At 60.4% G+C, this 57,545-nt stretch carries 49 protein-coding genes and 2 tRNA genes (2 of these 51 only partly in view); 26 read left to right on the top strand and 25 right to left on the bottom strand.

Going from position 1 to position 57,545, the window contains the following annotated elements:
- On the bottom strand, positions 1-19 hold the 5' end (the start) of the coding sequence (purL, locus tag ACXADQ_RS16000) for a phosphoribosylformylglycinamidine synthase subunit PurL (protein WP_475323022.1). Its footprint begins 2,141 nt before the window's first position; 19 of the gene's 2,160 nt are visible here — the first part of the coding sequence; it begins with the start codon at positions 17-19; its stop codon lies off the left edge, out of view.
- A gap of 160 nt (positions 20-179) precedes the next feature.
- Between purL and ACXADQ_RS15995 the strand changes: the two genes are divergently transcribed.
- Entirely contained in the window at positions 180-1,301 is a 1,122-nt protein-coding gene (locus ACXADQ_RS15995) for a M24 family metallopeptidase (protein WP_475323020.1), read from the top strand.
- Between the two features lie 218 nt (positions 1,302-1,519).
- Here ACXADQ_RS15995 and ACXADQ_RS15990 read toward each other — a convergent pair whose 3' ends face one another.
- The gene (locus tag ACXADQ_RS15990) at positions 1,520-2,428 is read right to left on the bottom strand and encodes a LysR family transcriptional regulator (RefSeq protein ID WP_475323015.1); all 909 of its coding nucleotides are present in this window, start codon (positions 2,426-2,428) and stop codon (positions 1,520-1,522) included.
- Positions 2,429-2,598: 170 nt separating this feature from the next.
- Between ACXADQ_RS15990 and ACXADQ_RS15985 the strand changes: the two genes are divergently transcribed.
- From ACXADQ_RS15985 to ACXADQ_RS15945, 9 genes are all read left to right on the top strand, one after another.
- Positions 2,599-6,018 carry an indolepyruvate ferredoxin oxidoreductase family protein gene (locus ACXADQ_RS15985; RefSeq protein WP_475323011.1) on the top strand — a complete coding sequence of 1,140 codons (3,420 nt, stop codon included), beginning with the start codon at positions 2,599-2,601 and terminating at the stop codon, positions 6,016-6,018.
- A 95-nt stretch (positions 6,019-6,113) separates the two neighbouring features.
- Positions 6,114-6,989: a lysophospholipid acyltransferase family protein gene (locus ACXADQ_RS15980; RefSeq protein WP_475326097.1), complete on the top strand. Its 876-nt coding sequence runs from the start codon at positions 6,114-6,116 to the stop codon at positions 6,987-6,989.
- A 27-nt stretch (positions 6,990-7,016) separates the two neighbouring features.
- On the top strand, positions 7,017-7,829 hold the full coding sequence (gene murI, locus ACXADQ_RS15975; RefSeq protein WP_475323007.1) for a glutamate racemase: 813 nt from the start codon (positions 7,017-7,019) through the stop codon (positions 7,827-7,829).
- A 92-nt stretch (positions 7,830-7,921) separates the two neighbouring features.
- Positions 7,922-8,365, top strand: coding sequence for a cytochrome c maturation protein CcmE (gene ccmE / locus ACXADQ_RS15970; RefSeq protein ID WP_475323003.1), 444 nt, complete (start codon positions 7,922-7,924; stop codon positions 8,363-8,365).
- A gap of 84 nt (positions 8,366-8,449) precedes the next feature.
- Positions 8,450-9,061, top strand: coding sequence for a holin-associated N-acetylmuramidase (locus ACXADQ_RS15965; protein ID WP_475322999.1), 612 nt, complete (start codon positions 8,450-8,452; stop codon positions 9,059-9,061).
- Positions 9,052-9,573: a holin family protein gene (locus ACXADQ_RS15960; RefSeq protein ID WP_475322997.1), complete on the top strand. Its 522-nt coding sequence runs from the start codon at positions 9,052-9,054 to the stop codon at positions 9,571-9,573. Before ACXADQ_RS15965 ends, ACXADQ_RS15960 begins: the two co-directional genes overlap by 10 nt.
- Before the next feature lie 85 nt (positions 9,574-9,658).
- Positions 9,659-11,623: a heme lyase CcmF/NrfE family subunit gene (locus tag ACXADQ_RS15955; protein ID WP_475322994.1), complete on the top strand. Its 1,965-nt coding sequence runs from the start codon at positions 9,659-9,661 to the stop codon at positions 11,621-11,623.
- Positions 11,620-12,075 (top strand): cytochrome c-type biogenesis protein, encoded by a 456-nt coding sequence (locus tag ACXADQ_RS15950; RefSeq protein ID WP_475322991.1) that lies wholly within the window; start codon positions 11,620-11,622, stop codon positions 12,073-12,075. The genes ACXADQ_RS15955 and ACXADQ_RS15950 overlap by 4 nt, the downstream gene beginning before the upstream one ends.
- A gap of 72 nt (positions 12,076-12,147) precedes the next feature.
- Positions 12,148-12,924 (top strand): enoyl-CoA hydratase-related protein, encoded by a 777-nt coding sequence (locus ACXADQ_RS15945; RefSeq protein ID WP_475322988.1) that lies wholly within the window; start codon positions 12,148-12,150, stop codon positions 12,922-12,924.
- Positions 12,925-13,096: 172 nt separating this feature from the next.
- Here ACXADQ_RS15945 and ACXADQ_RS15940 read toward each other — a convergent pair whose 3' ends face one another.
- Complete coding sequence (locus ACXADQ_RS15940) at positions 13,097-14,395, bottom strand: citrate synthase (protein ID WP_475322986.1); 1,299 nt, start codon at positions 14,393-14,395, stop codon at positions 13,097-13,099.
- A 94-nt stretch (positions 14,396-14,489) separates the two neighbouring features.
- Entirely contained in the window at positions 14,490-15,890 is a 1,401-nt protein-coding gene (gene gltX, locus ACXADQ_RS15935; protein ID WP_475322982.1) for a glutamate--tRNA ligase, read from the bottom strand.
- Positions 15,891-16,000: 110 nt separating this feature from the next.
- Here gltX and ACXADQ_RS15930 point away from each other — a divergent pair, with 110 nt between their 5' ends.
- Positions 16,001-18,028 carry a ComEC/Rec2 family competence protein gene (locus ACXADQ_RS15930; RefSeq protein ID WP_475322978.1) on the top strand — a complete coding sequence of 676 codons (2,028 nt, stop codon included), beginning with the start codon at positions 16,001-16,003 and terminating at the stop codon, positions 18,026-18,028.
- Here ACXADQ_RS15930 and lexA read toward each other — a convergent pair.
- From lexA to ACXADQ_RS15900, 6 genes are all read right to left on the bottom strand, one after another.
- On the bottom strand, positions 18,022-18,714 hold the full coding sequence (gene lexA, locus ACXADQ_RS15925) for a transcriptional repressor LexA (RefSeq protein ID WP_475322973.1): 693 nt from the start codon (positions 18,712-18,714) through the stop codon (positions 18,022-18,024). The two genes, ACXADQ_RS15930 and lexA, sit on opposite strands and share 7 nt — an antisense overlap.
- 91 nt (positions 18,715-18,805) lie before the next feature.
- The gene (locus tag ACXADQ_RS15920) at positions 18,806-19,978 is read right to left on the bottom strand and encodes a molybdopterin molybdotransferase MoeA (RefSeq protein ID WP_475322970.1); all 1,173 of its coding nucleotides are present in this window, start codon (positions 19,976-19,978) and stop codon (positions 18,806-18,808) included.
- Positions 19,975-20,451, bottom strand: coding sequence for a cyclic pyranopterin monophosphate synthase MoaC (gene moaC / locus ACXADQ_RS15915; protein ID WP_475322967.1), 477 nt, complete (start codon positions 20,449-20,451; stop codon positions 19,975-19,977). The genes ACXADQ_RS15920 and moaC overlap by 4 nt, the downstream gene beginning before the upstream one ends.
- Positions 20,451-21,269 (bottom strand): indole-3-glycerol phosphate synthase TrpC, encoded by an 819-nt coding sequence (gene trpC / locus ACXADQ_RS15910; RefSeq protein ID WP_475322963.1) that lies wholly within the window; start codon positions 21,267-21,269, stop codon positions 20,451-20,453. Before trpC ends, moaC begins: the two co-directional genes overlap by 1 nt.
- The gene (gene trpD, locus ACXADQ_RS15905) at positions 21,266-22,288 is read right to left on the bottom strand and encodes an anthranilate phosphoribosyltransferase (RefSeq protein ID WP_475322960.1); all 1,023 of its coding nucleotides are present in this window, start codon (positions 22,286-22,288) and stop codon (positions 21,266-21,268) included. Before trpD ends, trpC begins: the two co-directional genes overlap by 4 nt.
- Entirely contained in the window at positions 22,285-22,866 is a 582-nt protein-coding gene (locus tag ACXADQ_RS15900; RefSeq protein WP_475322956.1) for an anthranilate synthase component II, read from the bottom strand. Before ACXADQ_RS15900 ends, trpD begins: the two co-directional genes overlap by 4 nt.
- Before the next feature lie 155 nt (positions 22,867-23,021).
- Between ACXADQ_RS15900 and ACXADQ_RS15895 the strand changes: the two genes are divergently transcribed.
- The gene (locus ACXADQ_RS15895; RefSeq protein ID WP_475326096.1) at positions 23,022-24,392 is read left to right on the top strand and encodes a divergent polysaccharide deacetylase family protein; all 1,371 of its coding nucleotides are present in this window, start codon (positions 23,022-23,024) and stop codon (positions 24,390-24,392) included.
- Here the strand turns inward: ACXADQ_RS15895 and ACXADQ_RS15890 are convergent.
- The 7 genes from ACXADQ_RS15890 to fabI form a co-directional block, all read right to left on the bottom strand.
- Positions 24,389-24,958: an rRNA large subunit pseudouridine synthase E gene (locus tag ACXADQ_RS15890; RefSeq protein WP_475322952.1), complete on the bottom strand. Its 570-nt coding sequence runs from the start codon at positions 24,956-24,958 to the stop codon at positions 24,389-24,391. The genes ACXADQ_RS15895 and ACXADQ_RS15890 overlap by 4 nt on opposite strands.
- A 95-nt stretch (positions 24,959-25,053) precedes the next feature.
- Positions 25,054-26,565 carry an anthranilate synthase component I gene (trpE, locus tag ACXADQ_RS15885; protein ID WP_475322947.1) on the bottom strand — a complete coding sequence of 504 codons (1,512 nt, stop codon included), beginning with the start codon at positions 26,563-26,565 and terminating at the stop codon, positions 25,054-25,056.
- A gap of 12 nt (positions 26,566-26,577) precedes the next feature.
- Positions 26,578-28,419 (bottom strand): SurA N-terminal domain-containing protein, encoded by a 1,842-nt coding sequence (locus ACXADQ_RS15880; protein WP_475322943.1) that lies wholly within the window; start codon positions 28,417-28,419, stop codon positions 26,578-26,580.
- A 44-nt stretch (positions 28,420-28,463) separates the two neighbouring features.
- The gene (locus tag ACXADQ_RS15875; protein ID WP_475322940.1) at positions 28,464-29,654 is read right to left on the bottom strand and encodes an aminotransferase; all 1,191 of its coding nucleotides are present in this window, start codon (positions 29,652-29,654) and stop codon (positions 28,464-28,466) included.
- Between the two features lie 77 nt (positions 29,655-29,731).
- Positions 29,732-30,679 (bottom strand): acyltransferase family protein, encoded by a 948-nt coding sequence (locus tag ACXADQ_RS15870; protein ID WP_475322936.1) that lies wholly within the window; start codon positions 30,677-30,679, stop codon positions 29,732-29,734.
- A gap of 30 nt (positions 30,680-30,709) precedes the next feature.
- Positions 30,710-31,216 (bottom strand): xanthine phosphoribosyltransferase, encoded by a 507-nt coding sequence (gpt, locus tag ACXADQ_RS15865; RefSeq protein ID WP_475322931.1) that lies wholly within the window; start codon positions 31,214-31,216, stop codon positions 30,710-30,712.
- A 129-nt stretch (positions 31,217-31,345) separates the two neighbouring features.
- Positions 31,346-32,164: an enoyl-ACP reductase FabI gene (gene fabI, locus ACXADQ_RS15860; protein ID WP_475322926.1), complete on the bottom strand. Its 819-nt coding sequence runs from the start codon at positions 32,162-32,164 to the stop codon at positions 31,346-31,348.
- Between the two features lie 150 nt (positions 32,165-32,314).
- On the opposite strand from fabI, the gene pdxH reads away from it, so the two are divergent.
- The 5 genes from pdxH (at position 32,315) to ACXADQ_RS15835 (ending at position 38,459) form a co-directional block, all read left to right on the top strand.
- Positions 32,315-32,920, top strand: coding sequence for a pyridoxamine 5'-phosphate oxidase (gene pdxH / locus ACXADQ_RS15855; protein WP_475322922.1), 606 nt, complete (start codon positions 32,315-32,317; stop codon positions 32,918-32,920).
- 35 nt (positions 32,921-32,955) lie between these two features.
- The gene (locus tag ACXADQ_RS15850) at positions 32,956-33,576 is read left to right on the top strand and encodes a cold-shock protein (protein WP_475322918.1); all 621 of its coding nucleotides are present in this window, start codon (positions 32,956-32,958) and stop codon (positions 33,574-33,576) included.
- An 89-nt stretch (positions 33,577-33,665) separates the two neighbouring features.
- Positions 33,666-34,049, top strand: a complete 384-nt coding sequence (locus ACXADQ_RS15845) for a DUF192 domain-containing protein (RefSeq protein WP_475322916.1) — start codon at positions 33,666-33,668, stop codon at positions 34,047-34,049.
- Between the two features lie 67 nt (positions 34,050-34,116).
- A tRNA-Pro gene (locus ACXADQ_RS15840) sits at positions 34,117-34,193 on the top strand.
- Positions 34,194-34,775: 582 nt separating this feature from the next.
- Positions 34,776-38,459: a vitamin B12-dependent ribonucleotide reductase gene (locus tag ACXADQ_RS15835; protein ID WP_475322914.1), complete on the top strand. Its 3,684-nt coding sequence runs from the start codon at positions 34,776-34,778 to the stop codon at positions 38,457-38,459.
- Between the two features lie 135 nt (positions 38,460-38,594).
- Here the strand turns inward: ACXADQ_RS15835 and ACXADQ_RS15830 are convergent, their stop codons facing one another.
- Together ACXADQ_RS15830 and ACXADQ_RS15825 are read right to left on the bottom strand one after the other, a co-directional pair.
- On the bottom strand, positions 38,595-39,053 hold the full coding sequence (locus ACXADQ_RS15830; RefSeq protein ID WP_475322910.1) for a disulfide bond formation protein B: 459 nt from the start codon (positions 39,051-39,053) through the stop codon (positions 38,595-38,597).
- Positions 39,050-39,628, bottom strand: a complete 579-nt coding sequence (locus tag ACXADQ_RS15825) for a YqaA family protein (RefSeq protein WP_475322908.1) — start codon at positions 39,626-39,628, stop codon at positions 39,050-39,052. The genes ACXADQ_RS15830 and ACXADQ_RS15825 overlap by 4 nt, the downstream gene beginning before the upstream one ends.
- A gap of 119 nt (positions 39,629-39,747) precedes the next feature.
- Between ACXADQ_RS15825 and ACXADQ_RS15820 the strand changes: the two genes are divergently transcribed.
- Positions 39,748-39,831, top strand: a tRNA-Leu gene (locus ACXADQ_RS15820).
- 155 nt (positions 39,832-39,986) lie between these two features.
- Here the strand turns inward: ACXADQ_RS15820 and ACXADQ_RS15815 are convergent.
- A complete protein-coding gene (locus ACXADQ_RS15815; RefSeq protein ID WP_475322906.1) occupies positions 39,987-40,526 on the bottom strand; it encodes a GDSL-type esterase/lipase family protein in 540 nt (179 codons plus the stop codon).
- Positions 40,527-41,580: 1,054 nt separating this feature from the next.
- Between ACXADQ_RS15815 and ACXADQ_RS15810 the strand changes: the two genes are divergently transcribed.
- The 3 genes from ACXADQ_RS15810 (at position 41,581) to ACXADQ_RS15800 (ending at position 47,567) form a co-directional block, all read left to right on the top strand.
- Positions 41,581-42,066, top strand: a complete 486-nt coding sequence (locus ACXADQ_RS15810) for a hypothetical protein (protein ID WP_475322904.1) — start codon at positions 41,581-41,583, stop codon at positions 42,064-42,066.
- Positions 42,017-43,846, top strand: a complete 1,830-nt coding sequence (locus ACXADQ_RS15805) for a Hint domain-containing protein (protein ID WP_475322900.1) — start codon at positions 42,017-42,019, stop codon at positions 43,844-43,846. Before ACXADQ_RS15810 ends, ACXADQ_RS15805 begins: the two co-directional genes overlap by 50 nt.
- A gap of 358 nt (positions 43,847-44,204) precedes the next feature.
- Complete coding sequence (locus ACXADQ_RS15800; protein ID WP_475322898.1) at positions 44,205-47,567, top strand: Hint domain-containing protein; 3,363 nt, start codon at positions 44,205-44,207, stop codon at positions 47,565-47,567.
- Here the strand turns inward: ACXADQ_RS15800 and ACXADQ_RS15795 are convergent.
- The 5 genes from ACXADQ_RS15795 to ACXADQ_RS15775 all read right to left on the bottom strand — a co-directional run bounded on the left by ACXADQ_RS15795 (position 47,564) and on the right by ACXADQ_RS15775 (position 52,173).
- Positions 47,564-48,145, bottom strand: a complete 582-nt coding sequence (locus tag ACXADQ_RS15795; RefSeq protein ID WP_475322895.1) for a nucleotidyltransferase family protein — start codon at positions 48,143-48,145, stop codon at positions 47,564-47,566. The genes ACXADQ_RS15800 and ACXADQ_RS15795 overlap by 4 nt on opposite strands.
- A gap of 26 nt (positions 48,146-48,171) precedes the next feature.
- Positions 48,172-49,500, bottom strand: coding sequence for an HlyC/CorC family transporter (locus tag ACXADQ_RS15790; RefSeq protein WP_475322892.1), 1,329 nt, complete (start codon positions 49,498-49,500; stop codon positions 48,172-48,174).
- An 81-nt stretch (positions 49,501-49,581) separates the two neighbouring features.
- The gene (locus tag ACXADQ_RS15785; protein WP_475322890.1) at positions 49,582-50,511 is read right to left on the bottom strand and encodes a site-specific tyrosine recombinase XerD; all 930 of its coding nucleotides are present in this window, start codon (positions 50,509-50,511) and stop codon (positions 49,582-49,584) included.
- Positions 50,511-52,034, bottom strand: a complete 1,524-nt coding sequence (locus ACXADQ_RS15780) for a hypothetical protein (protein ID WP_475322886.1) — start codon at positions 52,032-52,034, stop codon at positions 50,511-50,513. The genes ACXADQ_RS15785 and ACXADQ_RS15780 overlap by 1 nt, the downstream gene beginning before the upstream one ends.
- On the bottom strand, positions 52,024-52,173 hold the full coding sequence (locus ACXADQ_RS15775; protein WP_475322883.1) for a hypothetical protein: 150 nt from the start codon (positions 52,171-52,173) through the stop codon (positions 52,024-52,026). Before ACXADQ_RS15775 ends, ACXADQ_RS15780 begins: the two co-directional genes overlap by 11 nt.
- Before the next feature lie 121 nt (positions 52,174-52,294).
- Here ACXADQ_RS15775 and ACXADQ_RS15770 point away from each other — a divergent pair, with 121 nt between their 5' ends.
- The 5 genes from ACXADQ_RS15770 to ACXADQ_RS15750 form a co-directional block, all read left to right on the top strand.
- A complete protein-coding gene (locus ACXADQ_RS15770; protein WP_475322881.1) occupies positions 52,295-52,843 on the top strand; it encodes a shikimate kinase in 549 nt (182 codons plus the stop codon).
- On the top strand, positions 52,840-53,952 hold the full coding sequence (aroB, locus tag ACXADQ_RS15765; protein WP_475322877.1) for a 3-dehydroquinate synthase: 1,113 nt from the start codon (positions 52,840-52,842) through the stop codon (positions 53,950-53,952). The genes ACXADQ_RS15770 and aroB overlap by 4 nt, the downstream gene beginning before the upstream one ends.
- A 42-nt stretch (positions 53,953-53,994) precedes the next feature.
- Positions 53,995-55,746: a sensor histidine kinase gene (locus ACXADQ_RS15760; RefSeq protein ID WP_475322874.1), complete on the top strand. Its 1,752-nt coding sequence runs from the start codon at positions 53,995-53,997 to the stop codon at positions 55,744-55,746.
- On the top strand, positions 55,743-56,978 hold the full coding sequence (locus ACXADQ_RS15755) for a sigma-54-dependent transcriptional regulator (protein ID WP_475322871.1): 1,236 nt from the start codon (positions 55,743-55,745) through the stop codon (positions 56,976-56,978). Before ACXADQ_RS15760 ends, ACXADQ_RS15755 begins: the two co-directional genes overlap by 4 nt.
- Positions 56,979-57,234: 256 nt before the next feature.
- On the top strand, positions 57,235-57,545 hold the 5' portion of the coding sequence (locus tag ACXADQ_RS15750) for a DctP family TRAP transporter solute-binding subunit (RefSeq protein ID WP_475322868.1). The gene runs 697 nt beyond the window's last position; 311 of the gene's 1,008 nt are visible here — the first part of the coding sequence; it begins with the start codon at positions 57,235-57,237; its stop codon lies beyond the right edge, outside the window.

Below are 57,545 nucleotides of genomic sequence, written 5' to 3'. Positions count from 1 at the left end.
TGATGGCAGGGTCTTGCATGTCTCTCTCCGCTGGCGCGATGTTTGGGCGTTCTTTAGGCCATCCGAGGGCAAGGGAAAAGAGGCAAGCCCACATGTTTATAGCGTGGGATTGACGCAATACGCATTTTGCGGGTCAAGTCAGGGTCAGATTGGTTGGGATCGGGGCAAAAGGGCAGGGGATGCAGCGGGGATTCGACACATCCGAATACAAGGCCCGGCTGGTGCGGGCACAGGCGATGATGGCTGCAAACGGGCTGGGCGCGCTGCTGCTGACGACCGAACCCGAGGTGCGCTATTTCACTGGCTATCTGACACGGTTCTGGGAAAGCCCCTCGCGCCCCTGGTTTCTGGTGGTGCCTGCGGCGGGGGATCCGATTGCGGTGATCCCCTCGATCGGGGCGGCGCTGATGGGGCAGACCTGGATCACGGATATTCGCACATGGGCCGCGCCTAATCCGGCTGACGAAGGTGTCAATCTGCTGCGCGAGGTGCTGTCCCAGATCGGCGGGCCGGTTGGTGTGCCGTCGGGACCTGAAACGGTTCTGCGGATGTCCCTGACGGACTTTGAGCGAGTGAAGGCGGGATTCGATTTTCGAGATGATGCCGGGATCATGGCACAGCTGCGGGCCGTGAAATCCGAGGCCGAGATCGCCAAGATCCGCTATATATGCGCGATTGCCGGGCGCGCCTTTGATCGTGTCCCTGAAATCGCGGGGGTGGGGGTGCCGCTGGCACAGGTGTTTCGCGACTTTCAACGGCTTCTGCTGGAAGAAGGGGCCGATTGGGTGCCCTATCTGGCCGGTGGCGCGGGGCCGTTGGGATATGGGGATGTGATCTCGCCCGCGGCCGAGGCACCGTTGCAGGTCGGTGATATTTTGATGCTGGACACGGGCGCTGTCTGGGATGGCTATTTCTGCGATTTTGATCGCAATTTTGCGGTCGGTGAACCTCAGGCCGTATGCAAAGCGGCGCATACCCAATTGCTGGAGGCCACGCAGGCCGGGCTGGAGGCCGCCAAGCCCGGGGCGCGCGCCTGCGAGGTCTATGCCGCGATGGCCGCGGTAACGGGCGCGGGGGAAACGGCGGGGCGCTTGGGGCATGGGTTGGGGATGCAGCTGACCGAAGGTCTGTCCCTTGCACCGTGGGATCAAACGGAATTGCAACCTGGGATGGTTTTGACGCTGGAGCCGGGGATCGAAACAAGCGCAGGACTGGGGCTGGTCCACGAAGAAAACATCGTGATCCGTTCTGATGGTGCTGAAAAATTGTCCCCCTGGTCGACCGAAATGGTGTGCATCTAGGCGAAATGTGAATGCCATCGGCTCGAAAAAACTGATCGGCGAAAAAAAAGGCCGAGCACTAAGCTCGGCCGAAGTCCAACAGGGAGGTATGAGGATGATGCGAGAAGTATCAGCATCACCGTCGAATGCTGAAATAGTGATCATAAATGAATCGATCAAGACTCAAGATGTCGCAGGTGCAGCATGCCCGCTATGCGGTGGACGCATAGCTTTAGAATTTATATGCTAACCGCCTGATTTTTCATCTTTTTGCGATAGGAGATTATCTCGTCCTGCACGAAATCGCGGAAGGCAGAAATGCGTTTCGAATGGCGCAATTCTTCGGGGTAGGCCAGGAAAACCGGGACTTCGATGGACTGAACATCGGGCAGAACACGCACGAGGTTCGGGAAATCCTGCATCAGATAGTCGGGCAAGACGCCAATTCCCAGGTCGTGATCCACCGCTTGCAGCACGCCAAAATAGTTGTTCACCGTCAAGGTCGAATGCACATCATAGGTCAGCAAATGCTGCACCAGATTGGCCCCGGCACCGACCTGCGCGGAATTTGGGTTCTGACAAATCAGGCGGTGTTTGCTGATGTCCTCGATGGATTCCGGGGCGCCGTGTTCGTCCAGATAGGTTTTCGATGCATAGAGCAGCATCCGCACCGCCATCAGCCGCTTGCGAATCAGATCAGCCTGGCTGGGTTCTTTCATGCGGATGGCCACGTCGGCCTCGCGCATGGGCAGGTCCAGCACGCGTTCTTCCAGCATCAGGTCGATCTTCAGATCCGGGTATTTTTCGTACAAAGCGGGCAGGCGAGGGGCCAGCCATAAAGAGCCGAAACCAGTGGTCGTGGTCACCCGCAGCTCGCCAAAGACCTCTTCTTCGCTGTCGCGAATACGCGCGGCGGCGGCATCCAGACGCTTGGTCATGGCGCGGGTGGCGTCAAACAACAACTCGCCCTGTTCGGTCAGAATCAGCCCGCGCGCGTGGCGGTGAAACAGGGTGGTGTTCAGGCTCTCTTCGAGCGCGCGCACCTGTCTGCTTACCGCAGATTGCGATAGGTGGAGTGTATCACCCGCATGGGTTAAGCTGCCTGCATCCGCGACTGCGTGGAAGATTCTTAATTTGTCCCAGTCCATTCCGGCAACTTTCAGCGTTGTTTGGTGTGTCACAGGGTAACACATTTCAATTATGGGGCATAACTTCCCTTTCTGCGACGTGTTGTCAAATTTTTGTGTACGTAGGTCAGTTTTTGTGACCTAATATTGCCCTATAGTTAAGCAGACAATTCAGCGTTGGGAGGCGCGGAATGACCAGCCAGACTGTTTCTTTGAACGACAGGTTCGACCTGTCGAAATCGCCGGTCCTTTTGAATGGAACACAGGCGCTGGTGCGTATGATGCTGATCCAGCACGCGCGCGATCAACAAGCCGGTTTGAACACGGCCGGATTTTGCACCGGGTATCGTGGCTCGCCTTTAGGGGCGGTCGACATGCAGATGCGCCGTGCTGAAAAACAGCTGAAAGAGGCCAATATCCTGTTTCAGGAAGGGCTGAACGAGGATTTGGCAGCCACCTCGCTGTGGGGCAGTCAACAAGCCGAACTGCGCGGCGAGGGGCGCTATGACGGGGTGTTTGGCTTCTGGTATGGCAAGGGGCCAGGGGTTGATCGATCCGGTGACGCGCTGCGTCATGCCAATATGGCAGGCACCAGCAAGTTTGGCGGCGTGGTCATGGCAATGGGGGATGATCACACGGGCAAATCCTCGACCGTGCTGCACCAATCGGACTGGGCGCTTGTCGATGCCTATATCCCCGTGCTGAGCCCTGCAGGCGTTCAGGAAATTATGGATTACGGCATCTACGGCTATGCGCTTAGTCGTTTTACCGGATTGTGGGTCGGCCTGAAAACCATGAAGGACACGGTCGAGGCCACGGCAGTTGTCGATGGGCGCCCTGATCGCATGCAGCTGGTGATTCCGGATTTCACAATGCCTGAAGGCGGATTGAACATTCGATTGGGCGATACCCCGCATGAACAAGAAACGCGGATGATCAACCACAAGCGGTTCGCCGCCGAGGAGTTCAGCCATGTCAACAAGATCGACAAACGGGTTTGGGGCCGTCCGGGCGCCAAGATCGGCTTTGTCGCGGCGGGCAAGAACTGGCTGGACCTGACGCACGCGCTGTCCCTGCTGAATATCGATGAGTTCGAGGCTGAACGGCTGGGCATCACCACCTATAAGATCGGCCAGACCTTTCCGCTGGACATGCGCAACTTCCAGGACTGGGCCGAGGGGCTGGACCTGGTGGTGATCGTCGAAGAGAAACGCAAGCTGATCGAGGTGCAGGTCAAAGAAGCCCTGTTCGACAATCGGCGTGGGCGTCGGGTCTATGGCCGGTTCAAGGGCCATGCGGGTGATGTGGACCGCGAAGAGCTGTTCCCCACGCGTGGCGCGCTGGACCCGATCTTTATCGCCGAAAAAATGGGGGCGATCCTGATCGAAGAGGGGCGCGGCACCGAAGGGATCAAGGCAGGCATGGCCGCGCTGGACGAAGCGCGGCGCAATGACAATGCCGACGAGATCGCCAGCCGTTTGCCCTATTTCTGTTCGGGCTGCCCGCACAACAGCTCGACCAAGGTGCCCGAGGGCAGCCGGGCCTATGCCGGGATTGGCTGTCACTACATGGTGCAATGGATGGACCGCGAAACCAGCGGCTTTACCCATATGGGTGCCGAAGGGGCGAACTGGATCGGCGAGGCGCCGTTTTCAAACACGCAACATGTGTTCCAGAACCTGGGCGACGGGACGTACAACCATTCGGGTATTCTGGCGATCCGCGCCGCTTTGGCGGCGGGCACCACGATGACCTACAAGATTCTCTATAATGATGCAGTGGCCATGACGGGTGGCCAGCAGAACGAAGGTGGGTTGACCGCCTATCGCATCATCGACGAGGTCAAGGCCATGGGCGTGCAGAACATTGCCGTGGTCTATGACGAAAAAGAGGATGTGGACCTGTCGCTGATCCCAGCGGGCGTGGAGATCCACGAGCGTGCTCAGCTGATGCCTGTTCAGGAAAAGTTCAGCAAATACAGCGGCGTGTCTGTCATAGTTTATGTGCAAACCTGCGCGGCTGAAAAGCGTCGGCGCCGGAAACGCGGCCAATTCCCCGACCCGGATCGCCGTGTTTTCATCAACACCGATGTCTGCGAGGGCTGCGGCGATTGCGGGGTGCAGTCCAACTGTGTCTCGATCGTTCCCGTGGAAACGGAACTGGGGCGCAAACGTGCGATCGATCAATCCTCGTGCAACAAGGATTTCAGTTGTCTGAACGGGTTCTGTCCGTCTTTTGTGACGCTGGAAGGCGCTCAGGTGAGAAAGGCCGAAACGGCTCAGCTGGATCTGCCGGACATGCCCGCACCTTCGCTGCCGGAAATTGACGGAACCTATAACGTGGTGATCACCGGGGTGGGTGGCACAGGGGTCGTGACCATCGGCGCTGTGATGGCGCAAGCGGCCCAGATTGATGGCATGGGTGCCGGCGTGATGGAGATGGCGGGTCTGGCGCAAAAGGGCGGGGCCGTGCACATCCATTGCCGTCTGGCCAAGGCACCTGACGACATCAGCGCCGTGCGGGTCGCCACGGGCGAAGCAGACGCGCTGATTGGTGGCGATCTGGTGGTCAGCGCTGGGGCGAAAACCCTGGGTCTGACCCGGACAGGGCGCACCGGCGCGGTGGTCAACAGTCACGAGATCATCACGGGCGATTTCACCCGCAACACCGAATTCAGCCTGCCGACGGATCGGTTGGAGCTCCAGCTACAGGCCCGCTTGCAGGATCGCGTGACACTGTTTGATGCCTCGGAATTGGCCAAGGTCACGCTGGGGGATTCGATCTTCTCGAACATGATGTTGTTCGGCGCGGCCTGGCAAAAAGGGCTGGTGCCGCTCAGCCATGACGCGATCACTCAGGCGGTAACGCTGAACGGGACAGCCGTTGAGCGGAACCTGCGCGCCTTTGAAATTGGTCGCTGGGCGATGCTGCATCCAGATGAGGCCGCAGGCCTGTTGTCGCCCAAGGTGGTGCGCAAGGATCTGACACTGGACCAGAAAATCGCCCATCGCGAGGACCTTCTGATCGCTTATCAGGGCAAGCGACTGGCCAAGAAATATCGCAAATTGGTGGATCAGTTCCAGGACCCGTCTTTGAAAGAGGCCGTTGCCAAGGGCTATGCCAAGTTATTGGCGTATAAGGATGAATACGAAGTTGCGCGCTTGTTGCTGAGTACTGAGGAAAAGGCCCGGACGGAATTTGACGGGGAGTTCACCCTGAAATTCCACATGGCTCCGCCGATCCTGTCCAAGATGGGGGCGAACGGGCGGCCTGAGAAACGTGAATTCGGGCCCGGGATGCTGCGCTGGCTGCGTCTGTTGGCGCGGATGAAGCGGCTGCGCGGCACGCCATTGGATCTGTTCGGCCGCACCGAAGAACGCAAGATGGAGCGTGCGCTGATCAAGCAATACGAACGTGACATGGCGCTGGTCCGCAAATCCCTGACCTCAGAGAAAATGGAAACGGCGATTGCGCTGGCCGAGCTGCCTCTGACCATTCGCGGCTTTGGTCCGGTGAAGATGGAAAACGAGGCCAAGGCTGCCAAACAGCGTGAAGCCTTGCTGGCTCAGTTACGCAGTGATGCGCCGACCCAGCTAAAGGCAGCGGAATGACGCCAGGGCCGGGGGCGTTTCATGCACCCCCGAGCTTTTCCTAGCGCCGGAAAGGTTGAGGGATTAAGAGGTTTCCGACATTGGAATTGGACCTTATGACCTCGCGCCAGATCGCCAGAGACATCAGCTATGCCCATTCGGCCTCGACCCGCGGGGGGCGGGCGCTGATCCGCGTGATGGAAAACGCGACGGGGCGGGTGCGGATGATCAAACGGGCCGCTGGGTACGAGCGCGAAGTTCAGGACGGGCGAGACTTCTGGGCGGTGATGGTGCAACGCTATGGGCTGTCGCTGGATGTCGTGGCCGGATCGTTGGACAATCTGCCCAAGGATGGCCCGCTGATCGTGATCGCAAACCACCCGTTCGGCATTCTGGATGGGCTGATCATGGGGCATTTGCTGTCACACACGCGCGGGGATTTCCGCATTCTGGCGCATCGCGTATTCCGCAAAGCCGAAGATTTGAACCGGATCATCCTACCCATCAGTTTCGATGACACACGCGCGGCTATGCAGCAGAATATCGACACGCGTAAAGAAGCCTTAAGCTATCTGTCCCAAGGTGGCGCCATCGGTATTTTCCCGGGCGGGACTGTCTCAACGGGCGCGCGGCCATTCTCGCATCCGATGGACCCCGGTTGGCGATCTTTCACCGCTCGGATGATCGCGAAATCGGGGGCTCAGGTGGTGCCGGTGTTCTTTGAGGGGCACAACAGCCGTCTGTTTCAGATCGCCAGCCACCTGCACGCTACGCTGCGTATGGGGCTGTTGATCAAGGAATTCGCCGCGCGAGTGGATGCGCCCGTGCGGCTGGCCGTGGGGCGCCCGATCCCTAAGGCCGACTTGCAGGCCCATGCGGGGGATACCAAAGCAATGATGGATTTTCTGCGCAAAGCCACGTATGAGCTTTCCCCGACTCCGCTGCGATCCTATGATTACGGTTATGAGTTCGAAGAGAAACACCGCCGATAGAGGCGCAAAAACAAGAAAGCCGAGGCCATGGCAGTAGGGATTTTTGATAGCGGATTGGGCGGATTGACGGTGTTGAATGCCGTGCAGAAACGCTTGCCCGGGGTGCCCTTTGTCTATTTCGGGGACAATGCGCACGCGCCTTACGGCGTGCGCGACGCGGACGATGTATATGATCTGACCACCAAATCCGTCGAACGCATGTGGGAGGCCGGCTGCGATCTGGTGATCCTGGCGTGCAACACGGCCTCGGCCGCTGCGCTGCGTCGGATGCAAGAAAGCTGGATCCCGCGCGACAAACGCGTGCTAGGGGTCTTTGTTCCTCTGATCGAGGCGTTGACCGAACGCAAATGGGGGGATAATTCGCCCCCGCGCGAGGTGGCCGTCAAACATGTCGGCCTGTTCGCCACCCCCGCTACTGTGGCCAGCCGGGCGTTTCAGCGCGAACTGGCGTTTCGCGCGATTGGCGTCGATGTCGAGGCGCAGGCTTGTGGCGGCGTCGTCGACGCGATCGAAGACGGGGATCTGATCCTGGCCGAGGCCTTGGTGCGCAGCCATGTGGACGCGCTCAAACGCAAAATGCCCGACCCCGAGGCCGCCATTCTGGGCTGCACCCACTATCCATTGATGGAGGAGGTGTTCCAGGATGCCCTGGGGCCGGATGTGACGGTGTACAGCCAGGCAAACCTGGTCGCGGAATTGCTGGCGGATTATCTGGCGCGCCATCCTGAAATGCAGGGCTCGGGCCAGGAAAACCTGTTCCTGACCACCGGGAATCCGGCCAAAGTGTCCAACAGCGCCACACAGTTCTTGCGCCGCAAGATCGAGTTCCAGTCGGCCTGAGCTATTGACAAAAGGTAGCAGGGGCAGGGGCTTGCATGTTGCTCGGTGAATGTTACCTGTTCTGGAACGCCTAGGGTCAAGCGGAGGGCCAGATGAAGGGATTGAAGAAAAAGCGTCGGATACAGGTCATTGCGGTGGCCGCGATTGCGCTGGTCTTGTCTACGGCTTTGATCGGATACGCGCTGCGCGACGGTATCAATTTCTTCCGCTCTCCTTCGCAAGTGATGGAAGAGCCACCCAAACCCAGCGAAACCTTCCGCATCGGCGGCCTGGTCGAAGAAGGCAGCCTGAAACGGGGGCAGGGCGAGGTCATTATGTTCAGCGTCACGGATGGAGGGGCCTCGATCCCGGTGACGTTCAAGGGTGTGCTGCCGGATTTGTTTGCGGAAAACCAAGGCATGATCGGTACCGGAAATTACATTAACGGTGTCTTTGAAGCCTCTGAAATTCTTGCAAAACATGACGAAGAATACATGCCCAAAGAGGTCGTGGACGCGTTGAAAGAACAAGGTGTCTATCAAGAACACGGAAATTGACTCGGTGCTGCGAACGCTCTGGTTCGCCCGCATTAACCCAATTCGCCCCAGCCTTGGATCAAACAGATCAGGCTGGGGTTTTTCATGCAGACGGTCAGACAGATTGCCGAAGACATCATTGCCCGCGAGGGCGGATATGTAAACGATCCGGATGATCCGGGCGGGGCGACGAACTATGGGGTAACGGTGCATACGATGCGCCGGCTGGGCTTGGATCTGGATCAGAACGGGGTGGTGGACGCCCTGGATGTGCAGCAGCTTGACCGAGAGCAGGCGATCGAGATTTTCCTGGAGCACTACTATACCCGTCCGCGGATCGGGGAGCTGCCCAAGGCGCTACGGGCCTCGGTTTTCGATATGTATGTGAATGCGGGCGGCAACGCGGTGAAGATCCTGCAACGTCTGTTGTGCCAGATGGATCAGCGCGTGGATGTGGATGGTGCTTTGGGGCCGCAAACCATTGCTGCGGCGCATCGTGCCGCCCGTGCTGCGCCGGGCCATATCGTGGATGCCTACGGAATCGCGCGCCGGAATTACTATTTTGCGCTGGCGGATCGTCGCGTGGCCTCGCGCAAATACGCGCAGACGCGGGCCGGGGGCAAAGGAGGGTGGATCAAGCGCGCCGAAGAGTTCATCTCGCCCGAGTATCATCTGAGCGCACAGGAATTTCAGGAAAGGGTGGCGACATGGGCCTGATGACACGGGTGTTCGACGTGATGTTCGGGGACGGGCGCAACCTGATCCGCGAAACGGCGGGGGTTTTTGCCGAAAACAAAGAGGCCGGGGCAGATCGCGCCGCTCAGATGCAGCGTGCCGCGCTGGAACAATTCGGGGCCGAATTCGCTTTGCCCAGAAAAGGCGTGTTTGATCGAGTGATTGACGGGTTGAACCGGCTGCCCCGCCCGGGGATGGCGCTGGGAACTTTGGGATTGTTCGTCGCCGCGATGGTGAATCCGGGCTGGTTCGCCGCCCGGATGGAGGGCCTGGCCCTTGTGCCCGACCCCCTGTGGTGGCTGCTGGGGGCGATTGTCTCGTTCTATTTCGGGGCGCGACATCAGGCCAAGGGGCAGGAATTTCAGGAACGTCTGATCCAGAATTTGGCGCAGCGCCCGACCGAGCCCGCTCTGGTTTCCGAGCCAGCGGCAGAGCCCGACAAGAACCCGGCGCTGGAGGCCTGGCGCGACCACAAGCTGGCTCCGCAATATTGATCAATGGGAGAGGGCGCGACAATGTGATCGCGCCCATCCCCCGAATCCCATTGGACGGGTTTCCGCAAAGCTCTATAACCGAGACATGATTACAGAGCTTGGCCACTTCGCCCTTATCCTCGCTGCTTTGGTCGCCGTCGTGCAGGCCATTGTTCCCCTTATCGGTGCGCAAAAGCGCTGGCCCGGTTGGATGGCCGTGGCCGAGCCCGCCGCAAATGTGCAATTTCTGCTGACGGCTTTTTCCTTTGCCGCGCTGACCTATGCCTTTGTTACGTCAGACTTTTCCTTGCAGCTGGTCGTGGCGAATTCGCATTCGGCCAAGCCCATGCTGTACAAAGTATCGGGCGTCTGGGGGAACCACGAGGGCTCGATGTTGCTGTGGGTGCTGATCCTGACGCTGTTCGGCGCGATGGCCGCCTGGTTCGGAGGCAACCTGCCGCCCACGCTGAAGGCCCGCGTTCTGGCCGTGCAATCGGCCGTCTCGGTGGCGTTTTTTGCGTTCATCCTGTTCACCTCGAACCCGTTTTTGCGCATGGCGGTGCCCCCCTTTGACGGGCAGGACCTGAACCCACTGTTGCAAGACCCGGGCTTGGCCTTCCATCCGCCATTCCTGTATCTGGGCTATGTCGGGCTGAGCATGGCGTTCTCCTTCGCCGTCGCTGCCTTGATCGAGGGGCGTGTGGATGCGGCCTGGGGTCGTTGGGTGCGCCCGTGGACACTGGCCGCCTGGATTTTCCTGACCATCGGTATCGGGCTTGGGTCCTGGTGGGCCTATTACGAGCTCGGCTGGGGCGGTTTCTGGTTCTGGGATCCGGTTGAAAACGCCAGCTTCATGCCCTGGCTGATCGCGGCGGCGCTGCTGCATTCGGCCATCGTGGTCGAAAAACGCGAAAGCCTGAAAAGCTGGACGATCCTGCTGGCGATCATGGCCTTTGGGTTCAGCCTGATCGGCACGTTCATCGTGCGCTCGGGCGTGATCACCAGCGTTCATGCCTTCGCCAATGACCCCGAGCGCGGTGTGTTCATTCTGGCCATTCTGGCGTTCTTTATGGGCGGCGCGCTGACCTTGTTCACCGCCCGCGCCAGCGTGATGGAGGCCAAGGGCGTTTTTGGGCTGATCAGCCGCGAAAGCGGACTGGTGTTCAACAACATCCTGCTGGCCGTCAGCTGTTTCGTGGTTTTCATCGGCACGATCTGGCCGCTGGTGGCCGAGATCGCCTTTGATCGCAAACTTTCGGTCGGTGCGCCATTTTTCAACATGGCCTTCTCGCCTTTCATGCTGGTGATGGGCATCGCGTTGCCGATTGCCGCGATGATGCCCTGGAAACGCGCCGTGATCGGTCGCACGATAAAGCCTTTGCTGCCGGCACTGGCGCTGGCGCTGGCTTTGGCGGGGCTGGCCTGGGCGATGCAATCGGGGCGCAGCCTGCTGGGTCCGATCGGCGTGTTTTTGGGCGCTTGGCTGGTTGCCGGTGCGGCCGTTGATCTCTGGAGCCGGACCGGCCGCAGCGGTCGTGTCGCGCGTCTGATGCGTTTGCCGCGCGCGGATTGGGGCAAGGCCGTCGCCCACGGAGGCCTTGGCATCACCATGCTGGGTGTCGCCGGTCTGATGGCATGGGAGCAAGAAGACATTCGCGTGGTGCAGTTGAACGAACCCTTCACCGTCGCGGGCTACACCCTGACCCTGACCGAGGTGAATCGCGTGCAGGGGCCCAACTATTTCTCGACCATGGCCACGATGGAGCTGTCCAAGAACGGTCGCGACATTTCCACTTTGCACCCAGAAAAGCGCCAGTACCCCGTTGCCCGCATGCCCACCACCGAGGCCGCGATCGACAATGGGTTCTTGCGCGACATCTATGCCGTGATCGGGGATGCCCAGGAAAATGGCGGCTGGGCCGTGCGGGTCTATTACAAACCGCTGGCGAACTGGATCTGGGGGGGCTCGATCCTGATGGCTCTGGGCGGCGCGCTCAGCTTGTCAGACCGCCGCTATCGCGTCGCCGCCGGTGCCCGCAAACGTCAACCTGCCGGGGTGCCCGCCGAATGAAACGCCTGATCCTTGCCCTTTGCCTGATGCTGGCCGCACCCGCCTGGGCGGTTGAACCGGACGAAATCTTGAAAGACCCCGCGCTCGAGGCCCGCGCGCGCGAAATTTCCAAGGATCTGCGCTGCCTTGTCTGCCGCAACGAAAGCATCGACGATTCCAACGCTGAACTGGCCCGAGACCTGCGCATCCTGGTCCGCGAACGCCTGCTCGAAGGTGACAGCAACGCCGAGGTCATCAATTATGTCGTTGATCGATATGGTGAATATGTGCTGCTGAAACCGCTGACTGGCGGCGTGAATTGGGTCTTGTGGGGCGCTGGCCCGTTGATGCTGATCCTGGCCTTGGGGCTGGGCATGACCTATGTGCGCCGTCGCGCCGAAACGGTCGAAATGCCCGCGCAGGACCTCAGCGCAGAAGAACAGGAACGCCTGCGCGAAATTATGAAAGAGTGACGCGCGGTTTGGTCTTTACCTGACCGGATGGTCGGATAAGCTGCGCGCGAACAGGAAATTGGAGCCCGCCGCATGGACTATCAGACCATCACCTTCCAGATCACCGACGACATCGCCGTCCTGACGCTGAACCGCGCCGACAAGATGAACGCGCTGAACACGCAAATGCGTGCCGAAGTGGCCAATGCCGCGCGCGAAGCCGGTCAATCCGCGCGGGTCCTGGTTATCACTGGCGCGGGCAAGGCCTTCTGTTCGGGGCAGGATCTCAGCGACCGCGCCACCGCCGCGAACCTGGATCTGGAGCGCACGCTGCGCGACGAATACATGCCCATGCTCAAGGCGATCTTTGATTGCCCGATCCCGACGATCTGCGCCGTGAACGGTCCCGCCGCCGGGGCCGGGGCCAACCTTGCGCTGGCCGCCGATGTGGTGATCGCCACCGAAAGCGCCTATTTCCTGCAGGCCTTCACCCGGATTGGCCTGATCCCGGATGCGGGCGGCACCTACTGGATGACCCGCAACATGGGCAGCGCCAAAGCCATGGGCGCCGCGCTCTTTGCCGATAAGATCAGCGCCAAACAGGCCGATGATTGGGGCATGATCTGGGAGGCCGTCCCCGACGCCGAATTCGAGGCCATCTGGAAAGCCCGCGCCGCCCATTTGGCCAAGGGCCCGACCATGGCCTATCAACACGTCAAACAGGCGATCCGAGGCAGCTGGGACAACTCGCTGGATGAACAACTCGCCCTCGAAGGCCGCAGCCAGGGCAAATGCGGCCAAAGCCGCGACTTCAAAGAAGGCGTCCTGGCCTTCACCGAAAAACGCCCGCCCCATTTCGAAGGCCGCTAATCCGCCCCTCAATCTCAACAAAAGGCACGCCGCATCCCCCCTGCGCGCGTGCCTTTTCTTTGCTCCTGCAAATACTCAACTCCAACATCCGCCACAAACGTCGCGCTAACCAAACGAAAAACGCCACCCGAAACGGGCGGCGCTCTCAAATTTACAACGTCAGAACGGGGCCTTAGCCGCGGTCTTCGACATCCGTATAGCCGCGGGTGGTTTCGCCCAGATACAGCTGACGGGGACGGCCGATTTTCATCTGCGGATCACCCAGCTGTTCTTTCCACTGCGAAATCCAGCCAACGGTCCGCGACATGGCGAAGATCGGGGTGAACATCGAGGTCGGGAAGCCCATGGCCTCCAGGATGATGCCCGAGTAGAAATCAACGTTCGGGAACAGCTTTTTGTCGATGAAGTAAGGGTCGTTCAGAGCGGTATGTTCCAGCTCTTTGGCGACTTGCAGCAGCGGGTTGTCTTCGACGCCCAGCAGCTCCAGCACTTCGTCGGCCGACTGTTTCATCACGGTCGCGCGTGGGTCGCGGTTTTTATAAACGCGGTGGCCAAAGCCCATCAGGCGGAACGGATCATTCTTGTCCTTGGCGCGGGCGATGAATTCGGGGATGCGATCGGGGGTGCCGATCTCTTTGAGCATCTCCAGGCAAGCCTGGTTTGCGCCACCGTGGGCCGGACCCCACAGGCAGGCGATGCCAGCGGCGATACAGGCGAACGGGTTCGCGCCCGAGGACGAGGCCAGACGAACGGTCGAGGTCGAGGCGTTCTGCTCGTGATCGGCATGCAGGGTAAAGATACGGTCCATGGCGCGGGCCAGGATCGGGTCCACGTGATATTCCTCGGCCGGTACCGAGAAGCACATATGCAGGAAGTTGGCCGCATAGGACAGATCGTTGCGCGGGAACACGAAGGGCTGACCGATCGAGTATTTATAGGCCATCGCTGCGATGGTCGGCATCTTGGCGATCAGGCGGTGCGAGGCGATCTCGCGCTGACGCGGATCCGAAATATCGGTGCTGTCATGATAGAAGGCCGACATTGCGCCAACAACGCCCACCATGGTGGCCATCGGGTGTGCATCACGACGGAACCCACGGAAGAAGTTGTGCATCTGCTCGTGGATCATGGTGTGACGGGTGATCGTCGTTTCGAACGTCTCCAGCTCGGTCGCGGTGGGCAGTTCACCGTACAGCAGCAGATAGCAGACTTCCAAATAGTGCGATTTTGCGGCCAGATCGTCGATCGCATAGCCCCGGTGCAGCAGGATCCCTTCGTCACCGTCAATATAGGTGATGGTCGAATCACATGCCGCGGTCGAGGTAAAGCCCGGGTCATAGGTGAAAACGTGGCCTTGCGCGTACAATTTGCGGATGTCGAGGACATCAGGACCAACCGAGGGGGACAGAATGGGCAAATCGATGGTTTTGCCATCAAAACTCAGCGTGGCAGTCTTGGTGTTGTCAGTCATGGTGTTCCCTTCATCACTGGCCTCGTGCGCGGACCGCACGGGCGTTGGTAATTTGTTGGCTTGTGGGTATTTCTAACGGTTTATTCCGTTCCCATCAGGCCGCTGCGTCGGTCAACCGGGCGAGTGTTTCGTCTCGCCCAAGGACCAGCATCATGTCAAAAACGCTGGGTGTGGCGGCGCGCCCGGCAAGGGCGGCTCGGATCGGTCCGGCGAGCTTGCCAAACTTCAGTCCCTGCGCTTCTGCGAACTGGGTGGCGGTCGCCTCCAATTCGTCTCGGGACCAGCTAGCATTTTGCAACTGCGGCGTCAATTCTTTCAGTATACCACGGGATACATCATCCAGGTTTTTCGCGGCTTTCTGATCGGGTTGAATAGGACGGTCAGCCAGGGCAAACTCTGCCTTTTCAATGAGTTGCGGAAAAGTCTTGGCGCCGCCTTTCAAACAGTAGATGGCATTCTCCAGCAAAGTTTTTTTCTGATCGGTCAGTTCTGGCAGCCCAGTGACCGCCCGGAAGGCCAGAAGTTCATGCAGCACTGCGGCATCGTCAGACGATGCAAGGTGCTGACCACACAGGTTTTCCAGCTTTTTGAAGTCGAAACGGGCCGGAGATTTGCCGATTCCGGACAGGTCGAACCAGTCTTTGGCCTGGGCGTCGGTGAAAAATTCATCGTCCCCATGGCTCCAGCCCAAACGCGCCAGATAATTGCGCATGCCCGCCGCCGGATAGCCCATCGCCTGGTATTCCTCGACCCCCAGCGCGCCATGGCGTTTGGACAGTTTCTTGCCGTCCGGCCCGTGGATCAGAGGAATATGCGCCCACACAGGGACATCCCAGCCCATCGCGTCATAGACCATCTGCTGACGGGCAGCGTTCATCAGGTGATCGTCCCCGCGGATCGCGTGGGTCACCCCCATATCATGGTCATCAACGACAACGGCCAGCATGTAGACCGGGGTGCCATCCGAACGTAACAGGATCATGTCATCCAGCTGGTCGTTGCGGATGGTCACATCCCCCTGCACCTGATCGCGGATCACGGTTTCACCGTCGCGCGCAGCTTTGATCCGCACAACATAGGGGGCATCGGGGAAGGTCGCGGGATCGGCGTCGCGCCAGGGGCTGCGATACAGCGTCGATTTGCCCTCGGCCCGCGCGGCCTCGCGGAAGGCCTGGATTTCCTCTTGGGTGGCAAAGCACTTATACGCCTTGCCCTCGGCCAGCAGTTGCAGCGCCACCTCGGCGTGACGGTCGGCGCGCTCGAACTGGCTGATCACCTCGCCATCATGATCCAGCCCCAGCCAGGCCATGCCTTTCAGGATCGCTTCGGTCGCCTCAGGGGTCGAGCGTTCACGGTCCGTATCCTCGATCCGCAGCAGGAATTTCCCGCCGCGGCCACGCGCATACAGCCAGTTGAACAAAGCGGTCCGCGCGCCGCCGATATGCAGATAACCGGTGGGCGAGGGGGCGAAGCGGGTCACGACTTGGGTGGACATCGGGATTTAACCTTTCGGTAACCATGAAGGGGTTAGCGTTTTGTCGTCTGTCTATCGGCCCGCCGGTGCAAGGACAAGGACTTGCGACCGACAAGCATGGGGGAAGGGGTGTGGCACGGTTTCCCGGATTGCAGCACAGGCTGAGCATGGTTCTGTTGGAACAGCGGCTGCACTTGTTCCCCTGGAGCCCCGTTTTTCTGGCCATCGGTATCGGTCTGTATTTCCTGCTCCGGTTCGAGCCGGGCTGGACCCTCTATGCCCCCGTTTGCGTCGCGGCGCTGGCCAGCATTGCGCTGGCCCTTCGATGGGGCCCAGAAGTGTCACCGCTGTTCTGGGCGGTCGGGCTAGTTTGTCTGGGGCTGCTCTTGGCAGGTGCACGGGCGCATTCCCTGCAAGGCCCGGTACTGGATTGGCGGTACTATGGCCCGATTCAAGGGCGCGTGGTGCAGGTGGATCGGTCGGGCTCGGACGCGCTGCGCCTGACCTTGGATCGCGTGGTGTTGCGCGATGTCGCGCCCCAGCGCAGGCCCGACCGCGTGCGGGTTTCCATGCACGGAGACTGGGACCTGCCGCGCCCAAAACCCGGACAGGTCGTGATGATGACCGGCCATCTGTCACCACCCGCCGGGGCCGTTGAGCCCGGCGGTTTTGATTTTCGCCGTCATGCCTATTTTCGCCAGCTTGGCGCCGTCGGCTATACCCGCAATCCAGTGGTGCTGTGGCAACCACATCAAGGAGGGGTGCCGGTTGCGGCGCTGCGTGCGGCCTATTCCGCGCGTGTTCAGGCCGCGTTGGAGGGGGATGCCGGAGCCTTCGCCGCTGCCGTGATGACCGGAGACAGATCCGGGATGCGGCTTGAAACACTCGCGGCCTTGCGGGCCTCGAACCTGGCGCATCTGCTGGCGATTTCCGGCCTTCATATGGGGTTGCTGGCCGGAGTGGTTTTCGCGGCCGCACGGTTGGCCTTCGCCCTGGTGCCCTATGTCGGGCTACGGGTCCCGGCCAAAAAAATCGCGGCAGGGATCGCGTTGATCGTGGCGGCATTGTATTTGCTCTTGTCCGGAGGCAGCATCGCGACCGAGCGGGCCTTTGTCATGGTTGCGGTCATGCTGGTGGCGGTGGTGTTTGACAGGCGCGCCATCAGCCTGCGAGCGGTGGCGGTCGCCGCTTTGATCGTGTTGCTTTTGCGCCCCGAAGCCTTGTTAAGCCCAGGCTTTCAAATGTCATTTTCCGCCACGACGGCGCTGGTCGCGGTGTTTGGCTGGCTGCGCGATGCTCAGGTGCCGCTGGGGCCAAGATGGCTGCGCCCGGTGGTGGCGGTGGTGATCTCGTCCGCGGTGGCCGGGGCCGCGACGGCCCCGTTTGGCGCGGCACATTTCAACCAGTTATCGCAGCTGGGGTTGATCGCGAACCTGTTGTCGGTGCCCTTGATGGGGGCCTTGGTGATCCCCGCCGCTGTTTTCGCAACCTGCTTACTGCCCTTTGGCCTCGAGGCGATCGGATTGTGGTTCGTGGGGTTAGGGCTGGACTGGATCCTGGGCGTGGCCGAGTGGGTTGCAGGAATGGGGGCTGCGACCCGTCCAATCCCAACCCCGGATTGGAGGGTGTTGCCGTTGCTGTCGATCGGGGCGCTAGGGGCAATGCTGTGGCAAGGGCGCGGACGCTGGGCCGGGCTGATCCCTGTCGGCGTTGCCCTGGGCCTGTGGGCCACGACGCCACGCCCCTTCTTGTTGATCGATCAAAGCGGCGCATTGGTGGGCGTCATGACCGAACAGGGCCGCGCTTTGAACAAGCCCAAGGGGCAGGGATTTGTGGCGCGCAGCTGGCTGGAAAACGACGGGGGAGGAGCGACACAGATCCGAGCGGCCTCTCTTTGGCCGCAGGATCCGGTCGTGGATGGCTGGCATTTGCGCGTCGTGTCGGGCAAAGCGGCGAGCTCGGTGAGCTGCGCGCCGTCTGATTGGCTGATTTCCGGGCGCCAGCTGCCAGAGAACCTGCCTTGTCGCGTGATGGACCGTTCGTTTCTTAGGCAAAGCGGTTCGATTGCCGTGTATCAAAACCCTGGCGGGATCCGCATGACCACCGAACGCGAAACGACGGGATGTCGCCTGTGGACACGCTGCGGGCGGGCTCAATAGCTGCGGATCAGACCAACCAAGCGCCCCTGAACCTTCACCTTGTCCTCGGGCAAAACGCGGGTTTCATAGGCGGGGTTCGCAGCCTCCAGCGCAATCGCATTGCCGCGCCGGTAAAACCGTTTCAGCGTGGCCTCTTGATCCTCGACCAGAGCGACAACGATGTCACCATTATCGGCCACTGTGGTTTCGCGGATGATCACCACATCACCATCATTGATCCCGGCTTCGATCATCGAATCGCCGCGCACTTCGAGGGCATAATGCTCCCCTTGCCCGGACAACATCTGACTGGGGACTGCCACATTGTGCGAGGCATGGGCGATCGCCTCGATTGGGACACCGGCCGCGATCCGGCCCATCACCGGCAGCTCGACGGCGGCAACGGCCTGAATTGGAATCGCAGCAGGGGGCGTTTGATCCGGGCGATCACCGTCGATAACGCGCGGGGCAAAACTGGATTCCCCGCCCAGAGCCTCGGGCAGTTTCACGATTTCAATGGCACGTGCACGATGCGCCAGGCGGCGAATGAAACCGCGCTCTTCCAAGGCGGTGATCAGGCGATGAATGCCTGATTTGGAGCGCAGATCCAGCGCCTCTTTCATTTCGTCAAACGAGGGCGGAACCCCGTCTTTTTGCATACGCTTGTGGATGAATTCCAAGAGATCCAGTTGTTTCTTGGTCAGCATCTGCCACCCCCGATACCTGTTGGTTTGGGTTTGTTCTACGCATGTTCTTGTTTTGTGTCAACAGTTTCGCGCGCTCATCCGGCGCGAGAACTCACATCAGCAAATAGTCAACTGGATCGCCAGCCTTGCGCGGACCCTCGTCAGGGGCCCGAACAATCAGGGCATTGGCGTCCGACAAAACCGACAAAAGCGAGCTATCCTGACGATCAAACACCGTGACCTGGCCGTTTTCAACATGGGCGCGGACATAGTGTTCCCGAGGGCCATTGGCCGGAATGTCATGGCGCAGATGTCCGCTGTGTCGCGCGCGCGCCGCAGGCGCAAAGCCCAGCATCGCGCGGATCATCGGCAGCACAAAAACATGCCCACAGACCATTGCCGAGACCGGGTTGCCGGGCAGGCCGACCATCACCGCTTGGCCCATCCGGCCGGCCATAAGGGGCTTTCCGGGGCGGATTTTCACCTTATAGAAGCTCTGATCCAGTCCCAGCTGCTGGGCCACTTGTCCGACAAGATCGTAGTCTCCAACCGAGGCCCCGCCAATCGTGATAACCAGATCAGCCCCTTTGGCCAGATCAAACACCGTTTCGATCGAGGCCGGATCATCCTTGGCAATCGGCAGGATTTGGGTCAGCGCACCGGCTTGATCAAACAGCGCCTTCAGACCAAAGGTGTTGGACACGATGATCTGGTCCGGGCCCGGCGTATCGCCCGGCATCAACAGCTCGTCCCCAGTCGAAATCAATGCGATATCCGGTCTGCGCGCCACTGTCACCGCGGGAATATTCATCGAGGCCAGCAGAGCAATATCGTTCGGTCCCAACAGGCGCGGCGCCGTCAGCGTAAATCCTTCAGCGAAATCGGTGCCGGCCGGGCGAATATTGGTGTTCTGGCCGGGGTCCTGGTCAATGGTGATCGTGTCGACGAACCGATCGACGTCCTCCTGAATGACCACGAAATCCACACCTTCGGGCACCGGGGCGCCGGTGAAAATCCGCACAGCCTGACCGGGACCAACCGCGCCCTGAAACCCGCGACCGGCGGCAGATTCTCCGATGATCTTGAACTTGGCGCCGACTGCGACCTCTTCGGCGCGTACGCCATAGCCATCCATCGCTGAGCCCGCAAAAGGAGGTTGGTCGCGCATGGCCACCGCATCCTTGGCCATCACCCGGCCTGTGGCCTGAGCCAGTGGAACCTCTTCTGTTTCCAGCGGTCGGACTAGCGCAAAAAGCTGCTCCAGAGCCTCGTTAACTGTGATCATGTCGCCTCGTAACGCCCTGATTTACCACCATCTTTCAGGATGACGCGGATGCCGCCGATCTCCATGGCCTTATCCACGGCCTTGATCATATCGTAGACGGTCAGCGCGGCGGTGCTGACGGCGGTCAAAGCCTCCATTTCCACGCCTGTTTGGCCTGTGGTTTTCACCGTCGCCTCGATCTGCACACCGGGCAGGTCAGGATCCAGAGTCAGTTCGACCGCCACCTTGGTGATCGGCAGCGGATGGCACAGCGGGATCAGGTCGGGCGTTTTCTTGGCCCCCATGATGCCTGCCAGCCGCGCAACGCCCAGCACGTCACCCTTTTTCGCGCGACCTTCTGAAATGATATCAAAGGTTTCCGGCGCCATCTTCACCCATCCCGCCGCCGTCGCAATGCGCGCGGTGACGGCCTTGTCGGACACGTCCACCATATGCGCGTCGCCCTTGGCGTCGAAATGCGTGAGGCCCGACATCACAGGCCTCCTGGCATCAGTGGGTTGGCCAGCAAGGCGCGGGTGGCTGCGGTCACATCGTCCTGACGCATCAGGCTTTCGCCGATCAGGAACACGCGCGCACCATAGCGCGCCATGTCCGACAGATCCTCGGGGGTGAACAAGCCGGATTCCGAGACCAGCAGCCGATCCGCCGGGGCCAAACGCGACAAGCGGCGGGTGGTGTCCAGCGAGGTTTCAAAGGTCTTGAGATTGCGATTGTTGATGCCGATCATGCGCGATTTCAGCATCGCGGCGCGCTCCAGCTCGGCCTCGTCATGCACCTCGATCAGCGCGTCCATGCCCCAGTGGGTGGCGGCGTCTTCCAGCTCTTGCGCCTGCGCGTCCGACACACTGGCCATGATGATCAGAATACAGTCCGCCCCCAGCGCGCGCGCCTCGGCCACCTGGTAGGTGTCGTACATGAAATCCTTGCGCAGAGCGGGCAGATCACAGGCATTGCGCGCGGCGGTCAAGAAGTCCTTGGAGCCCTGAAAACTGGGCGTATCGGTCAGAACGGACAGGCATGTTGCGCCCCCCGCCTGATAGGCCTGCGCCAGCGCGGGCGGGTCGAAATCGGGGCGGATCAAACCCTTAGAGGGGCTGGCTTTCTTGATCTCGGAAATCAGGCCATAGCCTTCGCGCGAGGCTTTGAACAGCGCATCGGCAAAGGGGCGCACAGGGCTGGCCTCGCGCGCTTCGGCTTCGATGGCCTCCAGCGGTTTGGCGGCCTTGTCGGCGGCGACCTCTTCCAGCTTATAGGCCTTGATCTTGTCCAGAACGGTGCCGGTTTGGGTCATGCGCTTGCCTCCGAGGTGATACGGGCCAGGGTTTCCACGGATTTCAAAGCCGCGCGGCTGTCGATGGATTCTTTTGCGATTTCAACGCCTTCGGGCAGAGTGGAGGCCTTGTCTGCCACAACAAGCGCGCAGGCCGCGTTCAGCAGAACCGCGTCGCGATAGGCGCCGGCAGCGCCCTCGAGCAGGGCGCGCATGGCCTTGCCGTTTTCCTCAGGCGTGCCACCCAGAATCGCAGACAGGGGATGCACGGGCAGGCCCGCATCCTCGGGGTGAATCTGACGGCTGTGGATCTGGCCATCCTCAAGTGCGGCCACGTCGGTCGTGCCAGTGATCGTGACCTCGTCGGTGCCATCTGATCCATGCACGAGCCAGGCCTTTTCCGAGCCCAGCGTCTGCAGCGTTTCAGCCATGGGAAAGATCAGATCAGGCGCAAAGGCCCCGGTCAGCTGGCGTTTGACACCCGCCGGGTTGGTCAACGGGCCCAGGATGTTAAAGATGGTCTTGCAGCCCAGCTCGGTCCGCACGGGCATCACGAATTTCATCGCCGGGTGATGCATCGGGGCCATCATAAAGCCAATCCCGGCCTCGGCGATCCCTTTTTCCACCACGTCCGCGCCAACCATCACATCAATGCCCATCTGGCCCAAGGCATCTGCGGCCCCGGATTTCGAGCTGAGGTTACGATTGCCGTGTTTGGCCACGGGCACGCCCGCGCCAGCCACCACAAAGGCCGTCGCGGTCGAGATATTCAGCGTGCCCATCCCGTCACCACCTGTGCCGACGATGTCCATCGCGCCTTCGGGGGCCTGAACGGGCAGGCATTTGGCGCGCATTACCGCAGCCGCAGCTGCATATTCGGCCACGGATTCACCGCGCGCGCGCATCGCCATCAACAGCCCGCCGATTTGGGCGGAGGTGGCATTGCCTTCGAACAGCTCGGCAAAGGCGGCCTCGGCCTGGGCACGCGACAGCGGACCTTCGGAGGCGGCAAAAATCAGGGGTTTCATCGCGTCGCTCATGCGGGGACTTTCATTACGTTCAGGAAGTTTTGCAGCATCTGGTGACCATGTTCGGACCGGATGGATTCAGGATGGAACTGCACGCCATGAATGGGCAGCGTACGGTGTTGCAGGCCCATGATGGTGCCGTCTTCCAGCTCGGCCGTGACCTCCAGGCAATCGGGCAGGGTGTCGCGATCAACCACCAGCGAGTGATAGCGCGTGGCCTCGAACGGCGAGGGCAGGCCTTCGAACACGCCTTTGCCGGTGTGATGCATCTGACCCATCTTGCCATGCACAATCTCGTGGCAGCGGACAACATTGCCGCCAAAGGCCTGACCAATCGTCTGGTGGCCCAGGCACACGCCCATCAGCGGGGTCTTGGTTTCGGCGGCGGCCTGCGTCAGCGCCAGACAGATCCCCGCCTGATCCGGATCACAAGGGCCGGGCGACAGCAGGATCCCCGCCGGATTCATCGCCATGGCGGCCTGAACATCCAGCGCGTCATTGCGGCGCACGACAACATCGGCGCCCAATTCGCCTAAATAATGCACGAGGTTATAGGTGAAACTGTCGTAGTTATCGATCAGAAGCAGCATCAGCGCGGTCTTTTCATACAGGTCATGTGTTTTGGGGGCTAGAGGCCCCTCCCTTGGTCGCGGTATACTTGTTCAGGGTTGGCCCACAGCGTCAAGGGGGCAGGGGGCCAATCGCGACAAAGAGACGAAAAGAACAAGAGGACAAAGCAGTGGCTATGGGCGTATTCCGAGGATTCGTTACCGGCTTGGTGGTGGCAGGGGCCGGGGTCAGCGTGTTTTCGCTGACGCAAATGCCCACATCCGTGCCGGCCCCCGAGGCCGAAGCGGTCGAAGTTCCTGCCGGATCGGATTTTCAGGGCGAACGCGAAGATACCGCGCCGCAACTGCCCGATGCGGCGGATGCGCAGCCCCAACCAGGCGACGCCCCCATGATCCAAGAGGCCGACAGCGCGGAAACCCCGGTGGATGCCGCTGCGACCGAAACCGCCGCCCGTCCGGAAACGGGCAGCCCCGAGGGATCGCTAAGCGCACCGAATGTCGATGGCGCCTCAACGCCTGCGGGCAGCAGCGCCCCAACGCCCGTTGTCACCACCGAGGTGGAACAGCCCGAATTATCCGCTCAGGAAGAGGGCAAAATCTCGACCGATCCGGCGCAGCCCACCGCGCCATCAGCCGAGCAAACCGCCTTTCCGCAGGATCAAGCTGAACCCATTGATGCCAGCCCCGCGGCCGAGGCCGACACGCCGCCTACACCGGCGAAACGCGCAGATCCCTTGCCCTCGGTCACCGATCCAACCCCGACAGATCCGGCGCAAAATCGCCCGCAGATTGGCACGCCGGTCGGCACCTTCACCGATAAAAAAGAGCCCGAACCCGAGGTTGCCGCCGCCCCACCCGCTGAGCCCAAACCTCCGATCCAGGCCAACGCAGCCTCCTTTGATAACCCTGAGTCCAAGCCGCTGATGTCGATCATTCTGCTGGATGACGAGGCCGGCACGATCGGTCCCGAGGCCCTGTCGGCCTTCCCTTATCCGCTGAGCGTTGCCGTGAATCCGCTGTCGCCCAACGCGCAGGCACGCACCGATATGTACCGCGCTGCCGGGTTCGAGGTCATGGCCAAAATCGACATGCCTCAGGGGGCGACGGCCAGCGACACCGAAACCCTGATGCGGGCCGCCCTGGCGCAGATGCCGGGCGCGGTTGCCGTGATCGAAGGCGATCAGTCCGGGCTGCAATCCGACAAAGCCGTCAGCGATCAAACCGCCGCCATTCTGGCCGAAACCGGGCACGGGCTGGTGCTGTTTCCCAAGGGGCTGAACACCGCACAAAAACTGGCGGCTCAAGACGGCGTGCCCTCGGCCACCGTGTTCCGCGATTTCGATGCCAAGGGACAGAACGCTTCGATCATCCGTCGCTTTCTGGATCAGGCCGCGTTCAAAGCCCGCCAGGAAGAGGACGGCGTGATCATGTTGGGCCGAATGCGGGCGGATACAATCTCGGCCCTGTTATTGTGGGGATTGCAGGATCGCGCCAGCAGCGTCGCACTGGCCCCGATCTCTGCCCTGCTGCTGGAAACCCAGAACTAGGCGTCGCGCCAGCGCCCGCTGTCCAGCCCGGCCAGTGTCCAGTCGCCAATGCGATAGCGGATCAGCCGCAACGTGGGAAAGCCCACCGCGGCTGTCATCCGGCGCACCTGACGGTTGCGCCCTTCGCTTAGCGTCAGCTCGATCCAGCAATCGGGCACAGATTTGCGATAGCGCACAGGCGGCACGCGCGGCCACAAACCCGCGGGCTCTGACATACGGCGCGCCTTGGCCGGGCGCGTCTTACCATCCTTCAGAGACACCCCCTGTTGCAAGCTTTGTAGCGCCGCGTCTGTGACCTCGCCTTCGAGCTGCGCCCAATAGGTCTTGGCCATCTTGTTGCGCGGGTTGGCAATGCGGGCCTGTAAGCGCCCGTTGTCCGTCAGAACCAACAACCCTTCGCTGTCCCGGTCCAGCCGCCCAGCAGCATAGACCCCCGGCACGTCGATGAACTCGGATAAGGTCTTGCGATCTGACCCCTCATTGCCCTTGTCAGTGAACTGCGACAAAACGTTGAAGGGTTTGTTGAACAGGATTACCCGCGTCACGGCTTGTTCGTCCTTCCCCATTTTCTGCTGCGCCTCAAGGACACCACCAATCCCGAGGCCGTCAGGCCGAGATATCCAGCGCGCGCCTTGGCGCGCTCCGCCGGATTACATCCGTATCAACTGTTGCCGTTACCGGTGAACCGGGCGGCATCCGCAGCGGCGCGCCGGATGGCGTTGGACTTGTGCACGGTCTCCATATACTCGGCTTCGGGCACCGAGTCATACACGACTCCGCCACCCGCCTGGATATACAGTTTCTGATCTTTTACGATCGCGGTGCGCAGGGCGATACACATGTCCATGTCACCATTGGCGCTGAAATATCCGCAGCCCCCGCCATAAACACCACGCTTCTCGGGCTCGAGCTCGTCAATGATCTCCATCGCGCGCACCTTGGGCGCACCAGACACAGTCCCGGCAGGCATCCCCGCGAAAAAGGCGCTCAGCGCGTCTTGATCCTCAGCCAGTTCCCCCACCACGTTCGAGACAATATGCATCACGTGGCTGTAGCGCTCGATGATAAACTCTTCGGTCGGGCGCACGGTGCCGATTTTGCTGACCTTGCCCGTGTCGTTGCGGCCCAGATCCAGCAGCATCAGGTGCTCGGCCAGTTCCTTTTGATCGGCCAGCAGGTCCTCTTCCAGCGCCTTGTCCTCGGCGGGGGTTTGCCCGCGCGGGCGGGTGCCGGCGATGGGGCGAATGGTGACCTGGCGATCAAAAACTCGCACCAGAATTTCGGGGCTGGCCCCGATCACCTGGAAACCACCAAAGTTGAAATAGAACATAAAGGGCGACGGGTTGGTCCGGCGCAGCGAGCGGTACAGAGAAAACGGCGGCAGCGGGAAATTCTGCGTCCAGCGCTGCGAGGGCACCACCTGGAAAATATCGCCCGCGCGGATGTATTCCTTGGCGGCCTCGACGGCCTCCATATACCCGGCCTTGGTGAAATTGCTTGTGGGCGCACCGGCGTCATGGGCCTCGCCCAGATCACGGCTGGCCTGGGGCATGGCGCGTTCCAGATCACGCACCGCATCCATCACACGTTCGGCCGCCTGCGCATAGGCCGCGCGGGCGGACAAACCATCGTTGACCCAGGCGGGCGACACCACGGTGACTTCGCCTTTGACCCCGTCCAGCACCGCCACGACCGAAGGGCGCAGCATCAGCGCATCCGGCAGGCCCAGCGGATCGGGGTTCACATCGGGCAGATGCTCCACCAGTCGGATCATGTCATAGCCCAGATACCCAAACAGGCCCGCGCTGGCGGCGGGCAGGTCGGCGGGCAGGTCGATCTTGGTTTCCGCGATCAGCCCACGCAGGGCGGTCAGCGGGTCATCCTGGCACGGCTCGAAAGCCTCGGGATCAAAGCGCGCCTGACGGTTCAGCGCGCTGGTCGTGCCGTCGCATTTCCAGATCAGGTCGGGCTTCATCCCGATGATCGAGTAGCGGCCGCGCACTTCGCCCCCGGTCACCGATTCCAGCATGAAGGCGTCTTTTTGCGCGCCCGAAAGCTTCAGCATCAGCGACACGGGCGTATCCAGATCCGCCGCGAGGCGCGCATAGACCACCCGGTTTTTCCCCGCCTCGTAATCCTTGGCGAAATCATCAAAAGTCGGCGTCAGTTCCACGGTATCCGGTCCTTACTGGAGATTGCTGTGCACAGCGTTGATTGCAGCCTGATCGAGGCTGATCCCAGCGGTGTCCTGAATGTTGCGGGCATAGGCAGCGTAAAGGTCTTGCGCCAGCGAGGCATTGATTTCCTGATCCAGCGAGGCCGCCAAAGCGCTGACCTCGGGGTCCTCCAGATCGGGGGGCAGGATGTCGTTCAGCTGCACGATGGCAACGGTGGTGGCATCGGAGATCACCACGGCCTGGTCCTGGGTCAATTCGAACACCCGCGCCAGGAATCCATTGGGCGCACCACTGATGAATTCGTTGCGGGTCAGGGCCGTTTCGATCCGCGCGGTCAGGCCCAACGCGGCCATATCATCAGAGCTGGACAACTCTTGGACAAGGTCCTCGGCACGGGCGTTCAGGGCCTTGGTGGTTTCGGCGGCGAACCAGGCGGCGGTAACCTCGTCGCGGACATCGTCCAGCGGGATCAGGGCAGGGGCGACCTCGCCCTCCAGGCGCAGGGCCGCCAGACCGCCGTCATCCAGACGGATCAGTTCAGGGTAATCCCCGTCGCTGACGGCTTCGGCGGCGTTGCGGAAGGCGGCATAGCCGTTGATCCGGTCCTCGGCGTCGTCATGCCAATCCATCGTGGCCAGTTGCATCCCAGCTTCGTCGACCAGTTCTTCCAAGGTGGCGCCCCCGGCCAGCAGATCGTCGATCGCTTCGGACTGGCTGTCGACCATGCGGCGCGCGCGATCAGCGGCCAGTTCGATACGGATGGCGTCGCGCGCATCCTCGTAAGGGGTTTCCTTGGCGGCCAGAATACCGTTCACGCGGAACAGGGCCGGGCCAAGGTTGCTGTCGAACGGGCCCACAACATCCCCAACCGAGGCGTTGAATACGGCCCCACCAGCGGCACCCAGATCGTCTTTGACCACATCACCCAGATCCACATCTGTCAGGTCCAGACCACGGTCGGTCACCAGATCCTCGAAGGTCACGTCGCCGGTTTCGATCTGTGCCTTGGCGGCCAGTGCAGCCTCGTCATCCGAGAAGGCCAGGCGTTCCACCAGACGGCGCTCGGGGCGCATATAGGTGGCCAGGTTGGAGTCATATTGTTCGCGGATCGCGGCCTCGTCCACGTCAACCTGATCGATCACCATATCCGGCGAGAGCCAGACATAGGTCAGCTGTTTGATCGCCGGGCTGGTGAATTGAGCAGCGTTATCCTGATGATACGCGGCCAGCTGATCCGGGGTGGGGGCGGGAATCGGGGTTTCCAGCGCCTCGCGATTCAGCACGGCCCAGGTAAAGCTGCGCCGTTCGGCGTAATATCCCAGCAGCGTGTCGGTGTAGGCGTCGGGCATGGTGACGCCCGTTATCAGCGCGCCTTGCAATAGGCTGCGGGCGGCCTCGTCCCGCATTTCCTCTTCGAACTCGGCTTCGGTCAGACCGGCCTGGTTCAGCGCAAAACGATAGGCCTCGCGGTCGAACTGGCCATCGCCCCCCTGGAACGAGGGGATCTCGACGATCTGGCGGCGCAGGTTTTCATCGCCCATCGACAGGCCAATGCTGCGCGCTTCGTTGTCCAGCGCGGCGGCTCCGATCAGACGCCCCAGAACCGAGCGGTCCAGCCCAAAGGCCACCGCCTGTTCAAAGGTGATGCTTTGCCCGGTCTGGGCCTGAATGGCGCGCAGCTCGTCCTGAAGCGCGCGCGCATATTCCTGGATGGTGATCTTCTCGTCACCGACAGCGCCGATCGAGCGCGCATTTCCCGACAGGCTGGTGGCGCCAAACCCCGCAAGGCCCACGATCAGCAGACCCAACAGAATCCAGACAAAGATTTTCGAAGTAGCGCCTTTAGCCATGAGCGTCCCTTATCACCGGGTGAATTGAATTCGTCCGCCCGTGTCTACGACGAGACCTTGCGGGGGGCAAGGCCCGCAAGCCGGTCAAACAAGGTGTTGATGCCCGCGCGATCAATATTGGCAAAGGCAATCCGCAGCTGGCGTTCCCCGGCGGGGTCATCAGGGGGCATGAACATGGTGCCGGGCAGGGCCAGAACGCCGGCCTCTTGCACCATGTCCTGGGCCAGTTGCAGCGAGGACCGCCGGAACGGGTGCTCGACATAGGCGAAATAAGCGCCCACGCCCAACAGCTCCCATCCTTTGAGGGCCAGCTTGGGAAAGCCCTCTTCGATCGCGGCGCGCCGATCCAGGATCTCGGCGCGTTCTCCGGCCAGCCATTGATCCAGGTTCTGCATCCCCCACAGCGCGGCGTGCTGCGCCAACTGGTTGGGGCAGATGGTGACGGTATCGAGGAATTTCTCGACCTGCGCCAGCCGATCCGGATGCGCGATCATCGCGCCCACCCGATGGCCAGTCAGCCGATAGGCCTTGGAAAACGAATACAGCTGGATCACCGTGTCGCCCCAATCAGGATCGGTGAACAGCTCATGCGGCGCACCGCTTTGGCTGTGAAAATCGCGATAGGTTTCGTCTATGATCAGGGCAATACCGGCCGCGCGGGCCACGTCGCGAAAGGCGGCAACCAGATCGGCGGGATATTCCACGCCCGCGGGGTTGTTCGGCGTCACCAGCACGATGGCGCGGGTGCGCTCGGTGATCATCGCGCGGGCCAGATCCGGGTCAGGCAACAGCCCGTGCCCGGTGGGCAGGTCGACACAGCGCACCCCGGTCATGTCCAGCCACATCTTGTGATTAAAGTAATAGGGCGTGGGCAGGATCACCTCGTCCCCCTCGGTGGTCAGCGTCATCATCGCCGCGCAAAAAGCCTGATTGCAGCCGGCGGTGATACAGACATTGCTGTCGCTGATCTGTCCGCCATATGCGGCGCTGAACTTGCTGGCCACCTCGGCGCGCAATTCGGGCAGGCCCAGAACCGGGCCATACAGGTGCGCGCTGTCCAGATTTAGCGCGGTTTGCGCGATATGCTGGCGCAACGCATCCGGCGGCGGATCGACCGGGGCGGCCTGACTGACATTGATCAAGGGACGCTCGGCCGGGAAGTCAACGCCCGCGATCCAGCGGCGGGCCTCCATCACAGGCGGAGGAAAGGTGGCAGCGGTGCGGGACAAACTCATGACAGGCTCCGGTTCCAGGACGCTGGCAGGATATGCGCCCGCGCGGGCGGAGCAAGCCCCGAGTCACGCACCCGATGTCACACGGTGCGCGCCGATCGTTTTGGGCTGACCTTGGCGGTGACAAACTGCCCCATGCGCAACAAGGCATAGCTGCCCGCCCAAGATGCCAGGAACACGGTTTCGGCGAAAAAGGCGTTGTTGCCGCTGGGGGGCATGAACCGCGCGACGACCACCACAAAGAACGGGTGCAGCAGGTAGATGCCAAAGGCCGAGTCCCCAAGCGGTTGCGCCCAGGCCCCGATTCTGTCGATGCGCAGGAAGATCTCGAACACCGCAGCGGCCAGCAGCAGGAACCATGCGGGCTCGGGATGGCCCAGCCAGGTCATGCCGATCAGCGTGCCCAACAGGATAAAGGCAGGCCCCCAGCGGCGACCCGAGACCCGGATCACGGCGTAAAACAGGGGCGGCAGCGCAAAGCACCATTGGGTCCAGGGCGCGTCCAGCAGCTCGAGCCGCTCGACATAGTACACCCCACAGGACAGCGGCAGCGCAATCACCACCAGGATGCCTCCGAAGATGCGCCCATGAGGCAGATGCATCGCCATATAGGCAAACGGGGCCGAGATCAGGATGAAGGGCAGGAACCAAAGATGGATTTCCGGCCCGATCAGCAGCCACGCCGGATCAGTCAGGACGAACATGGTGTGCCAGCCATCCCGCAGCCCACGAAAGAACAGATAAAAGCCGCACCAGACCAGCCAGGGGATAAAGATGCGGATGATACGGCGCGTCATGAAGCTGCCGAAATCCTGCCGGGTGGCGGCGCGGGTGCTAAGCGCAACGCTGAGAATAATAAAGGCGTTCAGACCAGCATAGGCGACGATGGCATAGGGGGCGCCCAGATGGCCCCAGACGATCGAAAAGGCGCAGATGAACCGCATCAGTTCCAAAGAATAGAACTTGGGCGCGCGCTCGTTTGGCGAGGTCCCGCCAATCAGCTTTTCCCGGATGGTGTCGCTGCTCATGGCGTAACCATCCGGTTCATGTTGCGCTGTCTAGTCTGTGCCTCGGTACGGTTCCACATATTGCAATGCCATATCCCACGGGAAAAAGATCCAGGTATCCTGGCTTACTTCGGTGATAAAAGTGTCAACCTGAGGGCGACCTTTGGGCTTTGCATAGACAGTTCCGAAATGGGCCTTGGGATACATCTTACGTACCAGCTCCAGCGTTTTCCCGCTGTCGACCAGATCATCGATGACCAGAATGCCGGTGCCATCGCCCATCAGCTCGGCATCCGGGGCCTTCAGTATCTGAGCCTCCATCTGCGCTTGATGATTGTAGGATTTGACGCTGATCGTATCGATGGTGCGGATGTCCAGCTCGCGCGCGATGATCATGGCCGGGGCCATGCCGCCGCGAGTGATGGCGACGATGGCCTTCCACGCGCCATTGTCCGGTCCTTGCCCATCCAGACGCCAGGCCAAGGCACGGCTGTCGCGGTGAATCTGATCCCAGCTGATGTGGAACCCTTTTTCGTGGGGCAGGCGAGTCTCGGCCATGATGTGTCCTTTGTCCAAGCGGTTCAGCAAGTGATAGCCCCAATTCAGCCGTTCCGAAAAGGGGCTGCGCAAAGAAAAACACCGGTCAGGGCGGCCCGACCGGTGTTTTCGTGATGTCTGCGGCCGTGCTTACTTGCGCCCGGTCACCGCGTCGATGTCAGGGGCGTCCACGGCTTTCATGCCGACCACGTGATAGCCCGCGTCCACGTGCAGGTTTTCCCCGGTCACGCCGCTGCCCAGATCGGACAGCAGGTACAGGGCCGATTTGCCCACATCATCAATGGTCACGTTGCGGCGCAGGGGCGAGTTCAGCTCGTTCCATTTCAGGATATAGCGGAAGTCCCCGATGCCGCTGGCGGCCAGGGTCTTGATCGGGCCGGCGCTGATCGCGTTGACGCGGATGCCGTCCTTGCCCAGATCCTCGGCCAGGTATTTCACCGAGGCCTCCAGCGCGGCCTTGGCCACACCCATGACGTTATAGTGCGGCATCACCTGCTCGGCCCCGTAATAGGTCAGGGTCAGGGCGCTGCCACCTTCGTTCATGATTTTCTCGGCGCGCTGCATCACAGTGGTGAAGCTGTAGCAGCTGATATCCATGGTCATCAGGAAGTTGTCGCGGCTGGTGTCCACGTAGCGGCCGCGCAGCTCGTTCTTGTCGGAAAAGCCGATGGCGTGGACCAGGAAATCGATCTTACCGAATTTTTCCTCGATCTGGGCAAAGGCCGCATCCAGCGAGGCCGGATCCGACACATCGCAATCGATCAGCGTTTCCACTCCCAACTGCTCGGCCAATGGGACCACCCGTTTGCGAAACGCATCGCCCATATAGGTAAAGGCCATCTCGGCCCCTGCGTCTGCACAGGCCTTGGCGATCCCCCAGGCGATCGACTTGTCATTGGCAAGCCCCATGATCACACCGCGTTTTCCGGCCATCAGTTGATTTGACATATCTCGTTCCCCGACGTGCTTGACTGGTTAAATGTGCTTTAGGGGATTGATCGTGTAGCATCAAGTGCAGGCTTGCCCGTATCCGCCAGAGGACTACTGTTGCGTGGGCGAACACCTTCGTGCTGGCCAAAAGAGAACACTGAGAGAATCATGACTGACAGAACCGGAATTTTCGCAGGGGACGACCCGTTCCAGATTGCGCGCGACTGGCTGGCCGAGGCCGAAAAGACAGAAATCAATGATCCAAACGCCATCGCATTGTCCACGGTTGATCAACAGGGCATGCCGAATGCGCGAATGGTTTTGCTAAAAGACATCGAAGATTCAGCTTTTGTTTTCTACACAAACTACGAAAGCGCGAAAGCGACCGAGATTTCGCAGGCCGGAACGGCTGCTTTTGTCATGCATTGGAAGTCGCTGCGGCGTCAGATTCGCGTCCGTGGCACCGTCACGAAAGAGGACGGAGAGCAGGCGGATTCCTATTTTCGCTCGCGCTCGTTGAAAAGCAGACTGGGCGCCTGGGCCTCAAAACAATCGCAACCGTTGTCTTCGCGTGGCGCACTTATGGCAGAGGTTGCAAAAGTGACCGCAAAACAAGGACCAAACCCGGATCGTCCATCCTTTTGGGGAGGTTTCAGAATCACGCCAATTGAGATTGAATTCTGGGCAGATGGTGCGTTCCGTCTTCACGATCGTTTCCAATGGCGACGTGAAACGCCCGAAATGGCGTGGAATGTAACGCGGTTGAACCCCTGATACTCGCGTAACGTGAAATGCAAGCGTTTGAAAAAATGAAAATTTTCGACTTGCACAAGCCGCACCAATTGTATCATGACTGTGTCGGGGATGACGTTCATTTGGGTACCAACGCTGTGAAGACTGAAGAAGACGGCGAACGCAGGGTACACGGGCACGTTAAATGGTTTGACCCTGTAAAGGGGTTTGGTTTTGTAGTCGCCGATGGCGGCGGGCCTGATATTCTGCTGCACGCTAATGTATTGCGCAATTTCGGGCAAAGCTCGGTGGCGGATGGCGCGTATATCGAGATATCGGTTCAGGAAACCGGTCGCGGTGTACAGGCCACAGAGGTCTATGTGATCGAACCACCAGCCGTGTCGGACGGAACCGCCTTGGCGGATTTCGAAGACATCGATCCCGAAGTGATGCGCAACGCGCCTCTGGAACCGGGGCGGGTGAAATGGTTCGACAAGGGCAAAGGCTTTGGCTTTGCCAACGTTTTCGGGCGACCCGAAGACGTGTTCGTGCACATCGAAGTGCTGCGCCGCTCTGGCCTGGCAGACCTACAACCAGGCGAGGCCATTGGGCTTCGCGTCATCGAAGGCCAGCGCGGCCGGATGGCGACAGAAATCCTGGCCTGGGAATCTGCACTAAAGCTTACTGACGACGCATGACACGGATGGGGCGGTACATAGGCACTGCCCTTTTCCTCGTGATGTGGCCTGCATGTGTGTGGGCAGAGTGCAGAACTGATGCTGTCGCTTTGAAGGGCGATTGGGGGCAGGCGCGTTTCTCGGTCGAGGTGGCCGATACAATGCGCGAGCGTTCGGTCGGGCTGATGCACCGTGAAAGCATGCCGCGCATGGCTGGCATGCTGTTTGTATATCCGCGCGCGCAACGGGTCGCGTTTTGGATGCGCAATACGCTGATCCCGCTGGATATGATTTTCATGGATGCGACAGGGACCGTGCGCCATATTCACCACAAGGCGGTGCCGCTGGATGAAACTCCAATCCGCGGAGGCTCTGGTGTGCAGTTTGTGCTTGAGCTGAATGGGGGTATGGCCGAACGTTTGGGCATCACTGTTGGCAGTCAGATGCAGCACCCAAGTGTCGCACGCGATCGTGCTGTTTGGCCCTGTCGATAAGATCAGCCTCAAACGCCTTTTTTGCCTTTTCAATCCGCGCTGAGGTCGTTATGTGAAGCGAACGGTCCGGGGCGTAGCGCAGTCTGGTAGCGCACCTGTTTTGGGTACAGGGGGTCGTGAGTTCGAATCTCGCCGCCCCGACCACTTCTCTCTTCATAAATATGAAACGTTGCTGTGTATCAGTGACAGTCTGCCTGCCTGACAAACGGGCATTTTGCGTGTTCGATTCGGGCTGAATACCAGATATGGTAGTGACCTTTGGAAAAGCACAAAATTTCCTTTGCACTTGCAAAAAATCCTTTCTGCGCCGCCGCATAGCTCAGGCAGTGCCATAGTGTCGTCGGCTAACCCAGCCGGATCCAAGGAAAAATCAATCCTTTCCACAGAGATGCCCACAGGGCGCATTCCAGGACCGTTAACCTATTGAATCACTCCGATGGCGCGGCCAATGTTGGTCAACACCCAAATCCCAAAATTTTCGTAAAAAAATCCGTTGACCCTATAGAGGATCATACGTCAGATTGTGGAGGCCAGCCGGATAACGCACAAGATATAGTGGCGGTAGCGCAGGGACGATAGCTTCGAACATCAGGGCCATACGGGCCCGTAGCAACCTGGTTATGGGACCGGGGTGCCGAAGGTTTGCCTCTGCGCATCGCTCGATCAGAACCGCAGGGTCAATCGGCAGCTGGCAGGGATTGAATGCTGAAGTATGGGGCAGCGCACATGAAGATCGAAAGAAAATTCACCAAGGCCGGGCAGGACGCATATGCAGAGCTGGATTTCGTGACCACAGCGTCCGAAATCCGCAACCCCGACGGTTCCATCGTGTTCCGTCTGGACGAGGTCGAAGTGCCGCAAAGCTGGAGCCAGGTGGCTTCGGACGTGATTGCACAGAAGTATTTCCGCAAGGCTGGCGTGCCGGTCAAACTGAAGAAGGTCAAGGAAAAGGGCGTGCCCGAGTTCCTGTGGCGCTCGGTCCCGGCGGCCAAATCCACCGAAAAAACCGGCGAAACCAGCGCCAAGCAGGTGTTCGATCGTCTGGCGGGCGCCTGGGCCTATTGGGGCTGGAAGGGCGGCTATTTTTCCTCCGAGGAAGACGCGCGCGCTTATTATGACGAAATGCGCTTCATGCTGGCCACGCAAAAGGCCGCGCCGAACTCGCCCCAGTGGTTCAACACCGGCCTGCACTGGGCCTATGGCATCGATGGCCCGTCGCAGGGGCACTACTATGTTGATTACCAGACCAAAGAGCTGACGAAATCCGCCAGCGCCTATGAACACCCGCAGCCCCACGCCTGTTTCATCCAGTCGGTTGCTGATGACCTGGTGGGCGACGGTGGCATCATGGACCTGTGGGTCCGCGAGGCACGTCTGTTCAAATATGGTTCGGGGACGGGCACCAACTTCTCGTCCTTGCGGGCGGCGGACGAGCCCCTGTCGGGCGGTGGTAAATCCTCGGGTCTGATGGGGTTCCTGAAGATCGGTGACCGCGCGGCTGGCGCGATCAAATCGGGCGGCACCACCCGTCGTGCGGCCAAGATGGTGATCTGTGACGTCGATCACCCCGATATCGAAGAATTCGTGAACTGGAAGGTCAAGGAAGAGCAGAAGGTCGCCAGCATCGTTGCCGGGTCCAAAATGCACGAGGAACGCCTGAACGAGATTTTCGGCGCGATCCGTGAATGGGATGGCAGCACCGAAGACGCAGTGGACCCCGCCAAAAACGCTACGCTGAAAACCGCGATCCGCAGCGCGCGCAAGGTGCAAATCCCTGAAACCTATGTGAAACGCGTGCTGGACTACGCGCGTCAGGGCTATGACAGCATCGAATTCCCCACCTATGACACCGATTGGGATTCCGAGGCCTATGCGTCCGTGTCGGGCCAGAACTCGAACAACTCAGTCCGGGTGACAGACGCCTTCCTGAAGGCCGTAAAAGACGATGCCGACTGGGAGCTGCTGCGTCGCACCGACGGCGCCGTCGCCAAGACCGTCAAAGCCCGCGATCTGTGGGAAGACATCGGCCATGCCGCCTGGGCCTGCGCTGATCCGGGCATTCAGTTCCACGACACCGTCAACGCCTGGCACACATGCCCCGAGGACGGCGCGATCCGTGGCTCGAACCCCTGTTCCGAATACATGTTCCTGGACGACACCGCCTGTAACCTGGCCTCGATGAACCTGCTGACCTTCCTCAAGGATGGCGAGTTCCAGGCCGAGGATTACATGCACGCCACCCGCCTGTGGACCGTGACGCTGGAAATCAGCGTGATGATGGCGCAGTTCCCGTCCAAAGAGATCGCGCAGCTGTCCTATGACTTCCGTACGCTGGGTCTGGGCTATGCCAATATCGGCGGTCTGCTGATGAACATGGGCTTTGGCTATGACAGTATCGAGGGCAGGGCGCTTGGCGCGGCCCTGACCGCGATCATGACCGGTGTGGCCTACGCGACCTCGGCCGAGATCGCAGGCGAGCTGGGCCCGTTCGATGGCTATGCGCGCAACAAGGACCACATGCTGCGGGTCATTCGCAACCACCGCACCGCCGCCTATGGCGCCACCGAAGGCTATGAAGGGCTGGACGTGAAACCCGTGCCGCTGGACCTGTCCAACGTGCCCGATCAGCGCCTGGCCGAGCTGGCCATGACCGCCTGGGACGAGGCGCTGAAGCTGGGCGAGGCCAACGGCTATCGCAACGCTCAGGTCAGCGTGATCGCGCCCACCGGCACCATTGGCCTGGTGATGGATTGTGACACCACCGGGATTGAGCCCGATTTCGCGCTGGTCAAGTTCAAGAAACTGGCCGGGGGTGGCTATTTCAAGATCATCAACCGCTCGGTTCCGGCTGCTCTGGAAAAACTGGGCTATTCCAGCGCTCAGATCGAAGAAATCGTCAGCTACGCCGTGGGCCATGGCACCATCGGCAACGCGCCGGGGATCAACCATTCCACTCTGATGCAACACGGGTTCACCGAAAACGAGCTGAACAAGGTCGAAGAGGCCCTGGGCAGCGCCTTTGACATCCGTTTCGTGTTCAACCAGTGGACCCTGGGAGAAGAGTTCTGCCAGAACGTGCTGAAAATCTCGGCCGCGCAGCTGAATGACCCGACCTTCGATCTGCTGCGTCACCTGGGGTACTCCAAGGCCGACATCGAGGCCGCGAATGACCACGTTTGTGGCACCATGACCCTGGAGGGCGCGCCGCATTTGGACGCCAAGCACTATGCGATCTTCGATTGCGCCAACCCCTGCGGTAAGAAAGGTAAACGCTTCCTGTCGGTGAACAGCCATATCGACATGATGGCGGCGGCGCAGTCGTTCATCTCGGGGGCGATTTCCAAAACCATCAACATGCCTAACGACGCTACAATCGAGGATTGTCAAGCTGCCTATGAACGGTCCTGGCAGATGGGTATCAAAGCGAATGCTTTGTACCGTGATGGCTCGAAACTGTCGCAGCCTTTGGCCGCCGCGCTGATCGAGGATGACGACGAGGCCGCCGAGGTTCTGGAGAGCGGATCAACCCAGGAAAAAGCCGCCGTTCTGGCCGAGAAAATCGTGGAAAAGGTCGTGGTCAAAGAGCTGGTCCGCAGCCACCGCGAGAAGATGCCGGAACGCCGCAAAGGGTACACCCAAAAGGCCGTTGTTGGCGGGCACAAAGTGTATCTGCGCACCGGCGAATACGAGGATGGCAGCCTGGGCGAGATCTTCATCGACATGCACAAAGAGGGTGCTGGCTTCCGCGCGATGATGAATAACTTCGCCATCGCCGTGTCGGTCGGCCTGCAATATGGTGTGCCGCTGGAAGAGTTCGTCGACGCGTTTACCTTCACGAAATTCGAGCCCGCGGGCATCGTGCAGGGCAACGACTCTATCAAAAATGCAACATCTATCCTGGATTATATCTTCCGTGAACTGGCTGTTTCTTATCTGGATCGAACAGATTTGGCACATGTGAAGCCTGAAGGTGCATCCTTTGATGATCTGGGCCGCGGGGTCGAAGAAGGGGTCTCGAACGTCGAGGAACTCAGCGAAACCGCCGCCAACCGCAGCCTTGAAGTGCTCAAGCAGATCAGCTCGACCGGGTACCTGCGCAAACGTCTGCCGCAAGAGCTGGTCGTGTTGCAGGGTGGTCAGACTGCTGGGGGCATGGTCCTGGGTGGAACAGACCCCGAAGCGGCGCTACAAGCCCTGGTTCCCGAAACCGTCGGGACTATCGGTGACACCGCGACGCTGTCTAGCACGACCTCGGTCAGTACGGGCGCCGTCAGCATGGATGCGCGCACCAAAGCCAAGATGCAGGGCTATGAAGGCGAGGCCTGTGGCGACTGCGGAAACTACACTTTGGTGCGCAACGGCACCTGCATGAAGTGCAACACATGTGGCGCAACCTCGGGTTGCAGCTAATCAGTCACGGGGCGGATTCGTTCGCCCCGAACGACGCTCAGGCCGCAGGCAAAAACACCGAGCGGTACCAATGATTGAGCCTGAGCGGCGAAACTGGCCCCCCTTTGCGGGGGCCTTTTTCTTTAAGACTTGTCTTTACGATTTGGCGCGCGCCGCCAGAATCCAGATTGCCATCAGACCGAAAGAGGCGAGCGCGTTCCAGCTGGCCATCGAGATCCCAAACAGATCCCAGGCGACCTGATCGCACATCACCAGCGCCGGGCCGTCCGTGGCCAAGAGATTGCCAGCATCCAGCCCGCCGGAACCGGTGCAACTGCTGGGGCCCTCCCACCAGTCACGTTCAACGCCGGTGTGATAGATGCCCAGCGCGCCGGTCGCCGCCGCAGCCAACGCACCCAACCAGGCCAGAACCCTGCTCGGAACGGTCATCAGGGCGACAATCCCAATCACGATCGCAGCGCCATGTGGCCAACGTTGCCACAGGCACATCTGACAGGGCGCATAGCCCAGGAACTGGAATACAAACGCCCCGCCCAGCAGGCCCGCCGATCCAGCGGAAGCCAATGAAATCAGTGTGATACGATCAAGTGTCATAGGTATTTAACCACATAGAAGCCGCCTAGCAGAATGATCACGAACAGCGAGAACATCAAGCCCAGACGGCGTTCGATAAAATCACGAATGGGTGCGCCGTACTTCCACAGCAGGGCCGCCACGATAAAGAACCGCAGCCCGCGCGCGAGGATCGAGGTCACGATGAAGGTCATCAGTGGAAGGCCCGTCCAGCCCGACATGATGGTGATGACTTTGAACGGGAAGGGGGTCACACCAGCGATCAACACCGGCCAGAACCCGAAATCGTTGAACCGGGTGTTGAACTCGGCCATCGCGTCGGCCTTGCCCATCGTTTCCAAGATGGGGCGACCGATCTGGTCGTAAAACTGTGCGCCAATCAGATAGCCAAACAGGCCTCCGGCCACCGAGGCCACCAGCGCGATCCCCGCGATCAGCCACGCCCGCGAGGGCCGGGCCAGGATCATCGGAATCATCAGCACATCTGGGGGGATCGGAAAGACCGAGGCCTCGATGAACGAGATGAACGCCAGCAGCCACAAAGCACGTGGATGCTCGGCCAAGGACATGGTCCAGTTATACAGTCCTCTGATCATCATTTTGCTCCTGTCGGGTTTGCCCTGTTACGCCACGCGTGGGGCGCGAGGTCAACATGCGATTGATTGCGTTTTCGCTCTGGACGCGGGCGCGACGGTTGGGTAGACGAATGAAACGTGCCCAAGTGGCGGAATGGTAGACGCAGGGGATTCAAAATCCCCCGCCGCAAGGCGTGCCGGTTCGAGTCCGGCCTTGGGTACCACCTTGATCTTCAAGGTAGATCGGCACGGAGGATCGGTTCAACCGACCTTTGAGACCTGTTTTCCCAAGACTTTGATCAAGACTTTGATCCTGAGGCCGGAACAGGCTGTGCTCGCGCAAATCTGGGCAGGGTGGCTTGTCAGGGCAGGGACCTGATCACGAATTTTTGCTGACGCTGGCCAGCAGGTTGGACAATTGCTGCGTCAAAGCCTGATAGCCGGTTGCGTTTGGATGCAGCCCATCATTGGTCCAGACCCTGGGATGAGCATCAAACCCATCCGGGGCCGGAAGAAAAATACATGCTGGCAGCGCCCCACAAAGCTCGCGCGCTTTGGTGTTGAGAAACAGCCGCTTTTGTTCATGCAGAGGGGTCCAGTCGGGCCGGCTGACAGGTAAGACCGCGCGCCAGATCAGCAGATCCGCGCGGCCAAAGGTTTCAGCAAGCGCACGGGCGTTATCTTCTATGTCGTTTTGGGCTTGTCCGCGCAGTATGTCATTGACGCCCACGCCCAAATACCAAATCGGAATGCGCTGAATGGCGCTGGGATTTGCGCGGGCTTGAACGCCTCGCAGGGTGTCTCGCCCAATCCCAAGGTTCAGACTGTTGGGGAATGGCGCCTCGGTCATCCAGTTTTCAATCAGCGAGTCCCCAATCAAGGCAAAAGTCACCGGATAGTGCGGGGATATTTGCTGCATCAATCGGGCATGGACCTCCGTCCTATGCTGATAGTGCCGCGTTTCCGTGACTGGCGTGGGCTGATGGAATAGTCGTCGCAGGGTGCGCTCGGGATAGTTTTCCCGGATCAAAACGAAGGTCAAAACGGCAACGAGGCCCAGAAACGCAATTCGCAACATCACAAAACCAGTAAATAACAATACAATAAGTGGCTACATTGTGCATGAATGCACCTTAGGCGCGACAAGTTCAAGCATCAGCCGGATTGGGCCCTCAGAATCGGGCCGGGAATCGCGCTTTGTGAGGCTGAAGAATATGGTCAGGCTGCCTTAATTCATGTGCAGGGGCTGGCCAACGGGGCGTGATTCTTTCTGACCGTCGAAACGAGCACGTGATTCGGTGACCTTTGGGCAACATCCGAAAATTCAGACAGTTAAAGTTTTTCATCAATGCTCTGATTCTCGGGGGATTGGATCGTAACGGAAAACAAAGATTGTCAGGTCTGCAGGAAATTAGGCAAAAATATGGCCTCTTCCCGGCACGCCGCCCAATTGTGGCATTGTTTCGAAACATTGAACAAGTAACCAAGAAAATCAGCCACGAATTTCGCCCATAACAAGAAAAACGCCTTGAATCCGTGTGGCAGGCGTCAAAAAGCGCGAAATTTCCGAATAATTCCCCCTGCATATTTTCCAAATTCGCAGCAAATTCAGTTCGTGATTAAGGCAAATTTGGTGAAATCTGGGCGATTTCGTGAAATTCCGTTCTTTTTTGAAACCAATTTCATGGGGTATGTTGGGTCAAAGCCCGACTGGGGGGCGAAGTCTGATGGCCGGGGGCGGCCATGCAAACCGATGCGCATCCATGCTGATGCGAAGCTGCCATTGGCGACACAACCGTTTCCGGGGGGAAACGATGTCGCCGGACCGGTATGACCTGACCACGGGGATCCCTGCGGGCTGGTCGGCTTGGCTTCGTGCATTTTGGATAGCGTGAACAGAAAAGGGCTTTCGCGGCACGGACTGTCTGCAATGGGGTGTCCCATGGACGTGATCGCGGGTGAAAGAGGTAATTATGGCTGAGTTGTTTTTGGATTGGGGCGATCTGGGCCCGGTAAATTCCGCGGTTTCTCCGACGTCGAGCGTCGATACCGGCGGTGTGAATGTCGACATTTCCTTCACGCCCGTGGACGAGGGCGCAGAGGCGTATGTCATGGGCACCGATACCTATGTCGCACCCGGTGAAGAATTCGATCCCAACTCGGTTCTGAAACTGCTTGGCCTTGGCGGCGAAGGCGGGATCGACCAGACCTCGGTCACGACGATGGATTTCTCGTCCAGCGATGCGGCCTATGGCGATGATGTCCAGAATGTCAGCTTCCGTATCTCTGATATCGACGCCGGTGCAGACCCGTATACCAGCCCCGGCGCCAGCATGCTGGACGTGGTGACTGTGCGCGCCTTTGATGGCGACGGAAACCCCGTTGTTGTAACCCTGACGCCTGGCAGCGATGTCAGACTCGCTGGGCGATACACTCAGCGGCAGTGGCTCGAACTATGAACCTACCGATGCCGAGGCCTCGGTTCTGGTCGAAATCGAAGGCCCGGTTTCGCGTATTGAAATCATGTATGCCAACGAGGGCGACGGCGAACAGCGCGTCTATGTCAGCGATGTGCATTTCGAAACCACCGATGCTGACGATCCAGATCCGGTGCGCGACGGTATCGTGATGGGCTCGGGCGATGATGATCTGATCGACACGTCCTATGATGGCGACCCTGATGGCGATTTTGTCGACAATGATGACAACATCTTCCCTGGCAACGATCCCGATGATGACATCATCGAGGCCTATGACGGCGACGACACGATCATCGCAGGTGAGGGCGAAGACACGATCTATGCCGGCGACGGCAACGATGTGGTCGAAGGCGGAGACAACCGCGACGTAATTTACGGCGACGACACCACGCCGGATGCCACCGATCTGCCTGATCTTGGCTATCCTGGTTTGTATGATGCGGATGCCGATCCGGACAACAACCGCGATTATATCGCAGGTGGCGACGGTGGCGACGTGATCTTTGGCGGGGATGATGCCGATACGATCATGGGCGAGCGCGGCGCGGATTCGATTGACGGCGGAATTGACGCTGACCTGATCGATGGTGGCAGCGGCCATGACACCATTATCGGTGGCGAGGGCTCGGACACCATCAATGCGGGCTCGGGCGATGATATCGTCTATGCCGGTCTGGACCCGATTTTCCCGGATGCGGTGAACATTCCCGATGACGTGGACCTGGTTCCGGACAACGGGCGTGATCTGGTCCATGGCGAAAGCGGTGACGACACCATTTTCGGTGCTGACGACGATGACACCCTTTATGGCGATGGCGGGAACGACTATCTGGATGGCCAGATCGACGAAGACATGTTGGTTGGCGGGAACGGCGACGACACTCTGATCGGTGGCGACGGCGCGGATACGCTGACCGGTGGCGACGGCGTTGACGTGATTGATGGCGGTGCGGATCGCGACGTGATCTATGGCATCAACCCGGGTGAGCATGTCTCGGGCGGGTCGACCGGCGATGACTGGGACATCCTGCATCTGACCGGCGGCAACAGCCGCATCGGTACCACCACGACCGACAGCGATGGCAACGGCTTTGACGGCACCATCGAATTCCTGGACGGCAGCGGCAACGTGATCGACACCGCGACCTTCGAAAATATCGAAGAAATCGTGCCCTGCTTCACGCCCGGCACCGTGATCGCGACCCCGCAAGGCGCGCGTCTGGTGGAAGAGCTGAAAGAGGGTGACAAGATCATCACCCGCGACAACGGCATTCAGGAAATCCGTTGGGTCGGTGCAAAGCAGCTGTCCGGTCTGGAACTGGCGCGCAATACGCATCTGAAGCCCGTTCTGATCAAGGCTGGCTCGCTGGGCAATGGTCTGCCCGAGCGTGACATGATGGTCTCGCCCAACCACCGCGTGCTGGTGAACAATCAGAAATCCGCTCTGTACTTTGAAGAGCGCGAAGTTCTGGCCGCCGCTAAGCATTTGGTCGGGATGGACGGGATCCACAATGTGGACGTCATGGGCACCACCTACATCCACTTCATGTTTGACCGCCACGAGGTCGTGCTGTCAGACGGTGCCTGGACCGAAAGCTTCCAGCCCGGCGACTACACCCTGAACGGCATTGGCGACGAACAGCGTCAGGAGATCCTGGAACTGTTCCCCGAACTGGCCACGCAGCAGGGCATCCGTGCCTACAGCTCGGCCCGCCGCTCGCTGAAGGGGTACGAGGCCCGCCTGCTGGTCAACGGCTAAGTTTTCATGGAAATTGCAGCGTCCATCCGGTTTCGACCGGGTGGATATCCTGTGGGCGTCGGGCTGTCGCCTAATGGGATCTGAACCCAACTCTGCCTTGCAGGTCGGGTTTTGGTCGATGGAGTTTTATGAAAAAGGCGAAACAATCGGGCTGTTTTCGCCAGATTTCACAAGAAAAGCCCAAATCGCGCCCCATTCTTGCCGGGAAACACGTGTGTAACAGACGCTGAAGTATTGTCCCCGGCGCAGACCGGGGTGAAGTGATGAGGCAGACGAAAATGCAAGATACCTTCCGCATTCCGGCCATTTTGATGGTGCCGTCGCGTCGGCCTCGTGTTCCCGCCCGGAGGCTGGTGAAATGAGCGTTTCTTTCCTGATATATGGCATCGATGTGGTGCAAAACCCTGCGATCACCACCACGCCCGGTGCGGGGAATGACGGCGCGGGGCAGATATCGTTGACCGGCGGCACCCAGATTTTCACCGATGGCCAGGTGATCGAGGTGACGCTGGAAAATGTTGATGCCAATGGCGAGGTCAGCGGGACATCTGACATCATCAGTCTGACGGTGTACGACAGCCCGGCTGACTATCTGGCGGGCAATGCGCTGTACACTTACGAACCCGCAACGCCCGGTGATTATGCCCAGGTTCCCGATGACCTGAGCAGCATTGGCGATACCTACCTGAATTTCGATGCCTCAGGGCTGGTCTCGGCGGATGCCGGGGCGCCCTCGTTGGGGCAGCTGTTTATGGCACCGGGCTCGGACGCCAATGACAACTATGGCAGCCTGGCGATCGATCGCGATACGGATGTGGACTATGATGGCGATCTGTCCATCGATCCCGGCACCATCGAAGAAGGCAACACCCATTTCAACGTGACTTTCCCCGAACATGTCTATGGCCCGATCTCGGACGGTCTGGTCAGCGGCACGGCCGGAGATGACACAATGGGGCTGGGCTATGTCGATCCCTCGGATGGTGACGTGATCACCACGGGCGGCGATCAGATCGACGGCAGCTTTGGCAACGATACGATTGATGGCGACGCCGGAGATGATGGCGTTTTCGGCGGCGAAGGCGATGACAGCATCACCGGGGGCGCCGGCAACGACTGGGTTCTGGGCGAGGGCGGAGACGACACGATCACCCTGTCCGATGGCTTTGGCGATGACACAGTTATCGGGGGCGCGACCGGTGAAACTGACGGCGATCTTCTGGATGCCAGCGGTGTCAGCGCCGATCTGACTGTGGATCTAAGCGGAGCCGACAGCCAGGCGGGGAGCGTCTCGGATGGGGCGGACACGGTTGGTTTCACCCAAATCGAGCGGATCGGTCTGGGCGACGGAAATGACACGGTGATCCTGGGCGACGGCGGCGGTGCGCGCGTTGTCGAAGGCTTCACCGGGCCGACAGACAATGGGGATGGCACCTATTCGGGTGTGGACGTCCTGAATGTCAGCGGGCTGACCGATGGCAGTGGCGATCCGGTGAATACCGGCGATGTGACCTTGGGGGATGATGGCGATGGCAACGCGGTTCTGGGCTTCCCGAACGGAGAGAGCCTGACCCTGATCGGCATTGATCCGGGCGATATCAACTCGCGCGCGGCGCTGGTCGCGATGGGTATTCCGGGTGGGCGTGACTATATCGTGAGCGGCACAACGGGCGATGATTGGATCAGCGAATTCTATGTCGGCGACCCCGACGGAGACATGATCGATGCAGGCGATGCGCTGGATGGCTCGGATGATGACCATGTGCAGGCCGGGCAGGGCAATGACACCGTTCTGGGCGGTGCAGGCGACGATTCCATCGAAGGGGGCGCGGGCAACGACCAGCTTGAAGGCGGCGATGACGACGACACACTGATCGGTGGCGATGGCGCGGACTATCTGTATGGCAATACCGGCAACGATGTGGGCTATGGCGGCGAGGGGGATGACTCGTTCGAGGGCTATGACGGCGATGACTATGTCGAAGGCGGTGCTGGCGATGACCGGCTGGAAGGCGATCGTGGCAACGACACGATCCTTGGTGGCGAGGGCAACGACTGGCTGCGCGGCAGCTTTGGCGATGACTATATGGAAGGCGGCACCGGCGACGATTTCATCTGGTCCGGCTACAACGACGATACCATTGTTCTAGAAGACAATTTCGGCAATGACACCATCGAAATGGAAGGCCAGGACGAGGTATACGGCGATGTCCTGGACCTGAGCCGCATCACCTCGGATCTGGTGATCGATCTGACCTCGGACGTGCAGGGGCGTGGCAGCCTGACGGATGGCACCTCGACCGCGACCTTCGAAAGCGTCGAGCATCTGATCCTGGGCAGTGGCACCAACACCATTCGTCTGGCCTATATCTCGGGCAATGACAGCGTGACCGGGTTTGATGCGCCAACCGACAATGGCGATGGGACCTATACCGGCAATGACCTGCTGGACCTGACCAATATGCAGGATGCGGATGGCAACCTGGTCGACACCGCGGATGTGACGGTCACAGATGACGGGGACGGAAACGCGCTGCTGAGCTTTGGCAATGGCGAGACCCTGACCCTGGTCGGCGTGGCGCCTGGCTTGGTGTCCAGTCCCGCTCAGTTGCACGCGATGGGGATACCTCTGGCTGCGAGCGATGGCGTGGTCGAAGGCACCGCAGGCGATGATCTGATCGACACGGCCTATACGGGCGATCCCGAAGGCGACTTGGTCGATGGTGGCGATGGGGCCGGGGGTTCGGATGCGGATTGGATCGAAGCAGGCGCCGGGAACGATACCATCCTGGGCGGCGCCGAAGACGACAGTATTTTCGGTGGCGACGGCAATGATCTGATCGACGGAGAAGACGGCGACGACCGTATTCTCGGTGACGCAGGCGAGGACACGGTGAACCTTGGCGCGGGCGATCACGCCACGGGTGGCGATGGTGATGATACCTTCTATGTCGCGGCCACGGGCGGTGGTACGATGCATGTGGATGGCAGCGAAGACGCCGAAACCATTGGTGATACGCTGAACATCACCGGCCCCGCGACCATCACCTATGATGCCGATCCGGAAAACGGCACGGTCGAGTGGCTGGACGGCACGACCCTGACCTTCGAGAACATCGAAAACATCAACTATGTGCCCTGTTTCACCCCGCTTTCGATGATCAAAACGATCCGAGGCGAAGTGCCCGCCGGGCAGCTGCGCCTGGGCGATCGCGTGTTGACGCGGGACAACGGGTTCCAGCCGATCGACTGGATCGGAACTCGGGACCTGTCTGCGCCCGATCTGGCGATGGCCCGCAATCTGCGCCCTGTACGCATTCGCCAGGGCGCCCTGGGCAATGGTCAACCCGAACGCGATCTGCTGGTCTCGCCTCAACACCGGATGCTTGTGTGCTCGAAAAAGGCGGCGCTGTGGTTTGGCGAAGAAGAGGTCTTTGTGCCTGCGATTGCGCTGACGGTTATGGACGGCATCGAGCAGGTCCAGATGCCGCACGTCACCTATGTGCATTTCATGATGTCGCGTCATCAGGTGGTGATGGGCGATGGCGCCTGGAGCGAGAGCTTCCAACCCGGGGATCTGACCCTGGCCGGTATGGATCAGGCGCAACGCGGCGAATTGTTCACGCTGTTCCCCGAGTTGAAGCACAAAGATTCCGCGGGCGCCTACCCGGCGGCGCGAGTCACCCTGGCCGCGCACGAAGCCAAGGTTCTGATGCGCTAAGACCGGGCGCGCCAGGCCTGCCAGGCCTCGGGCGTATCCAGATCAGTTATCGCGTGATCGTCGGGCAGGGGCACCAGCTCGAGCCGCTGGCGATGGCGCACCAGAACGGATTTCGCGCCTTCGTCTCCGCGCAGGGTTTCCAGCTCGCGAAACAGGTCCTCAGGGAAAATCACCGGATGGCCGGGTTGGCCCGTCGCACTGGTGGCGCGCGTGATCGCGTGGGGCGCATGGGCCCGCCAAACCGTCGCCAGATCGGTGGCGGTAAGATCAGGCATATCCGCAGGCAGGATCATGACCGCGCGGGTGCCCTCGGGCAGGGCCATGACGCCGGTGCGCAACGAAGCGCCCATCCCCTCGGCTGCATCAGGCACCCAAATGGGCTTGGCCCCCTCGGGCAATGTTGCGACGCGCGCATGGTCCGGATCTGGCAGACAGACAAATACCGCACAGCCGGTCGCCAAGGCCCGTTCAGACATGACGGTCAACAACGCCGCGCCGTTTACGGGCTCAAGCAGCTTGTCCTGATCCCCCATCCGAGACGAGGAACCAGCCGCGAGAATCAAGATGGCATTTGTCATTAAAAACAATCCACTAAAAGGGGAAGCTACTGCAGTCTGATCTTCAGTTTCGTCACGCGATTGCCTTCGCGGCCGCGGACCTCGAACCGGAAACCGTGGAAATTGAACACCTGCCCGATTTCGGGGATCATCTGTGCCTCGTGGATCACCAGACCGGCGACGGTGTTGGCCTCGTCATCCGGCAAGGACCAGTCCTTGGCGCGATTGAGGTCGCGTATGGTCATGGCGCCGTCGATCAGGAAATGACCGTCTTTGGTTTTCTGGATCGGGTGATCGGCGTCGGGGTCGAATTCATCGGTGATCTCGCCCACGATTTCCTCGAGGATGTCCTCCAGCGTGATCAACCCTTCCAGACTGCCATATTCATCCACCACCAGCGCAAAATGGGTGCGACGGCGCAGAAACTGGCGCATCTGATCGTCCAGCGTGGTGGTGTCCGGGATAAAGTAGGGCGGCATCGCGACGTTCTGAATATCGAACTTTTGCAGCTCCATCAGCCCAGGGGCATCGCCACCGGTTTCGCCAAAGGTCAGTTTATGCATCGCGCGCAACAGATCCTTGGCATGAACGACGCCGACGATGTTGTCGGGTTCGCCCTTAAAGACAGGCAGGCGCGTGTGGTTGCTTTGCAGACATTGCGACAGGATTTTATCGGGCGTTTCGTCGGCATCGATCATCTCGATCTGGCTGCGGTGAAGCATGATCTCCTCGACCGAGCGATCCGACAGGTCCAGCGCGCCCAGGATACGGTCGCGGTCTTCTTTTTCGACCACGCCCTCGGAATGGCCCAGATACAGGGCGCCGGCGATTTCCTCGCGTACGGCCAGGATATGGCTGTCCGGGTCCGTTCTGACCCCGAAAATGCGCAGCACCATGCGCACGAATAGGCGCACCGCGCTGACCACCGGCGCAAAGATCGTGATCACCACCTGAATAACAGGCGAGACCCCGGCCGCCGCGCGTTCCGCATTGGTGATGGCATAGGTCTTGGGCAGCACCTCGGCAAAGATCAGCACCAGCAGGGTCATCACCAGTGTCGCCAGTGCCACGCCGCTTTCGCCAAAGGCGCGGGTAAACAGCGAGGTCGCCAACGAGGCCGCCAAGATGTTCACCAGATTGTTGCCCAACAGGACCGAGCCAATCAGACGCTCGTTATCCTCGGTTATGTTCAGCGCACGCTGCGCCCCGCGCGATCCCTTGTCGGCCTGCGCGCGCAACTTCCCGCGCGAGGCAGCTGTCAGCGCGGTCTCGGACCCCGAGAAAAAGCCCGAAAGCACCAGCAACAGCAGGATCGCCGCAGCAGTGATCCAGAAAGCAGAGTCCAGTACAGGGTCAAGAACAGTGGTCGTGTCCATGTCGTTCCATCTTTGGCGGTTTTGCTAGGTTATGGGGGCCAACGGGGCCGCATTCAAGAGAAGCCTGTTGATCGGCTGCAATTAGGCGTCGCGGGCCAGGGGGTGATGGGTCAGGACCAGCTCTTTCAGGCGTTCATCCAGAACATGGGTGTAAATCTCTGTGGTCGAGATGTCCGCATGGCCCAGCAAGGTTTGGATTGCACGCAGATCGGCCCCATTGGCCAACAGATGCGTGGCAAAGGCGTGGCGTAAGGTGTGCGGGGTCACGGTGTCGGCGGGCACCCCGGCAGTGAATGCCAGTTCCTTGATCAGCGCAAAGAACCGATGACGGGTCAGGTGCCCGGACTTGCCGCGCCCCGGAAACAGGTATTTCGAACGCGGCTTGCCTTTGTTCTTGGGCAGCTCCGCCTCGAGCTCCAGCTCGGCCCGCCAATCGGACAGGGCTTTGCGCGCCGAACCCGACAGCGGCACCATGCGCTCTTTGCCGCCTTTGCCCAGGACCAGCAACATGCGCGGATCGCCCTGTGTGGCCGCCAGGGGCAGGCTGACCAGCTCGGTCACGCGCATCCCCGTGGCATAGAGCAGCTCCATCAGGCAGGTGTTGCGCACCCGGTCCGCATGGTGGCGCCCAGTGTGGCGCGCGGCGTCCAACAGGCGATCGACATCCTCGATCGACAGCACCTTGGGCAGCTTTTTAGATCGCCCCGGACCACGGATCTGAATGGCCGGATTGTCCTGACGCCAGCCCTCCTCAAAAGCAAACCGATAGAGCTGTTTGATCGCTGACAGGCGGCGCGCTCGTGTGGCTTGCGCCAGGCCCTGCGCGTCGCAATTCACCAGGTAGGATTCAACATCCGTGCGGGTCAGCGTATCCAGAGACAGCGCCTGGGCCTCGCTCCAGTCGGCAAAATCCATCAGGTCGCGCCCATAGGCCATTAGCGTGTTTTCCGAGGCGCCCAGCTCGGCCGAGTGCGCCTCGAGAAAGGTGGATATCCATCGGTGTGCGTCCATCATGGGGTCCGTGTCAGCAAAAGGGCCTGCAAGGCGGCCTGGCGCGCTGTGTCTTCAAGCCCCAGCCTGCGGAAGGTGGCCAGCGCGGTGACCAGATCCTTGGTTTCGCCGCGCATCGCGTTTTCATACAGGCGCATCGCGTCCAGAATAACCTCGCCCACACGGCCCTGCGCCAGCGTCGCCGTGATATCATCAGGCAGGGTTGTCGCATTGAAGCCCTTGACGACAGCCTGTTCCAGAACTGAGCGCGACAGGCGCGACGAAGGCTGGCCAAGCGCCACGGTCGCCGCGAAATCCGGTTCGGATTGGCGCTGCGCGGCTTGCTCATAATCTGGGGACAAAAGCGCGATCTGCTGCGACAGGCGCGCGGCTTCCTCACTCAAAGACAGTTCCGCCAGCTGAGGCGCGAACAAGCGGGCAAACGGGACCTCAAGCCGCGCGGCCTGCATGGCGCGCCAGGCGTTGGGTAGGCTGCGCTCGATGGCTTTGGCATCCTTGGCGGTCACGGCACGATCCAGACGCTGCACCGCTGCAACGCGATCCCAAATCCCGCCCGAGGCCGCGGGTTCGCGCTCGGAATAGATGCCAAGCAGGCGGTTTTCTGTCAGCGCCGCGGTTTGGGCCAGACGTTCTGCGGCCTCGATCCGGGCCTTCCAGCCAACAATGTCGCGCAAATCCGCCACAGCAAAGGCGCGCGGCAGCGGCGCTGTCGGCAGCGGTTCGCCCAAGGCCTCCCACAGGCGGAACACCAGGGGGCTGGGGCGCACAGGGGGCAGGGGCAGGGCCTCGCCCTCAAAGGCTTCGGGATCCAGGAAATGTTGCAGCAGCGCGGCCTCTTGCTGGGGCAGGCTGTTCAGCACCAGCGCTGTGTTCAGCATCAGGGCAGCGGCGCGCCAGTCGCCTTGCCGGGCGGTGCAGAAAATCAATGCAGCTTCTGATGGGGCCAACCCGGGCGTGCGCACCAGGTCAGCGCAAGCGCGGTCTTCGTCACCGGTCAGCAGCGTGGCATCAAACCAGCGGGCAAACAGCGTCTTGGTGGTCGGCCCGGCGCGTTGCACCAGAGCCTGCGCGGGCTCGACCGCGCCAAGCGCCAGCAGATGATCCAGTCGCGCCGACAGAAACGCGCCATCCGCGCTCAGCTCGGCTGGGGCTTCGGCCTCGGCCAAAAGCAGGGTATAAAACAGGGATTGCATCGCCGGCAGATCGGTCAGTTTCTGCGCCTTCATCAGCGCCAGAACGCGTGCCGCCTGACTGGTCTGCCACAAAGAGACCGGCAGCCCGGTGACCGAGCTGGGCAACAACCCCACGGAATCTGCGGACGGCGCCCCCAAAGGTGAAACATCGACGACGGGAATCACCACACCACCGGAGACAGGCGGATCGCCCAGGCCTGGCCGGGGCTGGATCACAGGAACAGGGTCATTCAACCAATCGATGGCTGACAGAGGCGGCCCGGACTGTGCGGTTGCGCTTTGTCCCCACAAAGCCACCAACACAAGGACCGCCAATTCCCTAGCCCGCATCAAGAATCACCTGCTGGCGTATCTCGGACTGGTCTGGCGAAAAATCCGCGCCCAGGAAGGGGCCGACATAGGCGTAAACCGCCAATCCGACCAGTCCCAGGAAAATCAGGATGAACAGCCATTTCAGAAGTCGCCCCATATCTCTGCCCGTTTATTCATGTGTGCATTTTCCCCAACTTATAACTGGCCTTTTGCCCAAGATCACGTCATTCATCCGTGAAGATTGAAAAACGGCGTCACTTAGCCGAAAAGGCCGCCCTATGAGTTGGAAGTTGAAAAAGACAGTCGCGCTTGTCGGAATGATGGGCGCTGGCAAAACGGCGGTCGGCAAGGCTCTGGCGGCGCGTTTGGAGGTTCCGTTCCTCGATTCGGATGCTGAAATCGAAGCGGCCGCCAACATGAGCGTGGCTGAGATTTTCGCCCGCGACGGAGAGCCGTTTTTTCGGCAAAAAGAAAGCCAGGTGATCCAGCGTTTGCTGGAAACCGAGTGCTGCATCCTGTCGACCGGTGGCGGGGCCTATATGGCGGAAAACAATCGCCGGATGATCTCGGACAAGGGCGTTGCGGTTTGGCTGAATGCCGATCTGGATCTGCTGTGGCAGCGCGTGCGGCACAAGGATACGCGTCCCTTGCTGCGCACCGAAAACCCGCTGGGTGTGCTGACCGATTTGTATAACAAACGCGTGCCGATCTACGAATTGTCGGATCTGCAAATTCACGTCAAACCCGGCTGTTCGATCGAGGAAACGGCCTCGATGGTGGTGGACGTATTGCTGACGCGCCCCGACGTATTGGAGAAAATAGAATGATGGAAACTGTTCATGTCGGCCTGGAAGGGCGCGAGTATGACATCCATATCGGCCCCGGTTTGCTGGCCCGCGCGGGCGAGCTGATCTCGCCTTTGCTGAAACGTCCACGCGTGGCAATTGTGTCTGACGAAAACGTCGCTGCTTTGCACTTGGAGAGCTTAAAGAGTGGTCTGCAAGCTGCTGGTATCGAAAGTGTTTCTCTGATTTTGCCAGCGGGTGAGAGCACCAAACAGTGGCCTCAGTTCACCAAAACCGTCGAGTGGTTGCTGGAACAAAAGGTCGAGCGCAACGATGTGGTTTTGGCCTTTGGTGGGGGCGTTATTGGGGACCTCGTGGGCTTTGCGGCGGCCGTATTGCGGCGTGGCGTGCGCTTTGTGCAGCTGCCCACCAGCCTGCTGGCGCAGGTGGACAGCTCGGTGGGGGGCAAGACAGGGATCAACGCACCGCAAGGCAAAAACCTGATTGGCGCGTTCCATCAGCCGTCGTTGGTTTTGGCCGATACCGAGGTTCTGGGCACCCTAACCGAACGCGACTTTCTGGCCGGGTATGGTGAGGTCGTGAAATACGGACTTTTGGGAGATTATGAATTCTTTCAATGGCTTGAAAAGAATACTTCACGCGCTGCGGCAGGTGATATGGAGGCCCGTATCTATGCCGTGAAGCGCTCGGTCCAGATGAAAGCCGAGATTGTCGAACGGGACGAGACCGAACAGGGCGACCGGGCGTTGTTGAACCTTGGGCACACGTTCTGTCATGCGCTCGAGTCCGCGACGGGCTATTCGGATCGCTTGTTGCATGGCGAGGGCGTGTCGATCGGCTGCGCCCTGGCCTTCGAGGTTTCAGCGCGTCAGGGCTTGTGCCCGCAAGAGGACCCCAGCCGTGTACGCGCCCATCTGAGTGACATGAAGATGAAGGTCGATCTATCTGATATTGAGGGGGATTTACCCTCGGCGGATGAGCTGATTGAACTGATGGGGCAGGACAAAAAAGTTGTGGACGGTAAGATCCGGTTCATCATGGCGCGCGGCATTGGGCAGGCCTTTGTGACGCAGGATGTCGACCTGGCGATCGTGCGCGAAGTTCTGACCGAGGCGCTGGACGCGCGCTAATCGCTCTGGTCTTTGCGGCAAGGGCCGCGATAGATTGGCCCCATGCGACAAGATTTGCGCCGTCGCGCGCTGGTTCTGCTGGTGTTTCTCTGCGCCGTCGGCATCTTTGCCGGAGGCGTTTGGCGCTATGGCTATGTTCAGGCGCTGGATCAACTGGCCAAGCGGGGCGAATCCGACATGACGCTGGCCGCTGACCGCCTGATGGGGCAGTTGCAACTGTACCAGCAATTGTCCGTGGTTTTGGCCGAGCACCCTCGGATTCAGGCGGTTCTGGCCGGGGCTGAAGCGGACGCGCTGCACGGGTTATTGCTGCGACAGGCTGATAAAACGGCGGCGTTGGATGTGCTGTTGGTGGATCAGCGAGGGCAGGTGCTGGCCTCGGCCAATCAGACCGAACCGCAAGATCTGTCGCGCAGTGCCTTCGTGAAACGTGCGCAGCATGGGGCCCTGGGCGAGGCGCATGGGATTAACCTCAAGACAGGGTTGCGGGCCTATTATTTCGCGGCTCCGGTTTTTGCACCTAACGGCAAGGTGCGCGGGGCCCTGGTGGTCATCGCGAATGTGGGCCGCGTCGAGGCCGAGTGGCGCGGCGCTCGTCCGGCGGTGTTCTTTACCGACCTGAACGGCGAAGTCTTCATCACCAACCGTTCCGAGCTGCTGTTTTGGCAACGTACCTCCGCCGGCGGGCTGACGCCGATGGCAGGCCCCGAGCCCGACTTTGATATCCGCGCCGTCGCGGGTCACGAGATCTGGCATCAAAACTGGTCGCCCTATGTGCCGGATCGCGCGATGCATTTGTCACGCCACCTGCCGGTGATCGATCTGACGGTGGAAACCATGTTGGATGTGGCCCCGGCGCGAGGGCTGGCCTGGTTGCAGGCCACGGTGGTTGCGGCCGTCTGTCTGGCCTTCGGAGCGTTGTTGTTCCTTGCGACCGAGCGACGACGTACGCTGAGCATCGCCAATCTGCGCCTGGAAAGCCGGGTGGCCGAGCGCACGGCGGAACTGTCTGAAACCAACCTGGCGCTGCGCCACGAGGTGGCCGAACGGATCGCCGCAGAATTGGCGTTGAAAAAGGCACAGGCAGATCTGGTTCAGGCGGGTAAATTGTCGGCTTTGGGGCAGATGTCCGCCGGAATCAGCCACGAATTGAATCAGCCCCTGATGGCGATTCAACAATTTGCCGACAATGGCGCGGCGTTTCTGGAAAAGGACCGTACCGAGGTCGCGGCGCAGAACCTCTCGCGGATCAGTGCCATGGCCAAGCGCATGGCGCGGATCATCAAGAATCTGCGCGCCTTTGCCCGTCAGGAATCCGAACCGGTGACGCGGGTGGATCTGACAGCGGTGATTGATCAGGCGCTCGAACTCAGCGAGGCCCGCCTGCACCAGGAAGGCGTCGCGCTGGACTATGAGCCGCCGCACATGCCGGTGCACGTGATGGGCGGAGACGTGCGGCTGGGGCAGGTTCTGGTCAATCTTATCTCGAATGCGGTGGATGCGATGGCCGGGCGTCAGGACAAACGCATCATGATTGCGTTGCGCCGCGATCAGGGGAAAATCTGTCTGGATGTCGCCGATACGGGGCCCGGTATCCGGGAACCAGAGAAGATTTTCGATCCGTTTTACTCGACCAAAGAGGTCGGGGCCGAGGATGGCATGGGGCTGGGGCTTTCCATTTCCTATGGCTTGGTCCAAAGCTTTGGCGGCGCAATCCGAGGGCGCAACCGCCCCGAAGGAGGCGCCATTTTCACGGTCGAGCTGACCGCCGCAGAAGGAGCCCAAGCCGCATGATCCGTCAGGTTCTGGTTGTTGACGATGACATGGCCGTGCGCGAAGCGCTGGCACAGACGCTTGAGCTGGGCGAACTGTCTGCGCATGCGGTTGGCTCGTTCATCGAAGCCAAAGATCACATCGCCAAGGACTATCCGGGGATCATTCTGTCTGACATTCGGATGCCCGGGCGGGATGGATTTTACCTGCTGGACTATGTGCAGAAATTGGACAGCGAATTGCCTGTGATCATGTTGACCGGCGAGGGCGACATTCCCATGGCGGTGCGCGCCATGGGGCAGGGCGCGTTCGGATTCCTGGAAAAACCCTGCGCGCCTGCGGATCTGTTGGCGGTGATCGAACGGGCGCTGAAAACCCGGGAACTTGTGCTGGAAAACCGCCGCCTGAAGGCGCAGTTGGAAACGGGCGATCCCGCGGCCAGATTGATTTTTGGCTCGTCGGTTCAGGCCGACGCATTGCGCGCGCGGGTGCGTCTGGCGGGGCAGTCCCGGACCGAGGTATTGGTCAGCGGGCCTCCGGGGTCGGGGATCAGCAAGGTGGCCGAGGTGGTGCACCTGATGTCACCGCGCGCCAAAATGCCCTTTGTGAAACGCACGGCGACAGGGATGGAAGGCCCGGCGCTGACCGAAGCCTTTGAGGCCGCCCAAGGGGGCAGCTTGTTTTTAGATGATATCGGGGCGCTGCCCGCCGAAACGCAGTTCGCGCTGCTGCAACGGCTGGAGAAAACGGACAACACTGTTCGTCTGATCGCGGGCAGCACAGCGGATCTGCACCAGGCGGTTCAGGATAACGGGATGAACTCGGATCTGTATTACCGGCTGCAAGTTTTGGATGTTCGCATCCCCGCTTTGGCCGAGCGTCGGGATGATATCCCGGTTCTGTTTCAGCATTACGTGGAACAGGCCAGCGAGCAGGCCGGGCTCACGCCTCCGGATATCACCTCTGACGTGCTGGCTGGATTGATGGCGCAGGATTGGCCGGGCAACGCGCGCGCGCTGATGAGCGCGGCCATGCGGTTTGCCCTGGGTTTGGGCGCTCCTGAGGCCGAGGAACAGACCCACGAGCTGGGCCTGGCTGAACAATTGGCGCGGGTCGAGCAATCTTTGTTGATTGCGGCGTTGCAGCGCGCGCAAGGCCGGGCCAGCGAGGCGGCAATCGCTCTGAAGCTGCCCAGAAAGACCTTCTATGACAAGTTGGCGCGCTATCATCTGAAGCCAGAGAACTACCGCTGAGTCGCTGCGCTTGTAGCTGTGCGGAATCTCGCACAGGCTGGTTGGTACGCTGTGTGAAAATCCGCACAATGCTGGGGTGCGGCATCCTTGGGGCCTGTGTGATGATCCCGTAGGGTGCTGAAAATATTGGCATTTCACAGGGTTTTGAATAATTCTTCACTTTTTCTTGTTTGGCCCGCGCCGGACAGGAAATCTTGGGGCACCGCGCCAAAGGGCGCTGATTTCCACGTCTCAAGATCTCTGGGAGGAGACAGACATGAAATTCCTGACCACTGCCGCAATGGCTCTGGCCCTGACCGTGACGTCGCAGGCCGCTTTTGCTTCGGATGCTTGCGATGACGGTGAAATCGTCATCAAGTTCAGCCACGTCACCAACACCGATAAGCACCCCAAAGGGCTGGCGGCCTCGTTGTTGCAAGAACGCGTGAACGCCGAGATGAACGGCAAAGCCTGTATGGAGGTTTTCCCGAACTCGACCCTGTATAACGATGATCAGGTGCTCGAGGCCATGCTGCAAGGCGACGTTCAGATGGCCGCGCCGTCGCTGTCCAAATTCGAACAGTTCAC

This window comes from Thalassovita sp. ABM4_323 (assembly GCF_056158665.1).
The sequence above is the reverse complement of the archived record's forward strand: the minus strand, read 5'-3'. Positions and strand labels throughout refer to the sequence as shown.

What these genes read in the sequence shown, in the direction of transcription:
- ACXADQ_RS15950 (WP_475322991.1), top strand. Translation starts at nt 11,620, where the DNA reads ATGAAACGCCTGATCCTTGCCCTTTGCCTGATGCTGGCCGCACCCGCC.
- ACXADQ_RS15780 (WP_475322886.1), bottom strand. Translation starts at nt 52,034, where the DNA reads ATGCGGGCTAGGGAATTGGCGGTCCTTGTGTTGGTGGCTTTGTGGGGA.
- ACXADQ_RS15850 (WP_475322918.1), top strand. Translation starts at nt 32,956, where the DNA reads ATGAAAATTTTCGACTTGCACAAGCCGCACCAATTGTATCATGACTGT.
- gltX (WP_475322982.1), bottom strand. Translation starts at nt 15,890, where the DNA reads ATGTCCACCCAAGTCGTGACCCGCTTCGCCCCCTCGCCCACCGGTTAT.
- ACXADQ_RS15940 (WP_475322986.1), bottom strand. Translation starts at nt 14,395, where the DNA reads ATGACTGACAACACCAAGACTGCCACGCTGAGTTTTGATGGCAAAACC.
- ACXADQ_RS15900 (WP_475322956.1), bottom strand. Translation starts at nt 22,866, where the DNA reads ATGCTGCTTCTGATCGATAACTACGACAGTTTCACCTATAACCTCGTG.
- ACXADQ_RS15835 (WP_475322914.1), top strand. Translation starts at nt 34,776, where the DNA reads ATGAAGATCGAAAGAAAATTCACCAAGGCCGGGCAGGACGCATATGCA.
- lexA (WP_475322973.1), bottom strand. Translation starts at nt 18,714, where the DNA reads ATGCTGACCAAGAAACAACTGGATCTCTTGGAATTCATCCACAAGCGT.
- ACXADQ_RS15775 (WP_475322883.1), bottom strand. Translation starts at nt 52,173, where the DNA reads ATGGGGCGACTTCTGAAATGGCTGTTCATCCTGATTTTCCTGGGACTG.
- ACXADQ_RS15985 (WP_475323011.1), top strand. Translation starts at nt 2,599, where the DNA reads ATGACCAGCCAGACTGTTTCTTTGAACGACAGGTTCGACCTGTCGAAA.
- ACXADQ_RS15895 (WP_475326096.1), top strand. Translation starts at nt 23,022, where the DNA reads ATGGGCGTATTCCGAGGATTCGTTACCGGCTTGGTGGTGGCAGGGGCC.
- ACXADQ_RS15805 (WP_475322900.1), top strand. Translation starts at nt 42,017, where the DNA reads ATGTCAGACTCGCTGGGCGATACACTCAGCGGCAGTGGCTCGAACTAT.
- ACXADQ_RS15770 (WP_475322881.1), top strand. Translation starts at nt 52,295, where the DNA reads ATGAGTTGGAAGTTGAAAAAGACAGTCGCGCTTGTCGGAATGATGGGC.
- trpD (WP_475322960.1), bottom strand. Translation starts at nt 22,288, where the DNA reads ATGAGCGACGCGATGAAACCCCTGATTTTTGCCGCCTCCGAAGGTCCG.
- ACXADQ_RS15920 (WP_475322970.1), bottom strand. Translation starts at nt 19,978, where the DNA reads ATGATCACAGTTAACGAGGCTCTGGAGCAGCTTTTTGCGCTAGTCCGA.
- ACXADQ_RS15755 (WP_475322871.1), top strand. Translation starts at nt 55,743, where the DNA reads ATGATCCGTCAGGTTCTGGTTGTTGACGATGACATGGCCGTGCGCGAA.
- fabI (WP_475322926.1), bottom strand. Translation starts at nt 32,164, where the DNA reads ATGTCAAATCAACTGATGGCCGGAAAACGCGGTGTGATCATGGGGCTT.
- ACXADQ_RS15790 (WP_475322892.1), bottom strand. Translation starts at nt 49,500, where the DNA reads ATGGACACGACCACTGTTCTTGACCCTGTACTGGACTCTGCTTTCTGG.
- ACXADQ_RS15945 (WP_475322988.1), top strand. Translation starts at nt 12,148, where the DNA reads ATGGACTATCAGACCATCACCTTCCAGATCACCGACGACATCGCCGTC.
- pdxH (WP_475322922.1), top strand. Translation starts at nt 32,315, where the DNA reads ATGACTGACAGAACCGGAATTTTCGCAGGGGACGACCCGTTCCAGATT.
- ccmE (WP_475323003.1), top strand. Translation starts at nt 7,922, where the DNA reads ATGAAGGGATTGAAGAAAAAGCGTCGGATACAGGTCATTGCGGTGGCC.
- ACXADQ_RS15980 (WP_475326097.1), top strand. Translation starts at nt 6,114, where the DNA reads ATGACCTCGCGCCAGATCGCCAGAGACATCAGCTATGCCCATTCGGCC.
- ACXADQ_RS15825 (WP_475322908.1), bottom strand. Translation starts at nt 39,628, where the DNA reads ATGATCAGAGGACTGTATAACTGGACCATGTCCTTGGCCGAGCATCCA.
- ACXADQ_RS15795 (WP_475322895.1), bottom strand. Translation starts at nt 48,145, where the DNA reads ATGACAAATGCCATCTTGATTCTCGCGGCTGGTTCCTCGTCTCGGATG.
- ACXADQ_RS15955 (WP_475322994.1), top strand. Translation starts at nt 9,659, where the DNA reads ATGATTACAGAGCTTGGCCACTTCGCCCTTATCCTCGCTGCTTTGGTC.
- ACXADQ_RS15990 (WP_475323015.1), bottom strand. Translation starts at nt 2,428, where the DNA reads ATGGACTGGGACAAATTAAGAATCTTCCACGCAGTCGCGGATGCAGGC.
- ACXADQ_RS15870 (WP_475322936.1), bottom strand. Translation starts at nt 30,679, where the DNA reads ATGAGCAGCGACACCATCCGGGAAAAGCTGATTGGCGGGACCTCGCCA.
- ACXADQ_RS15810 (WP_475322904.1), top strand. Translation starts at nt 41,581, where the DNA reads ATGGCTGAGTTGTTTTTGGATTGGGGCGATCTGGGCCCGGTAAATTCC.
- moaC (WP_475322967.1), bottom strand. Translation starts at nt 20,451, where the DNA reads ATGTCGGGCCTCACGCATTTCGACGCCAAGGGCGACGCGCATATGGTG.
- ACXADQ_RS15815 (WP_475322906.1), bottom strand. Translation starts at nt 40,526, where the DNA reads ATGCAGCAAATATCCCCGCACTATCCGGTGACTTTTGCCTTGATTGGG.
- aroB (WP_475322877.1), top strand. Translation starts at nt 52,840, where the DNA reads ATGATGGAAACTGTTCATGTCGGCCTGGAAGGGCGCGAGTATGACATC.
- ACXADQ_RS15875 (WP_475322940.1), bottom strand. Translation starts at nt 29,654, where the DNA reads ATGAGTTTGTCCCGCACCGCTGCCACCTTTCCTCCGCCTGTGATGGAG.
- ACXADQ_RS15995 (WP_475323020.1), top strand. Translation starts at nt 180, where the DNA reads ATGCAGCGGGGATTCGACACATCCGAATACAAGGCCCGGCTGGTGCGG.
- trpC (WP_475322963.1), bottom strand. Translation starts at nt 21,269, where the DNA reads ATGACCCAAACCGGCACCGTTCTGGACAAGATCAAGGCCTATAAGCTG.
- ACXADQ_RS15785 (WP_475322890.1), bottom strand. Translation starts at nt 50,511, where the DNA reads ATGGACGCACACCGATGGATATCCACCTTTCTCGAGGCGCACTCGGCC.
- murI (WP_475323007.1), top strand. Translation starts at nt 7,017, where the DNA reads ATGGCAGTAGGGATTTTTGATAGCGGATTGGGCGGATTGACGGTGTTG.
- ACXADQ_RS15800 (WP_475322898.1), top strand. Translation starts at nt 44,205, where the DNA reads ATGAGCGTTTCTTTCCTGATATATGGCATCGATGTGGTGCAAAACCCT.
- ACXADQ_RS15880 (WP_475322943.1), bottom strand. Translation starts at nt 28,419, where the DNA reads ATGGCTAAAGGCGCTACTTCGAAAATCTTTGTCTGGATTCTGTTGGGT.
- gpt (WP_475322931.1), bottom strand. Translation starts at nt 31,216, where the DNA reads ATGGCCGAGACTCGCCTGCCCCACGAAAAAGGGTTCCACATCAGCTGG.
- ACXADQ_RS15760 (WP_475322874.1), top strand. Translation starts at nt 53,995, where the DNA reads ATGCGACAAGATTTGCGCCGTCGCGCGCTGGTTCTGCTGGTGTTTCTC.
- ACXADQ_RS15890 (WP_475322952.1), bottom strand. Translation starts at nt 24,958, where the DNA reads ATGGGGAAGGACGAACAAGCCGTGACGCGGGTAATCCTGTTCAACAAA.
- ACXADQ_RS15960 (WP_475322997.1), top strand. Translation starts at nt 9,052, where the DNA reads ATGGGCCTGATGACACGGGTGTTCGACGTGATGTTCGGGGACGGGCGC.
- ACXADQ_RS15965 (WP_475322999.1), top strand. Translation starts at nt 8,450, where the DNA reads ATGCAGACGGTCAGACAGATTGCCGAAGACATCATTGCCCGCGAGGGC.
- ACXADQ_RS15830 (WP_475322910.1), bottom strand. Translation starts at nt 39,053, where the DNA reads ATGACACTTGATCGTATCACACTGATTTCATTGGCTTCCGCTGGATCG.